Annotated in this window: 54 protein-coding genes and 3 pseudogenes (1 of these 57 running past the window's edge); 20 read left to right on the forward strand and 37 right to left on the reverse strand. The window is 49.2% G+C overall.

What is annotated here, in order from left to right:
* Positions 1 to 1,598, reverse strand: a 1,598-nt coding sequence (locus OGY04_RS15225) for a retention module-containing protein (protein WP_286585543.1), incomplete at its 3' end; no start/stop codon positions are given.
* 332 nt (positions 1,599 to 1,930) lie between these two features.
* Here OGY04_RS15225 and OGY04_RS15230 point away from each other — a divergent pair.
* The 3 genes from OGY04_RS15230 (at position 1,931) to OGY04_RS15240 (ending at position 6,916) form a co-directional block, all read left to right on the forward strand.
* Entirely contained in the window at positions 1,931 to 3,274 is a 1,344-nt protein-coding gene (locus OGY04_RS15230) for a TolC family outer membrane protein (RefSeq protein ID WP_286585545.1), read from the forward strand.
* 89 nt (positions 3,275 to 3,363) lie between these two features.
* Entirely contained in the window at positions 3,364 to 5,556 is a 2,193-nt protein-coding gene (locus OGY04_RS15235) for a type I secretion system permease/ATPase (RefSeq protein ID WP_286585546.1), read from the forward strand.
* Positions 5,543 to 6,916 (forward strand): HlyD family type I secretion periplasmic adaptor subunit, encoded by a 1,374-nt coding sequence (locus tag OGY04_RS15240; RefSeq protein ID WP_286585547.1) that lies wholly within the window; start codon positions 5,543 to 5,545, stop codon positions 6,914 to 6,916. The genes OGY04_RS15235 and OGY04_RS15240 overlap by 14 nt, the downstream gene beginning before the upstream one ends.
* 41 nt (positions 6,917 to 6,957) lie before the next feature.
* Here the strand turns inward: OGY04_RS15240 and OGY04_RS15245 are convergent, their stop codons facing one another.
* Complete coding sequence (locus OGY04_RS15245) at positions 6,958 to 7,563, reverse strand: helix-turn-helix domain-containing protein (RefSeq protein WP_008785664.1); 606 nt, start codon at positions 7,561 to 7,563, stop codon at positions 6,958 to 6,960.
* A gap of 455 nt (positions 7,564 to 8,018) precedes the next feature.
* Between OGY04_RS15245 and OGY04_RS15250 the strand changes: the two genes are divergently transcribed.
* The 4 genes and pseudogenes from OGY04_RS15250 (at position 8,019) to OGY04_RS15265 (ending at position 11,449) form a co-directional block, all read left to right on the forward strand.
* The gene (locus OGY04_RS15250; RefSeq protein WP_252429451.1) at positions 8,019 to 8,804 is read left to right on the forward strand and encodes a winged helix-turn-helix domain-containing protein; all 786 of its coding nucleotides are present in this window, start codon (positions 8,019 to 8,021) and stop codon (positions 8,802 to 8,804) included.
* Positions 8,804 to 9,316, forward strand: a complete 513-nt coding sequence (locus OGY04_RS15255; protein ID WP_267452490.1) for a YqeJ family protein — start codon at positions 8,804 to 8,806, stop codon at positions 9,314 to 9,316. Before OGY04_RS15250 ends, OGY04_RS15255 begins: the two co-directional genes overlap by 1 nt.
* A gap of 427 nt (positions 9,317 to 9,743) precedes the next feature.
* Positions 9,744 to 10,138 (forward strand): annotated as a pseudogene (locus OGY04_RS15260) (IS3 family transposase); the annotation flags it as partial.
* A 348-nt stretch (positions 10,139 to 10,486) separates the two neighbouring features.
* Entirely contained in the window at positions 10,487 to 11,449 is a 963-nt protein-coding gene (locus OGY04_RS15265) for a hypothetical protein (RefSeq protein ID WP_286585550.1), read from the forward strand.
* Between the two features lie 93 nt (positions 11,450 to 11,542).
* On the opposite strand, the gene OGY04_RS15270 is transcribed toward OGY04_RS15265, so the two are convergent.
* From OGY04_RS15270 to OGY04_RS15280, 3 genes are all read right to left on the reverse strand, one after another.
* A complete protein-coding gene (locus OGY04_RS15270) occupies positions 11,543 to 12,238 on the reverse strand; it encodes a restriction endonuclease subunit S (protein WP_286585552.1) in 696 nt (231 codons plus the stop codon).
* Positions 12,238 to 13,455, reverse strand: a complete 1,218-nt coding sequence (locus tag OGY04_RS15275; RefSeq protein ID WP_286585554.1) for an HsdM family class I SAM-dependent methyltransferase — start codon at positions 13,453 to 13,455, stop codon at positions 12,238 to 12,240. Before OGY04_RS15275 ends, OGY04_RS15270 begins: the two co-directional genes overlap by 1 nt.
* Positions 13,456 to 14,535: 1,080 nt before the next feature.
* Positions 14,536 to 16,008: a hypothetical protein gene (locus OGY04_RS15280; protein ID WP_286585556.1), complete on the reverse strand. Its 1,473-nt coding sequence runs from the start codon at positions 16,006 to 16,008 to the stop codon at positions 14,536 to 14,538.
* Positions 16,009 to 16,300: 292 nt separating this feature from the next.
* Here OGY04_RS15280 and OGY04_RS15285 point away from each other — a divergent pair, with 292 nt between their 5' ends.
* A complete protein-coding gene (locus OGY04_RS15285) occupies positions 16,301 to 16,519 on the forward strand; it encodes a hypothetical protein (protein WP_128482215.1) in 219 nt (72 codons plus the stop codon).
* A 114-nt stretch (positions 16,520 to 16,633) separates the two neighbouring features.
* On the opposite strand, the gene OGY04_RS15290 is transcribed toward OGY04_RS15285, so the two are convergent.
* On the reverse strand, positions 16,634 to 17,746 hold the full coding sequence (locus OGY04_RS15290; RefSeq protein ID WP_286585559.1) for a hypothetical protein: 1,113 nt from the start codon (positions 17,744 to 17,746) through the stop codon (positions 16,634 to 16,636).
* A 105-nt stretch (positions 17,747 to 17,851) separates the two neighbouring features.
* Complete coding sequence (locus OGY04_RS15295) at positions 17,852 to 18,058, reverse strand: helix-turn-helix transcriptional regulator (RefSeq protein ID WP_039079225.1); 207 nt, start codon at positions 18,056 to 18,058, stop codon at positions 17,852 to 17,854.
* Positions 18,059 to 18,284: 226 nt separating this feature from the next.
* Here OGY04_RS15295 and OGY04_RS15300 point away from each other — a divergent pair, with 226 nt between their 5' ends.
* The 3 genes from OGY04_RS15300 to OGY04_RS15310 all read left to right on the forward strand — a co-directional run bounded on the left by OGY04_RS15300 (position 18,285) and on the right by OGY04_RS15310 (position 20,320).
* On the forward strand, positions 18,285 to 18,869 hold the full coding sequence (locus OGY04_RS15300) for a hypothetical protein (protein WP_045509459.1): 585 nt from the start codon (positions 18,285 to 18,287) through the stop codon (positions 18,867 to 18,869).
* A 246-nt stretch (positions 18,870 to 19,115) separates the two neighbouring features.
* The gene (locus OGY04_RS15305; protein ID WP_045509885.1) at positions 19,116 to 19,838 is read left to right on the forward strand and encodes a hypothetical protein; all 723 of its coding nucleotides are present in this window, start codon (positions 19,116 to 19,118) and stop codon (positions 19,836 to 19,838) included.
* Between the two features lie 2 nt (positions 19,839 to 19,840).
* Entirely contained in the window at positions 19,841 to 20,320 is a 480-nt protein-coding gene (locus OGY04_RS15310; protein WP_286585560.1) for a hypothetical protein, read from the forward strand.
* Positions 20,321 to 20,345: 25 nt separating this feature from the next.
* Here OGY04_RS15310 and OGY04_RS15315 read toward each other — a convergent pair whose 3' ends face one another.
* The 5 genes from OGY04_RS15315 to OGY04_RS15335 all read right to left on the reverse strand — a co-directional run bounded on the left by OGY04_RS15315 (position 20,346) and on the right by OGY04_RS15335 (position 23,397).
* Positions 20,346 to 21,278 (reverse strand): tyrosine-type recombinase/integrase, encoded by a 933-nt coding sequence (locus OGY04_RS15315; RefSeq protein WP_286585561.1) that lies wholly within the window; start codon positions 21,276 to 21,278, stop codon positions 20,346 to 20,348.
* 46 nt (positions 21,279 to 21,324) lie between these two features.
* Positions 21,325 to 21,777 carry a RadC family protein gene (gene radC, locus OGY04_RS15320; protein ID WP_286585563.1) on the reverse strand — a complete coding sequence of 151 codons (453 nt, stop codon included), beginning with the start codon at positions 21,775 to 21,777 and terminating at the stop codon, positions 21,325 to 21,327.
* Positions 21,778 to 21,779: 2 nt separating this feature from the next.
* Positions 21,780 to 22,241: a hypothetical protein gene (locus OGY04_RS15325; RefSeq protein WP_353655332.1), complete on the reverse strand. Its 462-nt coding sequence runs from the start codon at positions 22,239 to 22,241 to the stop codon at positions 21,780 to 21,782.
* 122 nt (positions 22,242 to 22,363) lie between these two features.
* Complete coding sequence (locus OGY04_RS15330) at positions 22,364 to 22,783, reverse strand: DUF2787 family protein (protein WP_286585648.1); 420 nt, start codon at positions 22,781 to 22,783, stop codon at positions 22,364 to 22,366.
* A 233-nt stretch (positions 22,784 to 23,016) separates the two neighbouring features.
* Positions 23,017 to 23,397: a helix-turn-helix domain-containing protein gene (locus OGY04_RS15335; protein ID WP_286585650.1), complete on the reverse strand. Its 381-nt coding sequence runs from the start codon at positions 23,395 to 23,397 to the stop codon at positions 23,017 to 23,019.
* A 192-nt stretch (positions 23,398 to 23,589) separates the two neighbouring features.
* On the opposite strand from OGY04_RS15335, the gene OGY04_RS15340 reads away from it, so the two are divergent.
* From OGY04_RS15340 to OGY04_RS15355, 4 genes are all read left to right on the forward strand, one after another.
* Entirely contained in the window at positions 23,590 to 24,117 is a 528-nt protein-coding gene (locus OGY04_RS15340) for a hypothetical protein (protein ID WP_286585566.1), read from the forward strand.
* Positions 24,118 to 24,131: 14 nt separating this feature from the next.
* Positions 24,132 to 24,491 carry an acyl-CoA dehydrogenase gene (locus OGY04_RS15345; protein WP_286585653.1) on the forward strand — a complete coding sequence of 120 codons (360 nt, stop codon included), beginning with the start codon at positions 24,132 to 24,134 and terminating at the stop codon, positions 24,489 to 24,491.
* Positions 24,492 to 24,526: 35 nt separating this feature from the next.
* Complete coding sequence (locus OGY04_RS15350; protein WP_286585567.1) at positions 24,527 to 24,862, forward strand: hypothetical protein; 336 nt, start codon at positions 24,527 to 24,529, stop codon at positions 24,860 to 24,862.
* A 66-nt stretch (positions 24,863 to 24,928) separates the two neighbouring features.
* Positions 24,929 to 25,153, forward strand: a complete 225-nt coding sequence (locus tag OGY04_RS15355; protein ID WP_286585568.1) for a hypothetical protein — start codon at positions 24,929 to 24,931, stop codon at positions 25,151 to 25,153.
* Between the two features lie 132 nt (positions 25,154 to 25,285).
* On the opposite strand, the gene OGY04_RS15360 is transcribed toward OGY04_RS15355, so the two are convergent.
* The 4 genes and pseudogenes from OGY04_RS15360 to OGY04_RS15375 form a co-directional block, all read right to left on the reverse strand.
* Positions 25,286 to 26,236, reverse strand: a complete 951-nt coding sequence (locus tag OGY04_RS15360) for a hypothetical protein (RefSeq protein WP_286585569.1) — start codon at positions 26,234 to 26,236, stop codon at positions 25,286 to 25,288.
* A 71-nt stretch (positions 26,237 to 26,307) separates the two neighbouring features.
* Entirely contained in the window at positions 26,308 to 28,692 is a 2,385-nt protein-coding gene (locus tag OGY04_RS15365) for a DUF262 domain-containing protein (protein WP_286585570.1), read from the reverse strand.
* A gap of 1,172 nt (positions 28,693 to 29,864) precedes the next feature.
* A pseudogene (locus tag OGY04_RS23240) lies at positions 29,865 to 30,479 on the reverse strand (DUF262 domain-containing protein); the annotation flags it as partial.
* A gap of 167 nt (positions 30,480 to 30,646) precedes the next feature.
* Positions 30,647 to 31,932: pseudogene (locus OGY04_RS15375) on the reverse strand (tyrosine-type recombinase/integrase).
* Between the two features lie 217 nt (positions 31,933 to 32,149).
* Here OGY04_RS15375 and mutS point away from each other — a divergent pair.
* Positions 32,150 to 34,711: a DNA mismatch repair protein MutS gene (gene mutS, locus OGY04_RS15380; RefSeq protein WP_286585573.1), complete on the forward strand. Its 2,562-nt coding sequence runs from the start codon at positions 32,150 to 32,152 to the stop codon at positions 34,709 to 34,711.
* 92 nt (positions 34,712 to 34,803) lie between these two features.
* On the opposite strand, the gene OGY04_RS15385 is transcribed toward mutS, so the two are convergent.
* The 3 genes from OGY04_RS15385 to OGY04_RS15395 are packed head-to-tail and all read right to left on the reverse strand — an operon-like array spanning position 34,804 to position 37,071.
* Positions 34,804 to 35,040 (reverse strand): non-oxidative hydroxyarylic acid decarboxylases subunit D, encoded by a 237-nt coding sequence (locus OGY04_RS15385; protein ID WP_008785668.1) that lies wholly within the window; start codon positions 35,038 to 35,040, stop codon positions 34,804 to 34,806.
* 10 nt (positions 35,041 to 35,050) lie between these two features.
* Positions 35,051 to 36,478 carry a non-oxidative hydroxyarylic acid decarboxylases subunit C gene (locus OGY04_RS15390; protein ID WP_048215658.1) on the reverse strand — a complete coding sequence of 476 codons (1,428 nt, stop codon included), beginning with the start codon at positions 36,476 to 36,478 and terminating at the stop codon, positions 35,051 to 35,053.
* Positions 36,478 to 37,071, reverse strand: coding sequence for a non-oxidative hydroxyarylic acid decarboxylases subunit B (locus OGY04_RS15395; protein WP_125363203.1), 594 nt, complete (start codon positions 37,069 to 37,071; stop codon positions 36,478 to 36,480). The genes OGY04_RS15390 and OGY04_RS15395 overlap by 1 nt, the downstream gene beginning before the upstream one ends.
* A gap of 160 nt (positions 37,072 to 37,231) precedes the next feature.
* Between OGY04_RS15395 and OGY04_RS15400 the strand changes: the two genes are divergently transcribed.
* Positions 37,232 to 37,636 carry a MarR family winged helix-turn-helix transcriptional regulator gene (locus OGY04_RS15400; RefSeq protein WP_286585574.1) on the forward strand — a complete coding sequence of 135 codons (405 nt, stop codon included), beginning with the start codon at positions 37,232 to 37,234 and terminating at the stop codon, positions 37,634 to 37,636.
* A gap of 142 nt (positions 37,637 to 37,778) precedes the next feature.
* Here the strand turns inward: OGY04_RS15400 and rpoS are convergent, their stop codons facing one another.
* The 12 genes from rpoS to cysD all read right to left on the reverse strand — a co-directional run bounded on the left by rpoS (position 37,779) and on the right by cysD (position 47,604).
* Positions 37,779 to 38,771, reverse strand: coding sequence for an RNA polymerase sigma factor RpoS (rpoS, locus tag OGY04_RS15405; RefSeq protein WP_000081498.1), 993 nt, complete (start codon positions 38,769 to 38,771; stop codon positions 37,779 to 37,781).
* Positions 38,772 to 38,833: 62 nt separating this feature from the next.
* Positions 38,834 to 39,916, reverse strand: a complete 1,083-nt coding sequence (gene nlpD / locus OGY04_RS15410; protein ID WP_223849051.1) for a murein hydrolase activator NlpD — start codon at positions 39,914 to 39,916, stop codon at positions 38,834 to 38,836.
* A gap of 184 nt (positions 39,917 to 40,100) precedes the next feature.
* Complete coding sequence (locus tag OGY04_RS15415; protein ID WP_003034172.1) at positions 40,101 to 40,727, reverse strand: protein-L-isoaspartate(D-aspartate) O-methyltransferase; 627 nt, start codon at positions 40,725 to 40,727, stop codon at positions 40,101 to 40,103.
* On the reverse strand, positions 40,721 to 41,482 hold the full coding sequence (gene surE, locus OGY04_RS15420; protein WP_003825728.1) for a 5'/3'-nucleotidase SurE: 762 nt from the start codon (positions 41,480 to 41,482) through the stop codon (positions 40,721 to 40,723). Before surE ends, OGY04_RS15415 begins: the two co-directional genes overlap by 7 nt.
* Positions 41,463 to 42,512, reverse strand: coding sequence for a tRNA pseudouridine(13) synthase TruD (gene truD, locus OGY04_RS15425; RefSeq protein WP_008785673.1), 1,050 nt, complete (start codon positions 42,510 to 42,512; stop codon positions 41,463 to 41,465). Before truD ends, surE begins: the two co-directional genes overlap by 20 nt.
* Complete coding sequence (gene ispF / locus OGY04_RS15430; protein ID WP_020996297.1) at positions 42,509 to 42,988, reverse strand: 2-C-methyl-D-erythritol 2,4-cyclodiphosphate synthase; 480 nt, start codon at positions 42,986 to 42,988, stop codon at positions 42,509 to 42,511. Before ispF ends, truD begins: the two co-directional genes overlap by 4 nt.
* A gap of 54 nt (positions 42,989 to 43,042) precedes the next feature.
* A complete protein-coding gene (ispD, locus tag OGY04_RS15435; protein ID WP_003825722.1) occupies positions 43,043 to 43,738 on the reverse strand; it encodes a 2-C-methyl-D-erythritol 4-phosphate cytidylyltransferase in 696 nt (231 codons plus the stop codon).
* An 18-nt stretch (positions 43,739 to 43,756) separates the two neighbouring features.
* The gene (ftsB, locus tag OGY04_RS15440) at positions 43,757 to 44,068 is read right to left on the reverse strand and encodes a cell division protein FtsB (protein ID WP_003034163.1); all 312 of its coding nucleotides are present in this window, start codon (positions 44,066 to 44,068) and stop codon (positions 43,757 to 43,759) included.
* A 214-nt stretch (positions 44,069 to 44,282) separates the two neighbouring features.
* Positions 44,283 to 44,606 (reverse strand): DUF3561 family protein, encoded by a 324-nt coding sequence (locus tag OGY04_RS15445; RefSeq protein WP_020996298.1) that lies wholly within the window; start codon positions 44,604 to 44,606, stop codon positions 44,283 to 44,285.
* 47 nt (positions 44,607 to 44,653) lie between these two features.
* Complete coding sequence (cysC, locus tag OGY04_RS15450) at positions 44,654 to 45,259, reverse strand: adenylyl-sulfate kinase (protein WP_286585576.1); 606 nt, start codon at positions 45,257 to 45,259, stop codon at positions 44,654 to 44,656.
* Positions 45,259 to 46,686, reverse strand: coding sequence for a sulfate adenylyltransferase subunit CysN (cysN, locus tag OGY04_RS15455; RefSeq protein ID WP_008785677.1), 1,428 nt, complete (start codon positions 46,684 to 46,686; stop codon positions 45,259 to 45,261). The genes cysC and cysN overlap by 1 nt, the downstream gene beginning before the upstream one ends.
* 9 nt (positions 46,687 to 46,695) lie before the next feature.
* Positions 46,696 to 47,604 carry a sulfate adenylyltransferase subunit CysD gene (cysD, locus tag OGY04_RS15460; RefSeq protein WP_003034152.1) on the reverse strand — a complete coding sequence of 303 codons (909 nt, stop codon included), beginning with the start codon at positions 47,602 to 47,604 and terminating at the stop codon, positions 46,696 to 46,698.
* A 254-nt stretch (positions 47,605 to 47,858) separates the two neighbouring features.
* Here cysD and OGY04_RS15465 point away from each other — a divergent pair, with 254 nt between their 5' ends.
* Positions 47,859 to 48,902 carry an aminopeptidase gene (locus OGY04_RS15465; protein WP_032944823.1) on the forward strand — a complete coding sequence of 348 codons (1,044 nt, stop codon included), beginning with the start codon at positions 47,859 to 47,861 and terminating at the stop codon, positions 48,900 to 48,902.
* A 45-nt stretch (positions 48,903 to 48,947) separates the two neighbouring features.
* On the opposite strand, the gene cysH is transcribed toward OGY04_RS15465, so the two are convergent.
* The 3 genes from cysH to cysJ all read right to left on the reverse strand — a co-directional run bounded on the left by cysH (position 48,948) and on the right by cysJ (position 53,277).
* Entirely contained in the window at positions 48,948 to 49,682 is a 735-nt protein-coding gene (gene cysH, locus OGY04_RS15470; RefSeq protein WP_286585578.1) for a phosphoadenosine phosphosulfate reductase, read from the reverse strand.
* A gap of 83 nt (positions 49,683 to 49,765) precedes the next feature.
* Positions 49,766 to 51,478 carry an assimilatory sulfite reductase (NADPH) hemoprotein subunit gene (gene cysI / locus OGY04_RS15475; RefSeq protein WP_003034148.1) on the reverse strand — a complete coding sequence of 571 codons (1,713 nt, stop codon included), beginning with the start codon at positions 51,476 to 51,478 and terminating at the stop codon, positions 49,766 to 49,768.
* Positions 51,478 to 53,277: an NADPH-dependent assimilatory sulfite reductase flavoprotein subunit gene (cysJ, locus tag OGY04_RS15480; protein ID WP_167820623.1), complete on the reverse strand. Its 1,800-nt coding sequence runs from the start codon at positions 53,275 to 53,277 to the stop codon at positions 51,478 to 51,480. Before cysJ ends, cysI begins: the two co-directional genes overlap by 1 nt.
* 430 nt (positions 53,278 to 53,707) lie before the next feature.
* Between cysJ and queD the strand changes: the two genes are divergently transcribed.
* Positions 53,708 to 54,076, forward strand: a complete 369-nt coding sequence (queD, locus tag OGY04_RS15485) for a 6-carboxytetrahydropterin synthase QueD (RefSeq protein ID WP_286585580.1) — start codon at positions 53,708 to 53,710, stop codon at positions 54,074 to 54,076.
* Positions 54,077 to 54,161: 85 nt separating this feature from the next.
* Here queD and queE read toward each other — a convergent pair whose 3' ends face one another.
* The 3 genes from queE to OGY04_RS15500 form a co-directional block, all read right to left on the reverse strand.
* A complete protein-coding gene (queE, locus tag OGY04_RS15490; RefSeq protein ID WP_003034139.1) occupies positions 54,162 to 54,833 on the reverse strand; it encodes a 7-carboxy-7-deazaguanine synthase QueE in 672 nt (223 codons plus the stop codon).
* A gap of 71 nt (positions 54,834 to 54,904) precedes the next feature.
* On the reverse strand, positions 54,905 to 55,594 hold the full coding sequence (locus tag OGY04_RS15495) for an N-acetylmannosamine-6-phosphate 2-epimerase (protein WP_286585582.1): 690 nt from the start codon (positions 55,592 to 55,594) through the stop codon (positions 54,905 to 54,907).
* Complete coding sequence (locus OGY04_RS15500; RefSeq protein ID WP_003034134.1) at positions 55,594 to 57,150, reverse strand: maltose/glucose-specific PTS transporter subunit IIC; 1,557 nt, start codon at positions 57,148 to 57,150, stop codon at positions 55,594 to 55,596. Before OGY04_RS15500 ends, OGY04_RS15495 begins: the two co-directional genes overlap by 1 nt.
* Before the next feature lie 165 nt (positions 57,151 to 57,315).
* On the opposite strand from OGY04_RS15500, the gene OGY04_RS15505 reads away from it, so the two are divergent.
* Positions 57,316 to 57,671, forward strand: the beginning of a protein-coding gene (locus tag OGY04_RS15505) for a MurR/RpiR family transcriptional regulator (RefSeq protein WP_286585584.1). Its footprint extends 469 nt past the window's final position; 356 of the gene's 825 nt are visible here — the first part of the coding sequence; it begins with the start codon at positions 57,316 to 57,318; its stop codon lies off the right edge, out of view.

Genomic DNA, 57,671 nt, shown 5'->3' on the forward strand with positions numbered 1-57,671 from the left:
TCGGTCACCACCAGGCCGGTAAAGGTCCTGCCGTTCACCGCCACCGCAACGTTATCGCCCGGCTGTGCATCCCCGGTCACCGCCCCGCTAATCAGCGTCGGCATCCGCGATTCACTGCGGTTCACGACATTATCCCCTGCCACGGTATCAATGCTGATGGCGTTGGCCGCCTGGGTGTCCAGCACCACGGTGCGGTGCGTCACGGCAGTGGCTTCATTGCCTACCGCGTCATGGCTTACCAGCGTCACCTGTACATCGTTAGCCCCCTCTTTGAGAGTTGCGGAAGGCACAACGATTTCATAGCGTAGCTGGCCATGATCGTCGAAAACCGTGCCGTGAAACGCTTTGCCCTGAATGGTCAACGTAACCGGATCACCCGCTTTCGCATCACCGCTGGCAATGCCAGAAATAATGGTCGGCATACGAGACTCATTAGCGTTGACGACATCATCATTCGCCACCGTTTCAATGGTCACGGCATTTTGCGCATACAGGTCGTTATTGACGTGATGATCCGTGGAAACAATGGTGGTGTTTCCTGCGTCGTCAGTAGAAGTTAATGTGGCGTGAATGTTCGGGTCATGCAGTAACCCCTGGGTCAGTACCGGGATGGTATAAGTCAGAGTCCCATTTCCGGGGTCGGTAACAACACCGGTATATTCTTTACCATCAACCAATAAAGTAACGATATCGCCGGGTTTAGTATCGCCGCCGACCGACCCGTGGATCAGGGTTTGCGGTTGACGCGACTCTTCGTAGTTAATGAGGTTATCCGGCGTGACGTTATCAACGGTAATGTCGATGTGTGGTCCGGTAATATCAATCAGCGCATGATCAAAACTTTCTGCCGTTCGTCCCGTCACATCGGTGGCTATTGCCACCACTGTTACATTTCCCGGGACCAGTCCCCCCAGATCGGTATCAATATTCCAGTGCCCGTTGCTCACCGGAACAGTAACGGTGAATGTGTTTTTTTGGCTATCGGTGAAGGTGAGTGTGATGTGATTTTGATTACTGGTGCCGCTTAAATGGGTCTGATGGAATTCGCTTTTGTTAATGAAACCGTCGTTGCCGGCAAACTCGGTAATTTGTACCTCAGGCGGGAAAACACTCGCGGAAACTGCGGTAACTCCCCCTATCGGCAGATTGATATCCCAGTTCGGGCTTCCCAGGCCTTTGGTGTTAAAACCTGCTGTCGGATCAACCACCTGCCCGGTCAATTCAAGCTGAACCAGAGTGTGCCCCCCGCCGCCACCTTCTAATGTTACCGGTGCTTCATTACCCGCCGCGGTGGCTTCCAGCACCTGCGTCGGGTCAGCGCCATCGGCAATGGCCTTTTGTGCGGCGGCAATATCCTGAGCACTACTTTCCGGATGATGGCTGACCTGTAGCCCGTGCTCACCCCAATGGCTATTACGGCCTATATCCAGCGTTTTTCCGTCTGGTAAAGAGATACTTACCGCGCCGCTGGCACCGGTCACAATTTCTTCACCGCTATATACCCTGTCGCCTTCATGAACCAGTCGTTGTGCACCATTGGCATCAACTACGTAAACCTGTCCAATAATTGCTTTGATCACACCGAGTAATTTGCTCACCGTAACCTCACTTAATTACCATCATTATTTTTATAAACTCGTTAATACATTAACGAACAAATATCACATTCAATTAATGTAAACATTAATATCTCAATGTAGAAAAAAACACATTTTATAGAATGCAATTACATGAGACTTGACTGGCAAATGAATATAATAAAAAATAACCAAAAATAAAACACGATGTGACAAAACATGTCGCTGAATAGCTGATTACAGCCATCAATTAAGACAATTCATATTTGTTAATTAATATAACGTGTTTGTAAAAATGGATGATAGCGACGACACCTGGATGTCATAACCGTGAGATATAGGGCATTCATGTCATGAAGAAGTTTTTAGTTTTTCTGCTTTCATGTTTTTCAATAAATGCAGTAAACGCAGAAGACTTACAAAATACCGTTAAAGATGCATTAGCGAATCATCCTGAAGTTAATGCTGCAATAAATAGCCGTTATTCCTCGGAGCAAGATCTGCGGGCGGCACAAGGTGGCTATTTGCCATCACTGAATTTAAATGCCGAGGCCGGGCGCAAAAATGTTGATGATGCAACTACCCGCGCTGCAGGACGCAATAACGGTCTGACTCAATCACCTAACGAGGCGACTATCAGCCTCGAGCAGAATGTGTTTAACGGCTTTGCGACCAACAGCGAAGTGGCGCGACAAAAAGCGACCGTTGACTCACGCGCCTATGGTGTGATGAACACCAGTGAAAGCACCGCTTATGCGGTGATTCAGGCCTATTTCGACGTGCTGCAACGCGAAGAGTTTGTGCGCCTTGCTGAAGACGATCTGGCGAACCACGAGCGCATTTACGACCAGATAAAACTGCGTACCGATCAGGGCGTTGGGCGCTCCGGGGATTTTATGCAGGCCGAAGCGCGTCTGGCGCAGGCGCGAAACAACCTGCTGACCGAGCAAACTAACCTTGAAGACGCGAAAACCACCTTTGTCAGCGTGACGGGCATGGATCCGCAGGGCTTAAGCCAGCCAGAGAGCATTGACTCTCAGCTGCCAACCTCGCTGGAAGATGCCAAAAGTCGGATGGAAAAAAATAATCCATTACTGAAGTCTGCCAATGCGGATATCGAAGCTGCGCACCAGCAGTATGAATCGTCGAAATCCACCTTCTATCCACGTGTGGACGTTGAGCTTTCCCGCGGGATTAGCAACAACACCGATACCACCAGCGCACACACCGAAGAGTGGGAAGCGATGGTCAAACTGCATTACAACCTGTACCAGGGCGGCAGCGACAAAGCCAACATGAACTCCCGCGCTTATCTGCACAAGCAGGCTCAGGATGTACGTAATAACACGCTGCGCCAGCTGAATCAGGAGCTACGCCTGGCCTGGACCGCACTGCAAAACGCTCGCGCCCAGCTTCCTTCGGCGGAAGAATATGCCGACCGCAGTGTCAAAGTGCGCACGGCTTATCAGGATCAATTTAGTCTTGGCGAGCGTACGCTGCTGGATTTACTCGATAGTGAAAATGAAGTGTTCTCCTCTAAACGCCGTCTTGTTGAATTACGTTATCTGGCCATGACCAGTGGCTATCGTATTAGCGAACGCACCGGGGAATTAATGAATATTTTAAAAATCACACCGCCGCCTTCGGGGCAACCGGTAGATTCAGCAGAAGAAAATAGCTTACCGGAACTTCATTAATAATTATTAATCCCCAATAAATCCCTGACCTGCACGCTTATAATTAGCTTGCTATTATTTAATAGTGCACGGTCAGAATGGTTGCGAAAATGAGTGCACAAGCCGAATTATTAAATGACGTCCCTGAGAATTACGCTACCCCTAATTCTCAACATCACGACCCACGTAGCCATAATGACGACCCGTTATTAGATAGCTTACTGATTCTGTGTTCTCTGCATGGTAAACCGGCGAGTCGTTCAACATTAAGCAGTGGCCTGCCATTAGAAAACGATCGGCTCACGCTAAATATATTTCCACGCGCGGCAGCAAGGGCCGGTTTAAAGGCGCGAGTCGTCACGCGCACGCTCGATAAAATTCCGGCAATGTCTCTGCCTGCTGTCTTGTTATTGAACGCAGGGGGAACCGGGGTGTTGTTGGCATGGAACGATGACGGCAGCGCCCGCTTTATGCCCAGCGAAAGCGAAGGTGGGGAAATTTGCGTTGATGCCGCCACGCTTGAGCAAAACTATGCGGGCAAAGTCATTTTTGCGCATCCGCGCCACGAATTCGATTTGCAGGCAGAGGCCTTTCTGCCGCGTACCAAATCCTGGTTTAAAGACACGCTGAAGCTGTCGCGTTTTCTGTATATGGATGCGGTATTGGCCAGTCTGTTAATCAACCTGATTGCGCTCGGCACACCGCTCTTTACCATGAATGTGTATGACCGCGTCGTGCCAAACCAGGCAACGGTCACACTATGGGTGCTGGCAGTCGGCATCTGCCTGGCTTTTGTCTTTGATCTGATTTTAAAAATGCTGCGCGGTATCTGCCTTGATATTGCAGGTAAGAAAAGCGATCTCATCATCTCTTCAACCCTGTTTGAGCGCATTGTCGGTATGGAGATGAAAGAGCGCCCGGCGCGCGTGGGCAGCTTTGCACAAAACATTCACGAGTTTCAGTCACTGCGTGATTTCCTCTCATCCCTCACTTTGACGACAATTATCGATTTGCCCTTCACCCTGTTGCTGCTGATTGTTATTGGCATTATCGGCGGCGCGCTGGCATGGATCCCGGTACTGACATTACCGATTGCCCTGTTGTGCAGTTGGGCACTACAAAAGCCGGTCAACGCTGCGGTGGCAAAAACCATGAATCTCGCCAGCGAACGCCAGGCGCTACTGATTGAAACCCTGAGCAGTCTGGATGCCATCAAAGTGAATAATGCCCAAAGCGAACGCCAGTTCCAGTGGGAACAAACACTGGGCAGCCTGAGCCGTCTCGAACTGCGGGTGAAAACCTTGTCCAGCCTGGCCAGCAACCTCACCGGCTGGTTCCAGCAAATTTCAGGCGTGGTGATGATCATCGTCGGGGTGTACATGATTATCGACGGCAAACTGAGTATGGGTGGCTTGATCGCCTGCTACATGCTTAACGGCCGGGCACTCATGCCGCTGGGTCAGCTCACCGGCCTTATCGCCCGCTATCAGCAGGCGAAACTGACCATCAAAAATACTGAGAAAATGATGTCGCTGACGCAGGAGCGCCGTGCGGATGAAAACCCGCTCAAGCGTGAACAGTTACAGGGCAGCATTGAATTTCGCGATGTGGATTTCAGCTACCCGGAGCAACAAAACCTGTCGCTGCACAAAATTAACCTGACCATTCAGCCCGGCGAGCGCATCGGCATTATCGGGCGCAGCGGTTCCGGTAAAAGTTCGCTGAGTAAACTAATCGTCAATTTATACCAGCCGAGCGCCGGGAACCTGCTGATCGATGGTATCGACTCTCGTCAGCTGGATGTGAACGATCTGCGCCACAGCATCGGCTACGTGCCACAGGACATCCAGCTATTCAACGGCACGCTGCGCGATAACCTGCTGTGCGGAGCGCGCTATGTCGATGACGAAACGATGCTGCGAGCGGCAGAACTGGCTGGCGTCAACGAATTCGCACGCCTGCATCCCGACGGCTATAACCTGCAGGTCGGCGAACGCGGCTCCCAGCTTTCCGGTGGGCAACGGCAGGCGGTGGCGCTCGCGCGTGCACTGTTGCTTGATCCCCCTCTCCTGCTACTGGATGAACCCACCAGTTCAATGGACAACACCAGCGAAGAGAAGATCAAACACGCGCTGGCCCCCTGTATTGCGGGAAAAACGTTATTACTGGTCACGCACCGCGCTTCCATGCTGTCGCTGGTTGACCGTCTGATTATTGTTGATAAAGGTCGCATCATCGCAGACGGTCCGAAAGGGGTAGTGATGGATGCGTTGAAAAAGGGGCAAATTAATGCGTCTCGCTGATCTCCTGACTCGTGCCCGCAGTCACATGCAGCACTATTTTCGCGGTCGTGATGAAAATCAAACCGACAGTATTAATGAGGTTAGCCAGGCCATAATTGATGATGCCCCAAGAGTGATACGACTGACGTTGTGGGTGATCCTCGCGCTGGTGGTGCTGTCCTTCATCTGGGCTGGTTTTGCAAAAATTGATGAAGTGACACGCGGTGAAGGCAAAGCGATCCCTTCATCAAAACTGCAAAAAATCCAGAACCTGGAAGGGGGAATTGTCACCGAGCTGTACGTGCATGAAGGGCAAATCGTTAACGCCGGAACTCCACTACTGCACCTAGATGACACGCGCTTCGCCTCCAACGTGGGTGAAACTGAAGCCGACAAACTCGGTCTGCGCGCCAAGGTAGAACGCCTGACGGCGGAAGTTGAAAACCGGGACTTTGTGATTTCACCCGAGATAGCCAGCCAGGCGCCGGAAGTCGCCCGGGGAGAAACCGAGCTGTACAACAGCCGCCGGGAACAATTTCACAACGAAATTTCCGGGCTCGAAGAACAGCTGGTGCAGAAAAAACAGGAACTGCGCGACTTTGACTCAAAGGAGGATCAGTTTAAGCACAGCCTCGGGTTAATCCGTCAGGAAATCAAAATGTCCGAGCCGCTGCTCGCTTCAGGCGCCATTTCAAAAGTCGAACTGTTGCGACTGCGTCGTACCGAAGTGGAAACCGCCGGGCAGCTCAATTCTATTAGCCTGTCGCTGCCCAAGGCTACGTCAGAAATTAAAGAGATTGAGAATAAAATCGGTGAAAGCCGTGGCCGTTTCCAGAGCGATGCGCTGGCCCAACTCAATGAAGCTCGCACCAATCTGAGTAAAACCCAGGCAAGCGTTAAAGCACTGGAGGATCGGGTGAACCGTACCATGGTCACCTCACCGGTGCGGGGTATCGTCCAGCAGGTGATGGTGAATACTATCGGCGGCGTCATTCAACCGGGCAGCGATCTGGTGGAAATCGTTCCGCTGGATGACAAACTGTTAATCGAAGCCAAAATCCAGCCGCGCGATATCGCCTTCCTCCATCCGGGTCAACATGCGATGGTGAAATTTACCGCTTACGATTACACCATCTATGGCGGTCTGCAAGGCGAAGTAGTGCAGATAAGCCCGGACACCGTTACCGATAAGCAGGGGCGAAGCTTTTATATTGTGCGTTTGCAGACGGATAAAAATTACCTGGGAACAAAAGAGCATCCGATGCTGATCATTCCCGGCATGGTGGCGAGCGTCGATATTCTCACCGGCAAGAAAACGATTCTGAGCTACCTGTTAAAACCGATTATTCGCGCACGCGCGGAAGCACTCAGAGAACGTTGATCGGTTGCGCTCCCTTACATTTTGCCGGGGAGCGCATGAATTTATAACGGCGTGCAAAAAGAGAGCTTTCCACGATTCAGGGTGATTTTCCCGTCATTAACCAGCTCCTGTAACACCTTATGGATGGCACTACGTGAAATATGGTTACGGGTCAAAATAAAAGTATACACGGATGTTTTCTCGCGAACCTCTGGCTCCATCGACCAGATATATTTTACGTGTTCAATAATCTGCTCACGAATAGTACGGTGCGACTGCAACGCTTCACGCTGAAAATAACGTTGAAGATGATGCGTTAAGATATCAAACGCCTGCTTCCATAAGTTTTTGGTCGTAAACAGGTGATCGGCATTTTGTACGCTCATCGCCCACATTTCACAATCGGTATCACAACGCAAATAGTGGCCAGCCACTTCCGTACGCATTTGTGGCAGGCCGAGAATAGCAGGTGCAGAAATACTCACGGTGACTAAATCGTTTTCCACACGATAAACAGAGACAGTCCCTTTCTCCAGAAATAAGATTTGTCCATCGGTCTTCAAATCAATACGCTGACGTTTTTTACGTAACGACAGCCAGGCATTATCCGACTTCTTCATTTCATCGCCAACGAGCACTACAGCATTTTCAATTTCTTTCTGGAACATGGGACTCTCTACCGCAAATTATGGCTTAGTCAAAAAGATGGTTAAATTTACTCGGCACTAAAAATAAATGTCAGCTCGCAAACAAGCTGACATTTATTCCCATCTACATCTACCACCGGCATTCCCTGGTGCCATTGACGCGTTAAGGTTCATGCTGTTTTCGCGTGGTGGTGTCAGGCAGTATATGGCGCTGTCCATAAAGAATTAATGGCAATCATCTTTGTCGACATTTTTTCATCTTTCTGTTCTTTGCAGAGTAGCCAAAAAGATGCAATCAATTGATTTTAATGGGTTTTATTTTCATTAAAAAGTTATCATTCTTGTTATATCATGATACCAAATTGCAACACTTCGCGGTTCTCGCTGTGGAATCAGGTCCATGCTGGTGGTCTTTATAGGCTCAGTGGTATCATGACTAAACAACCACCAGACGCATCATCAAGAGTAGAGACAATATGTCTGAGACTGGCAATGTCAGTTATCTGATTGAAAATAAAATAATATTTACCCCAGCCACACAATGTCTGGCGCGGGTAGATCACCCCAATCAGCGGATAAAACTCAAACACTCAGCGTCGTTATGTCTTTTATTACTTATTCAACATCGCGGGCAAGTGGTTTCTCAAAACGAATTACTGGAATTCGGTTGGGGTAAAAATCACCGGCAGGTGAGTTTCAACGCCTTTTATCAAAGCATTCTCTCGTTGCGTAAAAGCTTACTGCAGCTGGAGCTTGAACAACCGCTGATCACAACGATCCCCCGCAAAGGGCTGATCATTCAAGAAGAGTTTGATATTCAGGTCATTGAAACACCGGAGGAGAACTCTGCTTCTGCTGAAGAATCCTTAGCGCCAGATGCCACCATTGAGGAATTTTTGGCTGACACACCGCGTCAACCTTTGATAACGGCTGCAGAAACAGTAATGTTGGCACTTACCCTGATAATTTGTGTGCTTATATTATATCCGTGGCAAGCCAGCGATGATTATTTCTCCGGCTATATCGCTGCGGATAAAGCACCCACTGGCTGTCAGTATTATTTCAATAACGATGCCAGTAATTTCTCCCGGCATACCGCGTTTATCGACAAAAACCCAGGACTGTGTCAGAGCCATAAATTTATCTATATCACGACCTATCCTGAGTCTAAGAAACTGTCCGTACTGGTGTGTCGCTCACCGATAAAAGCCAGGCAAGAAAATGCCTGTCAGTCGGTATATTACCCACGGTATGATAGCTAATGAACTTATATCCCCGAACTTCCCGCATCCAGACAGGTATTATCCTGCTGTTTTGTTTTGCTGCGCTTATTCTTACTGTCGTCTATCGGTACAGTAAGAACAATGGCGAGTTACATGATCTCACCTGCCGCTCCGCCATCGAAATTGTACGCAATACAAGCTCGTTCCGAGGGATTATTGATATTAAAACCGGGGGCAGTAAAGGTATTGTGAATATTGATGGTATTATCAAAGATGCCGAAAATAATGAGCAAACCGTGCAACGCATGGTACTTTTTACACAATCCAGCTACGGCTCAAGCCCGGTTTGGATTTCACAGAAAATCCAAATTTCCAATCGCGAAACAGCTCCCGCCAGCCTTATTCAGGAACTCCTCCCCGATTTTTTCCTGACCAACACCAGTGTATCCAACGTCGATTTTTTTGCGCTGAACAGCGAGACATACCTGATTACCAAAGAGGGGATCCCCTATCTGTACTGCCAGAATTATGCTTTGCCGGAAAATCAATAATCCGTCAGCACCCTGGCGGTAAAACCTACGGATGAATCTCGGTCGTTGTCGGTGATAAGATAGACCATTCAGGTCGAGCCAACGCTCGTCGTTACTGCCCATCAGGCGGCTTTCGAATGACAAATTTGTGGGTTTATGTGAGTTTCCAGGGGCTCACGTGAGACTGCCCAGGTCCCCAAAAAGATTAAAAAAAGAGCAAAAGCGATATGAAAGAGTCACTTGATACGGACTTCACGAACCACACCCCAATGATGCATTGGTGTGAACACACTGATTAATAACGTTTATTTTTCACTAAATTATAAAAGCTATATTTTAACCTACACTTTCTTAAATATCTGATTTTACGATTATTATTTGCAGTCCTCATCCAGCGTTATAATCCCTCTGTTTTTCCATCCCTCAATAACACAGGGCATCTCCATGAGCCGATATCGGCTGGTCGATGTCATCCCAGATGACGGCCCAACTGACCTGTAATACGCCGAAAATGGCGCTCTGGCGGCGGAAACGTCCCGAAAATGTCATCGTTCATACGGACCGTGGCGGTCAGTACTGTTCAGCGGATTACCAGGCGCTGCTGAAGCGGTATAATCTGCGCGGTAGCATGAATGTAAAGGCTGATGTTACGATAATTCCTGCGTGGAAAGCTTATTTCACTCGCTGAAAGTGGAATGTGTTCACGGAGAACACTTTGCCAGCCGGGAAATCATACGAACGGCAGTGTTTAATTATATCGAGTGTGATCACAATCGCTGGCATCGGCACAGTGCGTGCAGCGGTCTCAGCCCGGAACAATTTGAAAACGAAAATATCGCTTAGGTCCGTGTCCACATTAGGCGGGTAGGATCAGAGATTTTGCTATGAAGACACAGTAGCGCAAATATGCTGCTCTTTTAGATCAGAGCATTAACTCATTTCCTCTCGTGTAAATTGCATGTAGTAACATACCTCATCATCATAACAAATCGAAAATAAACATTTTTATTCGAATGAGGGATGACATGCCTCTTAAATCATAGAAAGTCAAGTTACGTGATTATGATCAAACTATAGAATGCCCCCACTAACCGACACTGCTTTTAATCTTTAGTAAAAGTTGGTTATTTTCACAGCCAATGTAAAGAGTTATCATAACACTATAAATTACACATAGTAGGGATATCAATAATGGATATTGAAGATAAAAAAAGAGCATATGTTTTAGTCAAAGAAGTTCTTCCTTTAGCATGCGAGAAAATTAATATTTTTTGCGAAAGGGTTTTGAGGACCCGAGGTGCAAAAATTGGAAGCGGCATGGGAGGGCTGCTTGAAGCTTTATGGGGTTATGAAATCAATAATACTCTGCGTGAAACAGGTCATTCTTTCTTTGAAATGGCATGGTTTCCATCCCATCAATATCATGATTTCGCTTGTGTGGGTTCAAGTACATTATGGAATTCGTCAGATAAAACTGGAGAGTATTTTCGTGTAGAAGCAAAATCGATGAATGCTGGAGCTGATGAGTCTAAGGCACATTTTGATGTACTTTACTCCGAGCTAGATGATTTTGATGCTCTACTGGTGTTGGTGTGGAATTGGAAAAAAATTGATCAATTTCATTATTGCCCGCAAATAGTAGATGTTTTTTTTGGGGAAGCTAAGTCATTAACGATCATTAGAGATCAATTACATATTGCAAGAGGCGGCTCTTTCGTTAATCCTGCACATTGCCCGGATAATTGTTCTCCATTTTCTTGTCAACATGAAGGAGAACCACTTAACGAGCAGGGTAAGAGGGAAAGGATTAGCGGCCCACAAAATACTCGCCCATCTGATAATGTATCCTATGCTGCAAATTTTGGTGGGTTAGTAAGGATGCTCAAAACAAGAGGACCTGAAGCAAAAAAAATATTCCGACGTCTTCGTGTAGCAAATAGCGTGATTAATGATTATATTAGTTTTATTCATCGGAACTTTCCCAATGAAGAGTGTAATCACTTCTCAACATCGGAATTAAGAGATGCAGCTGAAAAGTTAGGAATTAGAACACTCGGCATGTCAAAAAATGACATGTATTTACGAATAAGAGAACATAATAATTATCAAGATGCCTTAAGATATTTATGGCCTGAGTCCGATTTAACTAATTAAATTCTTCAATAAATAAATCTCGCCTATCGAACAATTGATGGCGAGATTAAATTAAGTTATCACATCCAAGTATAGAATGTTAATAACAATAACTCACATATCAGTTTCATCATTAATTATCTTTTTCTCAATAAAAGCATTGAACTCTAAAGAAATTGTTTTTTTCAATTTATTAATTTTATCTTCATACGAGTTGATAATTTCTCTTTTCCTAAGCAATCGATTAGAAATTTCAACCTGCATATTTAGCGGAGGAAAAGGAACCTTAAGCTCTAAAAATTCCTGTACATTTAGCCGAGGTAAAGTCGCACCTGAGGTCATTGACATAACGTGCTCTGATACATATTTAGACAAAAGCAGCTCTCTCAAATATACTGGATTTATTAATTTCAGATTAGGGATGAGAACTATAATTTCACTAGAACAAATTCCATCAATATCTTTATCTACGAGCAAGCATTTATTCAAATTTGGTCTCAGCTTACCGTATAGTACATCACCAGAGTAAAAGACCCTGCTTCGAGATTTAATATCAAATCCAACCTTTTTTATATCACCTATTAACTCTCCATCATTTTGAGAAATATTTTCTAACCCTATATAGTTATATTTTTTTTCGGGAAAATCAAAAGGGTTGATAGATTCCTTTCTTAGCGTGACCAGATTATATAAAGCTGTCATCTCAAAATCGGAATGAGTTGAACAAATGTCTTTCACAAGCAAAAAACTCTCGACATTCCACCGCGGCGACGATGTTAATTCCTCCTCGGATACTATACTAAATAACATTACCAGCCCTCCCTCTGAAGATGATCTTTTAATTGTTCTTTCATTTCAATAAATTCAACACTATTAATATCATCAGGAGAATGATTAAACCTCCCCATAAATGTTTTTGCTTCTTTTTTAACTTTAGATTTTTTTTGTAAAAATATAATACTTGTTTTAACGTTAGCACCATATGGCGTAAACGTTTCGGGCGGTAAACTTATAATGGCACTTATAATTGCCGTCCTATTTAACCACTCACGAACATATTTTGTTTGAGTATTAACCAAAATACCATCTGGAATAACAATTACTAATTTCCCACCAGGCTTTAGAAATTGAATTGACCTCTCAACCCCTAAAATCTCAAGCGGGATAGTTTTCTTTTCTTTCGAGAGGAAAAAATCATCGAGAAATAAAAGACTTTCTTTTCCCAATAGAGATCCGAAAGGAGGATTGGTTAAAACATAATCAAATGATTCGGGTTTTATATTATTATAGTTGACGAATGGTAAAAGAGAATCATTGCATTCAATATTTACCTCTTCACTCCCACTTAATTTAAAATCAGTACTGGCTACTCTAGCAATTCGCTCACTTTTTTCTATACCAAAATATTTTTCATGTATTTTTTTTAAATGATATGAATCACTATAATTCTCACAAACGAATCTCATTGATTCAGTTAAAAAATGACCTGAACCACAAAAAGGATCTAATATATAATCATGCGGTGTAGGCCTCACACATTCAATAATAAACTTAACAATTGGCAACGGTGTAAAATATTGCCCCATACCTGCACGAACTGATGGTAGGAAAAGATTCTGAAAAGCCCGACCTTTAATATCAAATGGTGTTTTGGTAAAATTGTATTTTTGAAGGAGCTCCACGACTTTATATACAGAAGAAGGAGATAGCTTTATCTTTTTATCATAATTACTTTCTTTGCCATTTCCATTTAAAAAACAACCTTGCATTTCAATTATATTATTATAAAGATCAGTAGTACTATTATAGATATACGTTTGGAAATTTAAAACTTCATCACCAATACGATCTTTCTCATCCATAATTTTAATTTGAATTATTTTACATAATTCGTCAAGGGCCTCATCTGCATGCATACCATCGATATCACGAATGAACGAATGGGCTTGAAAAAAAATAGCCTCTGCTGAATTTGGAAGCAACATCAATTGCGAATACTTTAAAGACCTTTTATTGATTAAAGACATATTCACCTTACTATTTTGTATTCAAAATAATCACAAAAACATAATAACCAATAAAAAATAAAAAAACAAGACCTACAGTCATAAAAAACAAGTTAACATGTCTATACCAGGCATATGTTTTTATGACGAAGGACATAAAAAATATAGGGAAAGGTATTATTCCACACTATTTGTCCCCAATCATGTAATCGCTACGGATAATCCAGACATCTTAGAGTCATTTAAAATGGCTTAAAGAGAGCAGTCAACAAGTGGTAAACATTATCGGTGCTTATATTTCCGCTATTATTCAGCGAAAAAAAAATCACTCAACACAAATGGCATCACGATCGTTAAACTCACGCAGTAATAGTCAAGGTTAATGTCTGTGACGATTTTACCTTGCATCGACTCAAGATCGCAGAGGATTTATTACCCTCAACTATTCGACATCACATAAATCATGAAAATCATCTTTTCTTGCCGAGACAAAATAATTTTCAACATGAAAATTTTAATTCTGCCTCAATATGGATCTGGTATAATTCCCCATCAAGTAAAGCAATGTTTAATTCACCGGCTGTTAAATATCCCCCAACTCGAAAGCGCTGGCTGATAATATATTCCTCGACTGCTATACCAGTCAAAAATGCCAGCAATCAGTTCGGTTGTTTTCACCATATATAGACAGCGATTAAGCCACAGCGTGGTTAATAACCTCCACCAGAAAGCGTAATAGTGTGGTAAACTGCGTTCCCTGGTCTGATCACGGCCTCAAGGTACTATGCTCAAGTTCATCACGCAACCTCTTCTCCCTCACTGCAGCCGACAGGTGATGACTGTTATGGTTATTAACATTAACCAAGTACCTTTCAAAGGCCATAGTGAGTTCACCAATAGGGGAATCCCCTCAGACAGGCTGTGTCCCGTAACTGTTTTTCGTATAGTTCGACATGGCATACATGTGCAAAAACGCGTTTAAGCGATAAAACCGCCTCTAAAATGCTCTGTTTTCAACCAAAAGTCACATTTTGAAGGGTTCCTACAGTACTTTTTGTTTTGTAGTGAGGTTAAGGAACACACCATAGCTGATAACCTCCTCTAATGTTTTTTCTCAATCAAAAGATATGGATGAGACCAGTCAGTTACCTCTTCGTAGGAAACAAACCCATCGTGCTCCAGTGCACAAACGCCCTTATGGCTGATGACGTACCCATATACAGCTTGGCTTTCCAGTCCCTGTAACATGTGCGACAACAATTTTCGGCGCATCACATCCGACTTCCAGCGTTTACGCGTTGCCATATCTTTGTAGATGATATTGAAGGGCTGGCCTACCGCGTTGGTAACGCATTTACCGTAACGATTGGTTTTAGCTGTGCCTTCATAATGATCCAGCAATAAAGCCAGATCATTTCTTAAAGGTTTCAGAAGACATTTCCAGCGTTTCAGTACTTGTTCAGCCTCTGCCTCACCTAATTCACGATTCAACAAGCGTCTTGTGCTGGATCTAAGTGATAGGGTAACAACACCAGCATTGAATACACTGGAAAACCGAAATTGCTTAACCAGCTCTTCCGCAACGCGCAGTACCCGGCAGATATAGCTCGTTTCAAGTACTTCAAGGCTCTTTGCTGACACACCGACAGACCACAGCTCATGTCGCAGTATCTCAAGCTGGCACCCTTTGATATCATAATTGACACCACGCGCCAGACATGTCCACTTCATGTCAGACGGCAGGCTCTGAAAGCCTGTACCAACTTCAAAGGATCTCCCGCCAATGTACGCAGTTTTATACGATTGCCTGTAAGCCACCGTTAACGGTGAGTCTTTCACCAGCTCCACGCCTGTTTCAGCAAGTCTAGAGAGAAAATTGAAAATGAATATTTTGTTCTTCGTAGTGGGATTCTCGTTATAGTAATCCAGCAGTGCATCCAGATTGATTTCAAGCGGCTCAAGATTGTTCCAGACCCCCACTACTAATTCCCTGAAAGCAGCGTTAGGGATATCGCGTTTAGACTGCTCATGTTTGGCACGCTGCCCACGATCAATGGCAATCCCAATCAGTTCATCAAATGAGTAACTTTTACGCTTGGTGAAAATGTCAGTCAGATAATGGTAACGATCCTGACGGCTAAGGTATGCCTCGCGGTCGTTGCCAAATAACTTACGCAGAAAAAGTTGAGAAACAGCATATTCCCGGCAAGAGCTTTGAGCATTGGAATACCCGGTTAGTTTGATAATCCCCGTGCTTGCCAGTACCTCCATTGCACGCTCATTGGTCGGCCCACTTTTCTTGAAAACTCCAGGGAGTTTCGCCCTACCCAGCTCAAAGGGTACTGGCACAGAATAAGACCATTTTTTATTCACCTTAATCTTTGCTTTTTTCCTGTTCTTACGACTACAGGTAGCGACACAAATAACGTGCTGAAGAAATACTGCAATATTACGATAAAAAGGGCGCCGTAGGCCTGGCAAACCATTATAAGGAATACTGAAAACAACTTCTTTGAAATAATCCAGCGTTGAATCCGTGACAAGAATATTGTTGCACGTAATGTATGGCTTCATAATTCACCTGTATATAAAGATCAAAGCCCCATGCCCTGACCCCATTTATTTACAACTGAATTACTCAAAACCTTTCGTGAACCCAACAAGGTTCAGATGGTTATTAGATGATAATAATATTGGAGGCTGGAGCCTCATGATAGCTGATACTGGATAATGGCTATAGTATGTAATGACATATATATAATAATACAGCAACAGACCGTATATATAACCCTGCAGATGCAGCTATATACCTTGCAGACGAAAATAGCGAATAAATATCAGCTCAGCCAGAATGGGATTAGCGGATATGCAAAATATTACCGGTTTATTAAAGCTGAAACTCACGGCCCGTGCTATTGAACAACAGTGGGGCGCATGTTATTTTCTGAACTTCATCGCTTTGAAATCTTTAAATCGCTTAAAACCGGTAATCCTTATAAACTCAGGTTATGGGGAAAATGATCTCAGTCTTTCCCCTGTTATTGCACAAGGTAAGGCTATTGGGCTAAACCCGGGCGGTAGTTAACAGGTCTGTCGTATCAAACCTGGGCGGTTTAAAACCATCTTTTTACAGAATTCTGGTTTCATACACTGTCCATTTCCACGACACCCAACAAACGGCATCCCTGCCGCAACACTATTATCCCTGTTTCTGACGCAATTGAAGCCACTTCAGACGAAGGTTGTATTGCCAGTACTGCGGCTGCGCAAGAATCCCAAGCTTATCCAGCACAGGCGGCAACATAGCCCAGATAGCCTCTGAGTCGAACAACTGGATACGGTAACGCGCCATGAGTTTATCAACGCGCTTGTCAGCAGCTTTTTTCGTTGGGCTGACCTGCTTACCATTTATAGTCGCTGACGGCTTGTACTTTGCTCTGGCTACCGGATAAGAGACATATTCACGTAGTAAGCGGGCGAACTTGGGTTCAAGCATCGGATCTGCCAGCGCGTCATGATCATAAAAAGCCAGCTTAGCAATCAGGTTCTCCATATTATGCAGGTTGTTCAGCATTAGTTTTTGCTTGCCAGGAGACAAACGCAATTCCAGACGCAGAAACCGCCGGAACTGGTGCTCATCAAGAACAAGAACCGTTTGCTCGTACCTCTTCTGAGTACTTATCTCCGGTGCATCAACCTTTTCGTATACGGAGGCCACAATGGTCGTAGACCCCAGCCTTAATCCTTCTTGTTCACCATGTAAATCATTAAAATCGCCCCTCCTGACCCCAGACAACCCAATGAAATAATCATGGAGTTTCATGCCAACCACATCCAGTGCGTAGTGGATAGTTGTTACCCAGGCATTGCGCAAGCCGCGATACAGGAACTTACCTATGCGCCCCTTACGCCCCAGCCACACAAACAAATCCGTTATCCGTTGCGAAGAGTAGTGCTGGGGACTGAATTCCATTCGCTGAAATCCGCGTTGCCTACTGGTTGGGTCAAAATGGATCACCAGCAGTATGGGGTGATTACGCGTTGTACCTTTCAGTCGAATTTCCACTACCTGGCGATAATGTCCATCGCACTCATCCCTGCCAGCAGGCCGAACTTCTATCAGATAGTCATCACCTGAAACAAGGCCAAGCAAACGCTGTTTGAGTACAAGATTTTTCTTCCAGTCATGCATATCCGTTACCCATGCCAGTTTGTCTACACCTCCATACATAGACTGGCCTGCACCATTAACTCCCAGAGGAACTTTGTCAGTTAAAGATGTCACCCGTTCACGATTAAATTGCTGCTTCATATTCTGTTCCAATAGTTCATAGCAGCAACAGTGATCACTCATGCACATGCAGGTACCATCACTGTTACTGTTTATATAGTTGGTATGTCAGGGGTGGAATGAGGCTTACAGAGCACGTGTATTGCTAAGCCCGCGTGACTGAATCCAGCGTTGAATTTCATGTAACTCCCACCCCACAGCCCGACCACCATCGCCAGTGAGCTTTTTGGATGAGGGAAAATCCCCTTTTGATATGAGTCGGTACATCGTGGCGGCGGAAATCCCGGTCAGATGAAGAACTTCTTTTTTACGGAGAATACGGTTGGTGTTCATGCTTGTGCTCCTTTGAGCTGCTTCAGGAGCGGGGTTATTTACAAGCATGAAAAAGCGTGACGATTGGCTTGCGGATGGCCTTAACAGGCCTGAATCAGCCTTCCTTACAAAATTCCTTCGCTATAAAACGAATTAATGCCACCAAAAACCTTCTTGAAAACGCGCGGCTTTCCTTGAGGCTCAATGATGGTAAAATAACCAGTAATTAAATTAACTGGAGAAGGAAATGAGGGAACCCAGTAAAAAAGCAGATGCGGTATGCCATCGTGAGCGCATGAGTCGTAACGAGACATTTGAACTCCTGCAGAAGAAGCTCTATCTCGGGAGGGACACCCGGCATAAGTTGTCACTGATTGCCAAAAAATTGACGGGTGACGGGTTTAATCCACATACAATCGACGGGGAAAAAGCCGCTCATGTCATAAGCACTTGCGTAAGCCACATGTACAACGAGCTCTTTGACGATAATGAGGAAAACTCTGTCGAAGGCCTTGAGGAACACCACAAAATTGCCGCAGCAACATGTCAGATATCCATGGATATTTACGCGGTTTATCAGCGCATCAGAGGTCGCTTCGACAAGTTATATTTCACAGGCGCGACTGATAAGGAAAGGTACGATTCAGTTGCAGAAAAACTCAACGAATGTGAAGTCAAAAAGCCCAAGCTAAAAGCACTGTCCGCTGGCCCAAAATGGACGCGAAGTGATGTAGCCTGGATATGTAACCCTGCGAATATTAACGAGTGCATTGAACGAAAAAACAAGAAACATGCGCCCCTGAAACTAACCAGGAATGCCGCTGAGTTGTAGGGTTGAAAGCGATCGTCCTTAGTCCCCCAAGGGCTCTGCTCTTACATTAGCAAAAAACATAAAGCCAACTCGTCGGGTTTAAGCAATGAATGCCAATAAATGCTACCTCGTGCAGAGCCCTTGGGGGACAAGGGGTTGGCGTTTTTTTTTCGATTTCTTTGCCTTTTCTACGCTTATCTGAGTTATTTCCCATCTGTCGTTTCGTTGCTACTCTTTATTGGGCTACGAACACAGGGTGGAAGCGCTATGGATACTGCTTTACTTGCGTCTCTTGATGGTGAAGGAAAGAAAAAGCTGGAGCGGGCAATCGCAACGCTACAGGGTGATGTGAATGCTGCTTCGGGCGTATTGTATGTTGATCCAAAGCTCAGACTTGAGTACTCACGTCGCATCAAAGCCATGTCTGACGATCTCTACGCCAAAGCTTCACGCGGGATCATTAGCTGGGAAAAAGCCGCAGAGGAAGCTAACCAGACGCGCAACCTTCTGATGGAGCTTATCCGCTACCGAAGCACACCTGTTGGCAAAGCACTGGCGCAAAAAATGAAGGCGCAGGGCAAGACGCTCAATGAGCTGATAGCCTATAAAACAAAGGCGTTGTACGGCGACAAAGTTAACTTTAATAATCTTTCTGTTTCACAGAAAAACGCGGTTTACAGCGCCGTGGTGCAATCGGCTGGTAAATCCAACCTCGAAGTAAATATCAAAATGCAGCGTTTGTCAGGTGCCGGACGTGGATTGATATTCCTTTCTCTTGCAGTAGCTGTCTACCAGATCTATGAAGCTGAGGATAGAGTTCTAGAGACTCAACGGCAGCTTGCCATCAGTAGCGCCGGGATTGCAGGTGCGTGGGGAGGAGGAGCGCTGGCGGGACTGATGTGTGGTCCTGGCGCACCTGTTTGCGTTGTTATTGGTGCTTTTGTTGGCGGTGCGATTGCCGCATGGGAAATCAGCGGATTCTGGGACTAACTATGTTTAAGCAGCTCGACAACGTAGCACTTATGCTCAGGGAAGAACCTACACCGACATCAATGGGAAAATATGAAGTCCTGATTGCTGGAAAAGGTACGGGCATTATGGTTCCAGTACAGGTGATAGAAGCTGCTGTTCAGGTTGATGATAAACGCATCCTGTTATTTCTTACCGATGACGTTCCCTATGAAGAAGCGCTTAAAATCGCACTGCTCGACCTGAAAGAGGGTGTGAAAGAGATACTGACGTTGGGTGGCGCATATCTGACAGGATCGTTTACGGACCTGAACATACAACCTAATGCAGTTGAATTCAGCTTTATTGGCGATACAACCTGGCGGGTTGAAATACCAGCGACGCCCTTTATGAAACTCCCGTTCATCGGCGATCCACGGGGCGTTTCGCGTCCACCGGCATTGAAGCATTATATTAAAATCACCGCCAGTCCCGCACCTGCACGCTTCGACGGGAGCCGCTAATTATTGAGTAAGAGAAGGGAGTGTTCTAGTAGCACTGTATCCGTCGGCTGGCACTGACTTTTACCTTATCCACACGGCAGTCATAGCGGGTAGTCGTGGATATGTCGCTGTGCCCTGCCAGCTGGCGTACAGTGTTAATATCCACGCCCTGCTCTAGCAAGCGCGTAATGAAGGTCCTGCGCATGTCGTGCGGAGTAAAACGCGCTATGCCTGCATTATGCTGTAATTGCTCCAGGATGCCGGTTAAACCGGTTGTTGTCAGAGCATGGCTGACACCCTTGCCGTTGCGCTGAACACGGTTAAACAATGCATCCCCGGCCTCTTTCTCGCCACAGGCTTTTAACCATGCGCGGATGGCTTTATCTACCGCTGCCGCAACGTGTATCTCACGGTATTTACGCCCCTTCCCCTGCCTGACTGTAAGGATGCCATTGTCATAGTCCCGGCGCTCAAGGCTGACCAGTTCCCCGGCCCGCAAACCCGCACCGCAAAGCGTCATTACAATGGCGGCATCACGACAACGGCGGATACGTTGCGGATGCTGTTTAGAGGCCTGAATGAGTGCACGCACGTCTTCCCGGCTGAGTGCCCTTCCCTTGCGCGGGTTGTCGCCATTGACGCGCTTAACTGCCCGGATACGGGCAAGTGTGTCCGCCTCCAGGCAATTAAGGTTAAAGGCCGTCTGCGCGATGCCCCGGAGTGCTGACAGCGCCATGTTGACCGACGACACGGCGTAACCGCCATCCAGCAGTGCCGCACGTACTTTAGCGACGGCGGCGAAGCTAAGTTGCTCCCAGGGGTAGCTGGCTGCTTCCGCACCGCGTTTGAGTATGCTGGCGCTGCGGTTTAACAAGCTGGTGATACCTCGCCGTCCCGATGGCGCAAGACCGCTGATATAGGCGTCCAGCATGGTGGTTTCCACCACCGGTGCGACCTGGCGCAGCGCAGCCCTGCTCATGCGGCTGACCTGTTATAACATGTATTAAACCAGGTAACTGTCTGCATCACACCAGCCCTCGCTCAGCCAAGGACACCGTCTCAGTCCCGGCCACTATAAAATGATCCAGTAACCTCACATCGAGCATTTCCAGAAGCCCCTGCAATCTTTTAGTCATCTGGATATCGCACTTGCTGGGTTCAGGCTCACCGCTGGGGTGGTTATGGACAAGGATGATAGCGGCGGCGTTATGCTTGAGTACCCGCTTAATAACCTCCCGGGGGTGAACGCTGACCGTATTTAACGATCCCCGGAACAGAATTTCGCGGTGCAGCAACTGGTTCTGGTTATCGAGCAGGATGATGCCAAACTCTTCGTGTTCCAGCAGGGCCATTTCGTACATCACACACCGCCTTACATCATCAGGGGAGCAAAGTTGAATACCTGGCTGGTAGTACCGGCTGATGATGTCGCGGGCACGGTCAAGGATGCGGGTTTCACGAAGGGTAAACGTCGTCATATTCAGAACTCCCGTTCGATAAAGTAAATGGCTTCGGGAAACAACTGGCGGCGGGTCACGCCAGTACGTAAGGAGAAGGCTTTGCGGGGCATGGTGGTTCGCCCATTGCTGTCGAAGAACCAGAGCGTTTCTTCGTCCATTTTGGTGATAAGGGACCAGTGAAACTGGTCGCTGAGCATAATCAGGCGGGAGTGGTCTGTTACTGCCAGGAACCCCCTCATTTCACTGAAAACTCGCCCTTCCACAAGACCGCGACTTTCATCGAAAGGTTTGTAGATTTTGACCGGAAACTGGCGGTTGTAGTGACCTTTCTGGAGTACCTGCTTAATCAGCCAGTCGAGCCGGTTTTCATCTATCCCGTCAGCTAACCATTCATGTAATGGCCACCGTTGCTGGTAGACCAGGAAAAGCCGGTTCATGAGTGGTCTGCGCTTCACCCTGCCGTCGTAGAGCCAGCTCAGCATGTTGACCAGACAGTACGCGCCACAAAGACTATCAAGCTCCCCTTGTACTGACGCGTGTATCCCTCTGTTTGCAGTCACAGATCATATCTCCGTTGTAATAATGGGTAATCAGTGCGGTGGGATTAGCTTTCCCAGATAACCGTGGGGGCGTAGATATTCAGGAAGTGATAGTGGACAAAGTTACGCTGCCAGAGAGCAAAGATGTCGCGCCCGTCCCCTGGTGGTAAATCACCGGTATAGGACAAGAAGACATACCGCTGGCTCCAGCTAATATCGATCTCTTTTTCGAGTTCCGGGTCTATGCCCATATATTTGAAGTCAGTGATATAATCGAAATACCATTCATCATTGCGGGAAACAAGCCTTATTTCGACAGGATGGAAGCCACCATTTTCAAAGCTATAATTGACATCCTTGAATAATAAGGTGATAGCATAGTTATTGGGCTTGAGAGGCGGTTTCTTGCAGATTTCAGAGAAAATAATATTAATCAGTTCCTGACTTACGGGCATAGATAGCCCTTCCTGACGGATAATATTCATCATGTTTATTCCGGTAAATATACGTTGGTATTGATGACTCAAACAACTAATTATTCATAACCCGTACTGACTCTTTAGACGACAGACGTCCTCCCGTCACAAGGGATATAAAATAAAATGCTAAGTTGGAAATCAGCTTGAGTATCAGCCACTGAATAATATGACACTATCCAGTAATGACATTTTACCAGGAATATACTTTCAATGCAAATAGTTTCAATTGGGAACTAATTTTAATGTGGTTTTGTGAATTCATCTAAAAAATGGATAAGGCTTTTCTTTTTAGAGCTATCCAACTTATTCCAGACTTGATCGAGACGCTGTTTTAATTCGGCATCAAGTCCAGCCACAAAGTTAGACGGCATATTAGAAACGTTTAAACCCTCCATGCAATCAATAAAGAACCAGCTTATTGGAGTTTTTAAGGCAACGGCAATTTTAACTAAATGAGCAACGTTGATCTTATTAGTTCCTCGCTCGTAGCGAGAGAGTTGCTGCTGAGAAATATCAATAGTCTCTGCGAGATCGGCTGCAGTTAGCCCAGCTTCCTTACGTCTGGTCTGAATACGCTGCCCTACCAACTTATCAGCTGAATCTGCTACCAGTTTAACCATCATTTGATCTCCAGAACGTCCATAAGAGGAAGTCTGGGGCTTTTTTACTCTTGCATGAACATCACCAATGGACATAAAATCGATGAAATACTCACTTATAGACTATTAAAGGCTATAACTGAGCAATCAAGTGGTGCCAAAATCACCATTAGCTGAATCTTCGAACAAAGGTGGCCTGAAAAGGGGAACACTGTGGCAACCACTATTACTGAGATAACGGACTGCTTTGAGTACTTTTTCAGCTCTCTTTACCGGCGCGAATTTGTCAAAACATTGCGTCTGAATGAATGTAGCGAGCGTGAACTACTGCCATTAGTGCGTTGCTATTTACTGGGCTGGTTTGCGGATAACGTCTCGCCGGAAGTAAAAAGCAAACCACCAGGAACGGTATCCGGGCATGGCTTCATTGATTTTGTCATTGACGATGTGGCCGTTGAGTTTGCCGTCCGTAAGCCAACTGCGGCTCGTTCCAATGTCTCCGCAACCGTTAATAGCACTGAGGTGAAGAAACTGATGAAGCACAACGGCAAAGCCCTGCTTGTCCTGTTTGACTTCTCAGATACTCCCTATTCAGAAGAACAGATCGAATCCTTTCGCAACTGGCCATCTCTCGGTCGTGGGAATCATCGCAAATCAGCTTTCAACGTAGTGTATTTCTTTGTGGAAAAACGCAGGCCGCTGGCACTGGGGAAAATCACCAAAAACATTCGTATCAACTAACAAGGAATTTAATGATGAAAAGAACAGTTTTTGCGTTAGTACTGACAACCTTAGCCCTCCCGGCAATCGCAGCTCAATACGCTAAGCCCGGTGCAGTTTTAACGCTAAAGCCAGGGAACGGTAATGCGGAGTTTAGCATCAACGCATCAACCAAAGATGGGTCAGGGACTTGCAACATGGAAGGTACAGCACAACAAATCGCTGCAGGCGAGAATCAGAAACGCCGTTGGGTCTGGAATGATAGTTCCAGCCAGTGTGTTACCGTGCTCAGTGAGATGAATAATGGAAAAACCAGCGTGATGACTCGTGGTTGTGAAGGATACTGCGGGGCTTCTGCGGCGGGCTTAATGGATGGTCAATACAACAAAAAGTAAAATACAACCATTTTTGAATTGAAGAGAAACAATGAATGAAATTGAACATACTTCTGGTGCTGGCAGCAGCAAGTTTAATGGCCGGTTGCGGTGATAAGACACCCAAATGCAACAGCGATGATGCTAAGAATCTGGTCGTTGATATAGCGCGAAAAACGATAGAGAAAGGGATGACACTGGATAAGGATGTGCAGATTTCTGTTGAAAACGTCAGGACGGTAAGCCATGAGTCAAGCCTTGACGTTTATCAGTGCGCGGCTGATCTGGCATTCACAAAACCTGGGGCGCAGCAGTCATTGCCAATAACTTACCGGATACAAAAAACTGACGATGGTAAAGGACAGTTTTATATTAATGTATCAGGATTATAATCACTGAATAACATTCTGGTTCCTTTTGGGTGAAGTAATTCATGCTTTATCCCAAAAGGAAACTCCATGAAAAAGATCATCACACTTACCATTGTAGCTATTATCGCATTTAGTTGGTTAATTACACACAATACAGCTGAGCCAGAAAAAGTTCCTCCTGCTAATGTTCCCTTTATTGTTAAATCTAACGTACCTGGCATGTGCATGGTCAGCACCATTACAACAACTGCCGGTATCAATAAAAATTTACCCAACGTAGAGTGCAAAGTACAAACATTCTCGGTTAATTAAGTTCATCGACCTCATGCAACTGCTTATAGCAAATTAAACCATGACTATAAGCAAGTCCACTTTAATTAAAAAGCTGTGATGCTTTATAAATTAACTCCAGACAAGCCCACCTTGAAAATATTTTAAACCTTATTATTTTCGTTCAATAAAGTCTTCTACCGTTCCAATGGCGATACTTTGATAAATATCTATTTGATAATCAATTAGTTCTTCAATTGTGATATCCAACCCGTCGTCTTTATGTGGTTTCGACTTGGGATTGTGATCTCCCAATAATTTTTCATTATAAGTTACCCCCAACGGCGATAATACCTTCCTGATTTGAGAATATGGTATTTGATTTAGCCCCATACTATCCCATAAAGCCACTCCAATCCCCTGCGTTTTTAGTGATGCTATATCGATATTTAAAAAATAATTAACTGGCTTATGGGATACTATAAACCCTAACTGAATTAGATCGTAAAGTTCAGTTAAGACAACGATCTGCTCTGCTGTAGTTTTTCCTGCCTCAAACTTCACCTGAGGAATATGCAAAATGCACTCTCTTTCCTTGTCCATAAAACCGGCCAATAAGCAATATTGATTATAAGATAATCTGTTGGCAAAATTTAGAAAGGAAGACATCTGTTGTAACGATATCTTTTCGTTAAAACACATCGATGCATATAAGTTACCAATATATTTTATTTTTTGCTGCTCATATGTGTTTTTTGCTACAGTTATTATTCCCTCTAGCATTTCTACTGATTTTGACTCTTTACTTCTATTCCCTTGCTCTCCAAAAAAACCATCATTCCTGACAGGAAGCATATCAACTTCTATAAACCTCTCAGCCCTCTTTGCTGCTATAGATACAACTGAAACAACTCGTTCAACTTCTATTTTAGACAAACTCCGAGTAGCCCAATCAAATAAAACAGTTGATAAAAATCCGCCTGCAGCCCCCGGCAGCACACCACCACCGCCGATACCAGACACCCCGCCAGCAATAGTCCCACTAACTATTGCGACAAGCGGTTTAGCAACTTGTTGCAGTCTCCTTTTTAATAAATCCTGTTTAGATTTTATTTTATTTTTCATTTTAATATCCCTTTATGTCATTTTTAACAATTTTCATACTAAAGTAAATCCCACAACAGCTAGCAACTCATTTAGCTTAATGGTAATTCAGACGCTGTTGAAATGCGGTCATTTAGCAGCTCCAACACATGTTCAACATCACGGCTGTCCGTCGCTATCTGAAAATAATCATTTTCTTGGAAGTGAAAAATGTCTCTAAGCGTGGTGCCAATTTGTAGATCAATTTCCTTTGTAGGTAATATTGTTCTTATGATGAATTGGTTGCGTTCTGCGATAATGCTGAATTCAGGCCATCCCTCATCAGTCTGAAGGCAAATCAGTCTGATATAAGGGCAGAAGGCAGTGCCTACTGCGGTCATATAAGTTATATTTAAATTGTTAAAATCTTGAAATTTATCCCTAAGTTTCTGATAAAGGCAGAATGTGAGCAACTCGGCATGTTCACCATTAAGTTGGCTGCGCTTTAGTATGTAAACCTTCTCGTTAGACTCAACGCGAAGGGCTCGAGCTTCACAAAACTTGATGACTGCCGGCGTACCGACGATCAATCGTCGCCAATCCTCACTCAGGGGCGCACTAGAAATGACATCTTCCAGTTGATTCGACAAGTCAATATGTGGATTCATTCGGTCCCACAGATTTTTCAGCAGACCACGTTTTCCCTCAGAGCGTAAGAATCGCTTCCAGCTGGCTTCATCATCTGCACGATCAACTAAGAAGGACTGATTTTTTCCCTTTGGCAGTAAGCAGTCCCCCAAACTCAACAGAGCCCGCAGCCAATAGTACGCACCTAATTCCTTTAAGCCAACATTCGAAAAGGTAGCATGAGCCCAGTTCCAGTAGTGCTCAAAGGCATGCTGGAGCTCAAGATGTTGGTCAGCGGTCCAGTCACAGGGAGCTACCATTTTAAACTGGTCCGCTACACCTGAGTACTCTATTAGGAAGTCAATTTGTCCAGCAAAGTATCCATGTACCTCCGCGGTTTGGATAAGAGGCCCCCACCCTTCATGGGCTAGCATCAATGCACACTTGATGCGCTCCTCGTTAATTTGAAGCCTATTGAAGCCATCCACAGAGTTGTCGGGATTCGCTAGATACTCCAAAATACTATCTGCATGAATCAAAAGTGCATTCACACTTTCGATGCTACGCCGGAAATCATCTACCCGGTTATAGGTAGTATTCACTGACAGATTTTTGATAACTCTCATCCAGTGATGGAATGCCTCTGGCCCAGGCTTGCCCTTATGTTTGTGGAGATAGCCCACATAGGCCGCGAACTGCACCGCTTCGCTATAGCTTAGGGAGGTGAAGTACGGACTAATAATTTTTCCTAGTATGGATGACTCATTAAAGAACTGATCGTTTAGCAACCCCGTGTACAATCTATTTTTTTCTGCGTGTAACGTATCCAGCAAATAAATAAGCGACGTAGAAAAACGCTCATCAAGCCAATCTCGGTGATGGTAGTCTTGGAATAACAATGTGCTATATAGATTGCGCAACAGCTCGGTATCTTTATTGAATGCTTCTCCCCCTGAGTCTCGCGTTACCAAAGCCACCACCCTAAACAAGCGAAGGAAAGCTTGATCAAATAGGTTGCTTTCTTTGTCACGAAATTGCCAGAATAAGTCCCCCCAATGCGTGTCCAGTTGGATGGACACGTATTCATGGATGGGAAATGAGCTGTCACCAATATAAAACCTGCGATCTACAAACTTAGTTTTAAGCAACTGCTCATAACGAGCCTTGAAGTTTTCGAACTCAGTGAGAGGCTTTCCCCGGGCATTCATCTTGATGTAAAGGTCATCCGAGAGGCCAAAGTCATGCAGACCTAGGAGTTGAAATGTGACAGCTGGACGAGCTTCGTCTACCAGTCTAGCGAATAAGTTCGAATGAGTTGCAAAGCGCTCATGGATGGCGTCCATCATGCCTTGAACAGACTGGATAGAGGGGTCGCGTAGCCAGCTTCGGAAAAACCAAGGTTGATCGCATACAATGTCCGCAAGCGAAACCACCTCGTCCACACCTTCGGTTGGACGATACACCACCAACTGGTCAAAAAAGTCATTACTACTAGGCCGAACTCCGTAGCGGAAACGAGACTTTCCCTCTGCCACGAACAATGCTGTAAATTCTTCCCAGGCGCTATCGCGCCATGCCAAATACCAATGAAGCAGAAACAAGGTGGTCAAACGCTGCTGCCCGTCCAAAGGTAGGAACTGTGTCTTTCCTTGGAATTCTTCAACACTGCCATAAATAAAATCTAAATTTAGCGGCAAGCTGACGTCATGAGCGGGCTTGAGCAGAGCATCTTCCAGTGCGGCAAGGAAAGTATCACGAACCTCTTGCTCATCAGGCCGGCCTTGGGCGTAGTCACGCTGAATAATCGGGATTTGGATATGTGTATGCTGTTGCAGCAGCTGAATATAGGTGATTTGTTGGCCTAGGTTCATTGAATTTCCCTTTTACTGCCGCAGAAAAAGTGGGTGAGTGTATCCAGCATGGCTATTTCGTAAGCTTCTCGGTCATGCTCAGCCCAGAACAGAGCATTGCCCACCTGGGGGCTGTAGCATTTCAGGAAAATGTTGCGAGTGCACAGCGGCACAAAGATACCGGCCTGATCTAGGGATAGTAATCTCTGGCGCTTTACCGCAAACACAGCATTGCCGTAACTGCGGTTGGTATGTTCATCCAGCAGAGTCAGATTGCACAAACCATGCTCTTCCTCCCACTCCCCCGCTTCGGAAAAAAACTCCAGCACTCTGTCATACAGTTCGTCAAACACTTCCGGAAGCTTAGAGGCTGCTTGGTCAACTAAGTTGATCTTAATCTCTTCGTGTAAAGCATTATTCGAGCCTTGCGTAGCCAGAAATCTAAGGCAATGTTCCAGCCAAGTCCTTTGCGCATCCGTACGGCCAGGCCTGTCATCGCTAACGGAGCGAATATGCTCGATATCCCAGCACTGGGTCTTGAAACTGTCGAACTGGAAACGCAAATTTGAGCGCACATCTTGCAACAAGGTTGAGAGGTTGAATAGAAGCAGCCAAGCACGAATGCGGCCGTGGCTCGACTTACGATCGTAGCTAAGTCCATCCATATGTGTAGACAGGCGCTCTCGTACAACCTCCTCGCTCACAGGAACAGACAGCGCATCACCTGTCACGAGGTGGAAGATCTTACAACGCAAAGTCAGCTCGAAACTGCTCTTAGTCGTGCCTTGCGCCAGTTTGCGGATATCGTTGATTCCGACACGTTGATGAACCAGAAAACCCACCATATGGAAGAGCCTACGATCCTCAAACCATTCTTCTAACTGCAGGAAGCTGGACTTAATGCGTGCCCACTCGTCTTCAACGCTAGCACCGGATGCCTTGAGTCGCCCATTGACATGATGAAATGTTGCATAGGTGTCATACTGCCATAACTGCGATAAACCGTCTTCTTGCGCGACCAGTTCAAACAATAGGCCAATGCGGTTCTGGGCAGGAGCTGGCTTGTTGCTTATGAAGTACCAAAAAGCATCGTTTTGGAGGGCTTTTTCCAGCTGGTCCCATTCGTAGGCTATGCGTAACTGAGCGCTTGTGGGATCAGCACTGGCACCGGTGCTTCTACGCAGAAACAGCGCGCGGATAAGTTCGTCTGATGTTAGCGGTATCTTACCTACATTCAGCCTAGTGAAAGCCTCAACCGGATGATCTCCTTCTGCCAATTCGAACCAGATGAGCTTGACCTGGTTTATTATCGCAGCCTTGATCGTTTCCACCTCACTCTCGTGTCGAGCAAACCAGTCCTCTATGGTCTGCATAGCTAGATAAAGATGAAAATAGTCAGCGTTAGTCTCCGCCAGTTCAGAGGAAGGCTGTTCTAAAAAGGCCGGCAGTTTGGGGCGAGTTTCATAATCCAGCTTATAGAGTGGCTGACGGAAGCGCTCAGCCAACCGTTCGTTAAAGTGACGAAGGATCAACAAAAGTGTGGTCAGCCGTTGCTGACCATCTACTACCTCCCAGTCCCCTTGTGGCCGCGATTTGATTACTAAGGGCTGTAAGCAGTAGAACTCCTGAGGCTGAGGGTTGGGTCGCTGAGTGAACTCGTGGATGTCATCCAAAAGCTGGGTTATCTGGAACGAGGACCAACGGTACCCTCTCTGGTAGGCTGGGATGAAAAAGCGTTGGGGCCGTCCATCTGCAAGGAAAGTGCGTAGTTCATGAACGGTTTTCAATTGAATTTGTTGTGTCGCCATATCAAACGGGGCCTCTAAGGCAATAGTTTTTGGCTAATGTTTTACTCTCTGCAAGCTCGAATTTTTATAGTCACATAAGAGCGCACCCAAATGCTCAAAAACAAGGATTCATCGACTGTTTAAAATTAACCTATTAAAGTCGGAACAGTATTTTTTGAAGGTGCAGTTTAAATTTTAACTTTGTCTAAATAATCAGCCCACACCTGCAACCACGTCCGGCACTCAGCATCATACTTATACAAATTATAAATCCCCTCAACACCACCGCGCGTATGCCCCAATATGGCCTCAGCCACCTCATTTGGACATTGCAAACGTGATAGTCCTGTCCGCACTGTACGACGCAGATCGTGCGGCGTCCAATGAGGTATATCAAGCATTTGACCGCTTTCACGTAAACGCCATGAGTTTTCAGTTAGGTACTTCTGCTGGATTGGCTTCTTAGTAGCCTGAGAAGGAAATAGGTATTTGTCAGAGGTAAGGCGTAGTACTTTGAGAAAGTCGATCGCTTGATCCGATCACTGAACGTAACGCTCTGTCCCTGTCTTGGTTTCTCTAAGATGAATGGTGCCTTTTTCAAGATCAACATCCTTCCATGCCATATTGCAGACTTCACCGGTACGACACCCGGTCCAGAGGGTCAGACGTAATACGTTTTTGATCGTTGGCGTATAAGCAGAGCCCGGAAGCCATTTAAGGAATTTAGCAAGCTCGTCCTCGCTCAGTACTCTTGTTCCTCGTCCGTTTGTGAGCTTAATTCTGGTCTGTCGTAAGCTGGATTTTGCTAACAACGCCGGATTCGCAAAACTGTCATCAAAGCGCCCAAGCCCAATTGCAAATTCATATGCGAGTGAAAGCTCCCTCAGTACATTACCAGCCTGTACAGTAGCACCTCGAGTTACAATGCCATTGATTAAATTAATGACATCCTGGCGCGTAATCTCAGCAGCATTTCGGGTTCCTAAGCTTTTAACGGCGTCACCATAGAGAGTACGACGAACCTCAGCTTGCCCTTTCGGCTTTCTGGCGCCGGGGGAATAACCTTCCCGTCCTTCGTTTTACGATCCTCAATACGCTCGGTAAGATACAATTCAACTAATCCCTGTATGGTCAATTCAGGGATCTTAGCCTGTTCAGCTTCAATCGCACGCAGGAGCTTATCTTGCTTAAGCACTGACGCAGGGCATCGACCCTCCTGTCGGAGGAGCTTTAATTCGTTGAGTTTAAGACGTGCAGCAGCAAGAGAAGTCTGCGGGAAGTTACCGATTTTGACCTGGGCAAGTTTGCCCGTCAGAGGGCTGGTGTAACGATAGAAGAAAGATTTGACGCCTGTAGCCCCACACGTAACTCGTAAGCCTCTGTTTTCGCCAACATCAGCCCGATCTTTATCGCCAAGCCTCATCATTTCTACCGCTTTAAACGAAAGTGGCTTTCCCTCTTGTTTTCCTGCCATAAAGACTCCGTTATCATGCTCCCTACGCATTTATGAAACGAAATGTAGGTTGTGCTGTATGTAGTCATATTTTACCAGGCTATAGGTTGGCAAGCTACACTTTAACCTACATTTAAATGTAGGATTTCATGAGATCCAATGAGACAACGTGAAACTCAATGACAACAACAAATATCACTAACTCATTAAAATTTAAGAACATGGACATCATAAACTGATGAGTACACTAGAGAATTTCGACGCCCACACCCCAATGATGCAGCAGTATCTCAAGCTGAAAGCCCAGCACCCGGAGATACTGTTGTTTTACCGCATGGGCGACTTTTACGAACTGTTTTATGACGATGCGAAACGTGCGTCTCAGCTGCTTGATATTTCCCTGACCAAACGCGGCGCGTCTGCGGGCGAGCCAATCCCGATGGCGGGCATTCCTCACCATGCGGTAGAAAACTACCTCGCCAAGCTGGTCAACCAGGGTGAATCCGTCGCTATTTGTGAACAGATTGGCGATCCGGCGACCAGCAAAGGTCCGGTCGAGCGCAAAGTGGTGCGTATCGTCACGCCAGGCACCATCAGTGATGAAGCGCTGTTACAGGAACGCCAGGACAACCTGCTGGCCGCTATCTGGCAGGACAGTAAAGGTTATGGTTACGCAACGCTGGATATCAGCTCCGGGCGTTTTCGTGTTAGCGAACCCGCCGACCGCGAGACCATGGCCGCAGAATTGCAGCGCACCAATCCCGCTGAACTGTTGTATGCCGAAGATTTCGCTGAAACCTCACTGATTGAGGGACGTCGCGGATTACGTCGTCGTCCACTATGGGAATTTGAAATCGATACCGCTCGCCAGCAGCTAAACCTGCAGTTTGGCACGCGGGATCTGATTGGCTTTGGCGTAGAAAACGCCCCGCGTGGATTATGCGCGGCTGGCTGCCTGCTGCAATACGTAAAAGATACCCAGCGTACCTCGCTGCCGCATATTCGTTCCATCACCATGGAACGTCAGCAGGACAGCATCATTATGGATGCCGCCACGCGCCGCAATCTGGAAATTACCCAGAACCTGGCGGGCGGCGTTGAAAACACGCTGGCTTCAGTACTCGACTGCACCGTGACGCCGATGGGCAGCCGTATGCTCAAACGCTGGCTGCATATGCCGGTCCGTGACACCAGAGTCCTCACTGAGCGCCAACAGACCATCGGCGCGCTACAGGATTCCACCGGTGAATTGCAACCTGTGCTGCGTCAGGTCGGCGATCTTGAACGTATCCTTGCACGTCTGGCCCTGCGTACCGCGCGCCCGCGCGATCTGGCCCGTATGCGTCATGCATTCCAGCAATTACCGGAACTGCGCGCACAACTGGAAAGCGTAGACAGTGCTCCCGTACAGATGCTGCGCGAGAAAATGGGTGAGTTTGCTGAGCTGCGTGAACTGCTGGAACGTGCCGTAGTGGAAGCTCCACCTGTGCTGGTTCGCGACGGTGGCGTCATCGCCCCCGGCTATAACGAAGAACTGGACGAGTGGCGAGCGCTGGCTGATGGCGCAACTGACTATCTGGACAGACTGGAAATCCGTGAGCGCGAGCGCACCGGCCTTGATACGCTGAAGGTTGGGTTTAACGCCGTTCACGGCTACTACATTCAGATCAGTCGCGGGCAAAGTCATCTGGCGCCGATTAACTATGTGCGTCGCCAGACGCTGAAAAATGCCGAACGCTACATTATTCCGGAGCTGAAAGAGTACGAAGACAAAGTTCTGACATCAAAAGGCAAAGCGCTGGCGCTGGAAAAACAGCTGTACGATGAGCTGTTCGACATGCTGCTGCCGCACCTGGCTGATTTGCAACAAAGCGCCAGCGCGCTGGCAGAACTGGACGTACTGGTCAACCTCGCAGAACGCGCTTATACCCTGAATTACACCTGCCCGACCTTCACCGACAAGCCTGGTATTCGTATTACCGAGGGACGTCATCCGGTGGTTGAACAGGTGCTGACCGAGCCGTTTATCGCCAACCCACTTAACCTCTCGCCTCAGCGACGGATGCTGATTATCACCGGCCCGAACATGGGGGGTAAAAGTACCTATATGCGCCAGACTGCGTTAATTGCGCTGCTGGCCTACATCGGCAGCTACGTTCCGGCGCAAAAAGTGGAGATCGGGCCTATCGACCGCATCTTTACCCGCGTGGGCGCGGCGGATGATCTGGCCTCCGGTCGTTCCACCTTCATGGTAGAAATGACCGAAACCGCCAACATTCTGCATAACGCCACCGAGAACAGCCTGGTGCTGATGGATGAGATTGGACGCGGCACCTCCACCTACGACGGCCTGTCGCTGGCGTGGGCGTGCGCGGAAAATCTGGCCAATAAAATCAAAGCATTAACGTTGTTTGCCACCCACTATTTCGAACTGACTCAGTTACCGGAGAAAATGGAAGGCGTCGCGAATGTGCATCTGGATGCGTTAGAGCACGGCGATACCATCGCCTTCATGCACAGCGTACAGGATGGTGCGGCGAGCAAGAGCTATGGTCTGGCAGTAGCTGCCCTGGCAGGTGTACCAAAAGAGGTTATTAAACGCGCGCGGCAAAAACTTCGCGAACTGGAAAGCATCGCGCCGAATGTTGCTGCAACTCAGGTCGACGGCACGCAGATGTCGCTCCTGTCAGCTCCGGAAGAAACGTCGCCCGCCGTTGAAGCACTGGAAAATCTCGACCCGGATTCGCTAACGCCTCGCCAGGCGCTGGAGTGGATCTACCGGTTGAAGAGTCTGGTGTAACGCCGTAATGCCCGATGGTGATACGCTTATCGGGCCTATAAAATATCACTATATGTAGGCCGGGTAAGGCAAAGCCGCACCCGGCGTGTTGATTAGCGCTTATCTTCTGCCAGCAGCGGTGGAATACTCGGCACCATCGGTGCGTCATCAATATCCTTCTGCGTCATGCGAAACGCTTGCGGGTAGTGCTCGCGGCTGGTACGGCGTAGCGGCTCAGTATCACGCCAGGTGTATAGACAATGCTGGCACTGATATACCGTCCAGATACCTTTTACCGGCGAGTTTGCCATCATTTCAATATGTTCATCGGCACAACGTGGACAAATCATCTGCTACTCCTTATTTACGGTTGGCCAGCATGGCGGTCAGTTTTTCTGCCCAGGCTTTCGTTTCCGGTAAATCACATACCGGCTGGCTGTAGTGCCCACGGTTATCCGGCGCAACCGGCGTGGTCGCATCAATAATTAACTTGTCGGTAATCCCCGCCGGACTGGAACCCGGATCAAGCTCCAGCACCGACATATTCGGCAATTGCACCAGATCGCCCGCCGGATTGACCTTCGAAGACAGCGCCCACATCACCTGCGGCAGGTTGAACGGATCTACATCCTCATCAACCATAATCACCATTTTCACGTAACCCAGGCCATGCGGCGTCGTCATTGCGCGCAGCCCCACCGCGCGGGCAAAGCCACCGTAGCGTTTTTTGGTGGAGATAATCGCCAGCAAACCGTGGGTATACATGGCATTCACCGCCTGCACTTCCGGGAATTCGGCTTTCAACTGTTGATAAAGCGGTACGCAGGTTGCCGGCCCCATCAGGTAGTCAATCTCCGTCCACGGCATCCCCAGATACAGCGATTCAAAAATAGGTTTGGTGCGATAAGAGACTTTATCGATACGCACGACCGTCATATTACGTCCACCGGAATAGTGCCCGGTAAACTCGCCAAACGGCCCTTCGATTTCACGCTTACGACCTTCAATGACCCCTTCGAGGATCACTTCTGAACCCCATGGCACGTCAAAGCCGGTGAGCGGCGCGGTAGCGATCGGATACGGGCTTTCACGCAGTGCTCCCGCCATTTCGTATTCCGACTGATCGTACTTCAGCGGCGTGGCCCCCATCAGGGTGATGATCGGATCGTTACCCAGCGTGATGGCAATCGGCAGATCTTCACCACGCTCTTCGGCTTTATGCAGGTGCAGCGCGATATCGTGCATCGGCACCGGCTGCAGGCCAAGCTTGCGTTTACCCTTCACTTCCATACGATAAATGCCGACGTTCTGTTTGCCAAAGTTGTCCGGATCCAGCGGATCGCGCGACACCACGCAGGCTTTGTCAAGATAGAAACCGCCGTCGCCATCGTTCAGGCGAAACAGCGGCAGAATATCAAACAGGTTGATCTCATCACCATCAACACAGTTTTCAGCCCACGCCGGATTGGCGCGACGCTCCGGCGTAACCGGAAATTTATCCCAACGGCGGATAAACTCATCAATCTGTTTTTTCACCGGGGTATTTGGCGGCAGACCTAAAGAGATGGCGTGATTCTGCCACGAACCAATAGTGTTCATCGCCACGCGGGCATCGGTAAAACCACGAATATTGTCAAACCACAGCGCTGGCGCACCGTCCCCAATGCGCCCGGTCGCATTGGCTGCCGCAGCCAGATCCGGCTCGGCGTTAACTTCTTCACTGATTTTCAGCAATTGCCCCTGGTCATCCAGCGCCTGTAAAAAGCTGCGCAAATCATCAAATGCCATTATTCATTCTCCTGTGAAAAATTCTGCGCCTGCCGTAAACCCTGCCAGCGACGGGCGTTGGGGTGTTCCAGACCAAACTGATCGAGCACACGCGCAACGATATGCTGAGTGATGTCATCGACCGTTTGCGGGTGGTTGTAATACGCGGGCATCGGCGGGACCATCGCCACGCCCATGCGGGAAAGTGCGAGCATGTTTTCCAGATGAATCGTGCTAAGCGGCATTTCACGCGGAACCAGAACCAGCTTGCGCCCTTCTTTCAGCACCACATCAGCAGCGCGCCCCACCAGCCCTTCCGCGTAGCCTGCACGAATACCGGCCAGGGTTTTCATACTGCAGGGGATAATGATCATGCCGTCAGTACGAAACGATCCAGAGGAGATGGTTGCCGACTGGTCCGCCGGGTTGTGGCAATAATCGGCCAACGCAGACACATCACGGACGCTGTACGGCGTTTCCAGTTCAATAGTGGTTTTGGCCCACTTTGACAGCACCAGATGGGTTTCCACCTCGGGCATTTCCCGCAGCGCCTGCAATAGCGACACACCAAGGGGCGCACCGGTTGCCCCGGTCATTCCGACAATCAGTCTCATTTAGTCTCTCGATTTTTGTTCGCGTACGAACATTTTGATTAAAATACTCTCACATAACATTTCGGGCAAGGTCATCGAGCACAGATCGCTAAAGCCGCAATTGTTAAAAAAAGATGCGTAACCCGCTATGATAGAGACTGACAGGAATTCCGGAGCGCTCATGCCGTTACGAAATAAAGCATTTCACCTTTTACGTCAGCTCTTCCAGCAGCATACGTCCCGCTGGCAACATGAATTACCGGTTCTGACCAAACCACAGTATGCGGTGATGCGCGCCATTGCTGAACGTCCCGGCATTGAGCAGGTTGACCTGACCGAAGCCGCAGTCTGTACCAAGGCAACCCTTGCGGAAATGCTGAGCCGAATGGAAAAACGGGAGCTGGTCAGGCGTGAACATGACCCGGCAGATAAGCGTCGACGGTTTGTTTATTTGACCGCGCAAGGAGAAGCATTACTGGCCAGCGCAACTCCGTTAGGCGATAGCGTGGATGATGAGTTTCTGGGCAGACTTAGCGAAGAAGAACGCGAGCAGTTCACACGTCTGGTGCGTAAGATGATGAACTAATCTGCCGGATGGCGACATAAATGTCTTATCCGGCCTACAAAGTCCTGCTCCCCGTAGGCCTGATAAACGCAGTGCCATCAGGCAACAAACATAGAAAAAGGCCAGTCCCAATGAGACTGGCCTTTCTTGATAGAACTTGTGCTTACTCGCGGAAAAGCGCTTCGATATTCAGTCCCTGAGTCTGCAGGATTTCACGCAGACGACGCAGACCTTCAACCTGAATCTGGCGAACACGTTCACGGGTGAGACCAATTTCACGGCCCACATCTTCCAGTGTCGCAGCTTCGTACCCCAGCAGACCAAAACGACGTGCCAGCACTTCACGCTGTTTGGCGTTCAGTTCGAACAGCCATTTGACGATGCTCTGTTTCATATCATCGTCTTGCGTGGTGTCTTCCGGGCCGTTTTCCTTTTCATCGGCCAGAATATCCAGCAACGCTTTTTCGGAATCGCCACCCAGCGGGGTGTCTACCGAGGTAATACGCTCGTTGAGTCGGAGCATACGGCTGACGTCATCAACCGGTTTATCCAGTTGTTCAGCAATCTCTTCTGCGCTCGGTTCGTGGTCCAGTTTATGCGACAACTCACGCGCGGTACGCAGATAGACGTTCAGCTCTTTTACAATATGAATCGGCAGTCGGATCGTACGGGTTTGGTTCATAATCGCCCGTTCGATCGTCTGGCGGATCCACCAGGTTGCGTATGTTGAGAAGCGGAACCCGCGTTCCGGGTCAAACTTCTCGACTGCACGGATCAGTCCCAGATTGCCCTCTTCAATCAGGTCCAGCAATGCCAGACCACGATTGCCATAACGACGAGCAATTTTCACCACCAGACGCAGGTTACTTTCAATCATGCGACGGCGGGATGCGACATCCCCACGCAGTGCGCGACGCGCAAAATAAACTTCTTCTTCGGCTGTTAACAGTGGTGAATAACCAATCTCACCAAGGTAAAGCTGAGTCGCGTCCAACACACGCTGTGTGGCCCCCTGCGATAACAGCTCTTCTTCAGCCAGGTCGTTATCACTGGGTTCCTCTTCACTCAAGGCTTTTTCATCAAAAGCCTCTACTCCGTTCTCATCAAATTCCGCATCTTCATTTAAATCATGAACTTTCAGCGTATTCTGACTCATAAAGGTGGCTCCTACCCGTGATCCCTAACGGAACTAGCACGTGAAAGCCTGGTTCCGCCGAATTATCGCTGCGGTAAATAGCGCAGCGGGTTTACGGATTTCCCCTTGTAACGAATTTCAAAATGCAAGCGTGTTGAACTGGTTCCGGTGCTACCCATGGTAGCTATTTTCTGCCCCGCCTTGATTTCTTGTTGTTCCCGGACCAGCATTGTATCGTTATGGGCGTAGGCACTCAGGTAATCATCGTTATGTTTGATGATAATAAGATTACCGTAACCGCGCAGTGCGTTACCGGCATATACGACGCGTCCATCTGCGGTCGCGACAATAGCCTGTCCTTTACTGCCTGCAATATCGATCCCTTTATTGCCACCTTCAGTAGCCGCGAAGTTTTCGATTACTTTGCCGTCAGTCGGCCAGCGCCAGGTAGAGATTGGCGAGCTGGTTGACGTTGAGCTTGCAGTTGATTCGGTTGCGCTAACTGCTGGAGCCGTTACAGGCGCTGTGACAACGGTCCCAGCAGGCTTGTTGTTCGGCAACATTTTATTAGCACTTTGTTCACCTGAATCCTCAGAATACGTAATTGTTGGTTTCGAAGCAACAGCAACGGTGGAATTTTGTGCAGGGTTGGTCACAACTCCTTGCTGTGCTGCATCCGCCTGGGTGATGGCATTCCCACCAGTAATCGGTGTACCCGACGCGTTGCCCACTTGCAGAGTTTGACCGACATTCAGGCCATACGGGGCCGGAACGTTATTGCGTTGTGCGAGATCACGGAAATCGTTCCCGGTAATCCAGGCGATATAGAAAAGGGTATCGCCTTTCTTAACAGTATAGGTACTGCCGCCCGTATAGCTACCTTTCGGAATGTTCCCATACTTACGGTTGTACACAATACGACCGTTTTCCATCTGAACAGGCTGTTCCGCGACAGGCTGGATCTGTGTTGACTGTGTGGTCGGACGCTGCACCGGCTGGATCTGTGGCGTTTGCTGTACTGTCGACGTCGAGCCCATTTTTGGTGGAGGCGTAATCAGCATGCCGGAATTGGTGTTCGTTGATGCACCGCCATCAACGGAACTGACCGGTGCAGGTGGATTCGAGGTATTTGAACAACCTGCCAGCCATAATGAAACCAGTGACAATGCCGCAATGCGGCGAACGGTAAATTTGTGGCTTCCCGCGCTCATTTATCCCCCAGGAAAATTTGGTTAAAACCAGTGACGTAATCACCGTGCAAGGCATCGGACTGGGCACTGGAAACGTGACCACGATACGCTTACTAATTCCAGAATATCCAGGAAAACTCCAGGTATTCATTGCCTGTATCTACGCAAGCTCCCCTTTTACTAAGGGAACGAAACGTACGGCCTCCACGGTATCGATAATAAATTCGCCTCCCCGACGACGCACCCGTTTCAGAAACTGGTGCTCGTCGCCCACGGGTAAGACGAGAATGCCGCCTTCATCCAACTGCATCATTAGCGCAGTTGGGATCTCAGGCGGCGCTGCCGTAACAATGATAGCGTCAAACGGGGCTCGCGCTTGCCAGCCCTGCCATCCATCACCATGACGGGTAGAAACATTATGTAAATCAAGCTGTTTAAGTCGACGACGCGCCTGCCACTGCAAACCTTTAATGCGCTCAACAGAGCACACATGATGCACCAGGTGCGCCAGAATCGCCGTTTGGTAGCCAGAGCCGGTACCAATTTCCAGCACCCGGGACTGCGGCGTTAACTCAAGCAGCTCGGTCATCCGCGCAACCATATAGGGCTGCGAAATCGTCTGCCCCTGACCAATCGGCAGGGCAATATTGTCCCAGGCCTTATGTTCAAACGCCTCATCAATGAATTTTTCGCGCGGCACGGCGGCAAGTGCATCGAGAACAAGCTCATCTCTGATGCCCTGCGCACGTAATTGTTCAAGAAGAGTGTGTACGCGTCTGCTTACCATTGCGTGTCGGCTCCCACGCTGTCTAACCAGTCAGAAACAACTTCATGCGCGCCGTAGGCGGTTAAATCGACATGCAGCGGCGTAATGGAAACATAGCCTTCATCGACAGCGGCAAAATCAGTATCCGGTCCAGCGTCGCACTTTTCGCCCGGCGGCCCGATCCAGTACAGCGTATTACCGCGCGGGTCCTGCTGTGGGATCACCTGATCCGCAGGATGGCGGCTACCGCAGCGGGTGACGCGGATACCTTTAATCTGATCCAGCGGTAAATCCGGCACGTTGATATTCAAAATGCGCCCGGTGCGCAGCGGTTCGCGACTCAGCGCCCGTAAGATACGGCAGGTTACTGCGGCAGCAGTATCGTAGTGTTTATGCCCATCAAGTGAGACCGCCAGCGCAGGAAAGCCCAGGTGACGACCTTCCATCGCCGCCGCAACGGTACCGGAATAGATAACATCATCGCCCAGATTAGGACCTGCGTTAATACCAGACACGACAATGTCCGGACGCGGACGCATTAATGCGTTCACGCCCAGATAGACGCAATCGGTAGGTGTACCCATTTGTACGGCGATATCACCGTTATCATAGGTGAACGTGCGAAGTGAGGATTCCAGCGTCAGCGAGTTAGACGCGCCACTGCGGTTACGATCCGGGGCAACCACCTGTACGTCAGCAAACTCACGCAGCGCTTTCGCCAGCGTTTGTATACCGGGTGCGTGGACCCCATCATCGTTACTCAGCAATATACGCATAATCACCCATTGTGTTAATAAGTTCCCTTACAACACTGGTGGCGAAGCTACCTGCCGGTAGCCAGAAACGTAACTCAACGGTTACGTCATCCCACCAGTTCCAGCTTAATTGTTGTGGATACAGCAACATAGCACGACGCGATGCGTCGACTTTCTCGCGCAACAACAGCGACTGCAGCGCGGTTTCATCAGCAATAGCGGCTTCTTCAAACGCCAGTGCGTCGCGCTGAGTTCCCCACTCACCGCTGCCCGGTAATGCTGCTGTAATCATCAATTCTTTATCATCGACGCGACGCTGTAATTCGGTCTGTTCTTCCTGCGTGGCGACAAACCAACTTCCGCGTCCCGACAATTGTAGCGCATCGCCGTCAACAACTTGATTAAAGTCTGTTTTTTTCAAGCGTTCACTGACTATCTGATTAAACAACGCACTACGGGCCGCCGACAACCAAAAACTGCGCTTATTGCGATCGCGCACCGGCGCATCGCTTTGCGCCCAACGCAGCGCCCCTTGCAGGTTGCTGCCGCCAATACCAAAACGCTGAGCGCCAAAATAGTTCGGTACGCCGCGCTCGCTAATCGCCTGCAAACGCGCTTCAACGTCATTTCGCTCGCTCACTTCACGCAGCACCAGCGTAAATTCGTTGCCTTTCAGCGCCCCTAAACGCAGCTTACGCTTGTGGCGCGCGTACTCCAGCACTTTACAGCCTTCAAGCTCAAATTTGCTTAAATCAGGCATCGCATTGCCGGGTACGCGCGCGCACAGCCACTGTTCCGTGACCGCATGCTTATCTTTCTGCCCGGCAAAGCTCACTTCGCGGGCATGAATTTTCAGGAACTTCGCCAGCGCGTCAGCCACAAAACGGGTATTACAGCCGTTTTTCAAAATGCGCACCAGAACGTGCTCGCCTTCGCCATCCGGTTCGAAGCCTAAATCTTCGACGACGACAAAGTCTTCCGGATTCGCTTTCAGGACGCCATGGCCCAGTGGTTTGCCATGGAGATACGTCAGATCTTCAAACGCAGTCATTTCGTTGCCTTAAGGAGTAGCGCCACCGCTTCACAGGCAATCCCTTCCCCACGCCCGGTAAAACCGAGTTTTTCCGTGGTGGTCGCTTTCACGTTAACATCATCCATATGGCAGCCGAGATCTTCGGCAATAAACACGCGCATTTGCGGAATGTGCGGCAGCATCTTCGGCGCCTGAGCAATAATCGTCACATCCACATTACCAAGCGTATAGCCTTTGGCCTGAATACGCCGCCAGGCTTCTCGCAATAATTCACGACTATCTGCACCTTTAAAGGCCGGGTCGGTGTCCGGGAAGAGTTTACCGATATCCCCCAGCGCAGCCGCGCCCAGCAGTGCATCGGTTAACGCGTGTAACGCCACGTCGCCATCAGAATGCGCCAGCAATCCTTTTTCATACGGGATGCGCACACCACCAATGATAATTGGGCCAACTCCGCCAAAAGCGTGTACGTCGAAACCGTGTCCAATTCGCATTATGCCTTCTCCTGATATACACAACATCTCCAGGCAGCCTGAAGAATGATGTATCTAGATAGTTCGGGTCAGATAAAATTCCGCCAGCGCCAGGTCTTCCGGGCGGGTGACTTTGATGTTGTCAGCGCGTCCTTCGACCAGCAGCGGATGAAAACCGCAATATTCAAGCGCCGAGGCTTCGTCCGTAATGGTTGCGCCTTCGTTTAGCGCACGGGTCAGACAGTCATGCAACAGCTCGCGAGGGAAAAACTGCGGCGTCAACGCATGCCATAAATCGGTGCGATCGACCGTATGGGCGATGTCTGTTCGGCCCGGCTCCGCGCGTTTCATCGTGTCGCGCACCGGCGCGGCAAGGATCCCACCGATGCGGCTGGTTTCACTTATTGCCAGCAAACGAGATAAATCTTCCTGATGCAGGCACGGACGCGCGGCATCATGCACCAGTACCCAACTGGCCTCACCTGCGGCTTGCAAACCAGCAAGGACAGAATCGGCACGCTCGTTGCCACCATCCACCACGGTAATTTGCGGGTGCGCTGCGAGTGGAAGTTGGGCAAAGCGACTGTCGCCTGGGCTAATAGCGATGACGACTCGCGTCACCCGGGGATGAGCCAGCAGCGCATCAACCGAGTGTTCGAGAATGGTTTTATTGCCAATAGAGAGGTACTGCTTAGGACACTCTGTTTGCATTCGGCGGCCAAACCCGGCAGCCGGCACCACGGCGCAAACGTCCATTAAAGTGGCTGCCATGTTAAATCCCTGGACGGTTTATCGATTGTTTTGCCCTGCAGTCTGAGCGCGTTTAGACGCGTCAGGCACCAGACGATAAAAGGTTTCGCCTGGCTTAGTCATACTGAGTTCGTTACGCGCGCGCTCTTCGATAGCCTCTTGCCCGCCATTGAGATCGTCAATTTCGGCAAAAAGCTGATCGTTACGCGCTTTCAGTTTCGCGTTTGTAGCTTGCTGCGCCGCAACATCATCGTTGACGCGACTATAGTCATGTATGCCGTTCTTACCGAACCACAGCGAATACTGTAGCCAGACTAATAAAGCCAGCAACAGCAACGTAAGTTTACCCATCCTGCCCCCTGAAAAACGGCATCAACATCCCATAAACTCCGCTGACAACTTTACATCAACGGACGGGAATGCCGCGACAACGCGGGCAAATGTACCACATTTGCCCGTTGTTACGTATACCCCATGTAAGGAGAACATAATCTCATTGTTGGTTACGGTTTGAATTATGGCCAGACAGTGAACAACAGCGGCGATCGCGTGAAAGGATGTATGCCTAACCCAGTAGCCACAGGAACAGTGCGCCAAACATTGCGCCAACCACCAGCAGGGTACAGGCAATACTCAGCAGCAATCTCCCCTTCAATAGCGAATGCAGAGCAATACCCGCGACAATCGCCACGGGCAACAACGCAAGGAAAAAGGGCCAGGTATAGAGGAAGAAAAACAGTGTGTTAGGGCCATACATCAGACACGGGAATCCCAGCGCCAGCAACCACGCGACAAAACCGACCACGGCTCCTGGGAGTGACCAGGTAGTTTCGTCGTCGGCGGCGAAGGTATCTGACTCTGTAATAGTAATGTTATGGCTGTTACGCATATCTAATCCTGTGACCGTGACTGACCGGGCGTGCAAGCTCGGGTGTCTCAGGATCTGATAATATCTTCCTGCCTCAGCAGGTCTAATAATTGAGGAACCAAATTTGTTACCAATTGTTCACCATCAAGATGAATCTCTGGCGATTCAGGCGCTTCGTAAACCGAGTCAATTCCGGTGAAATTGCGCAACTCTCCCGCACGCGCTTTTTTATACAGCCCTTTTGGATCGCGAGCTTCGCACGTTGCTAATGGCGTATCGACAAAAACCTCAATAAAACGCCCTTCACCCATGCGCTCGCGAACCATTTTTCGCTCGGCGCGATGTGGAGAGATAAACGCAGTCAACACCACCAGGCCGGCGTCTACCATCAGGTTAGCCACTTCACCAACCCGACGAATATTCTCCTTGCGATCGGCATCGCTAAACCCAAGATCGCTGCACAGACCGTGACGCACGTTATCGCCATCCAGCAGATAGGTGCTCACCCCTAGCTTATGCAGCGCTTCTTCCAGCGCCCCTGCTACCGTGGATTTACCGGAACCTGACAGCCCGGTAAACCACAGCACAACACCACGATGACCGTGGCGTTGTTCCCGCTGTTGCGGTGTAACAGGATGGGTATGCCAGACGACGTTTTCGTCATGCAGCGCCATTATTTTCCTCCCAGCAGATCGCGCGCACCCCAGTGTGGGAAGTGGCGACGCACCAGTGCATTAAGCTCCAGCTCAAACGCGCTGAACTGAGAAGCTGTGGCAAGTTCCTGGACGATTGGCTCACGCACCAGTCCCGCGCCAACGGTAACGTTAGTCAGGCGGTCAATGATAATCAGCCCGCCCGTAACCGGATTCTGCTGATAGGTATCCAGCACCAGCGGCTCATCAAAAGTCAGATTAACCAGACCGATGCCGTTCAGCGGCAGCGCTTCAACGTCACGTTGGGTCAGGTTGTTTATATCGACCTGATACTGCACGCTATCAACGCGTGCGCGGGTCTTCTTGCCTGCGACTTTTATGTCGTAGCTCTGCCCGGGCGACAACGGTTGTTCCGCCATCCACACCACATCAACTGCAGCGCTTTGTACTGTCGGCAGCGTTTCACCGGCATCAAGCAGCAGGTCGCCCCGGCTGATATCGATCTCATCTTTCAGCACCAGGGTGATCGCTTCACCCGCATGCGCTTCCTGTAAATCGCCATCAAAGGTTACGATTCGCGCCACGCTCGACTCCACGCCGGACGGCAACACTTTGACGCGCTGTCCAACCTTCACGCTACCGGAGGCCAGCGTTCCGGCATAACCACGGAAATCCAGATTCGGTCGGTTCACATACTGCACCGGGAAGCGCATCGGCTGAGTATCAACAATGCGCTGGATCTCAACGGTTTCCAGCACTTCCAGCAGCGTCGGACCGCTGTACCACGGCATACTGGCGCTTTGCGAAGCCACGTTGTCACCTTCCAGCGCAGAGAGCGGCACAAACCGGATATCCAGGTTGCCCGGCAGTTGTTCAGCAAAAGTAAGATAGTCTTCGCGAATGCGGTTAAATGTCTCTTCGCTAAAGTCCACCAGATCCATTTTGTTGATCGCCACTACCAGGTGTTTGATCCCAAGCAGCGTGGAGATAAAGCTATGACGACGAGTCTGATCCAGCACGCCTTTACGCGCATCGATCAGTAGGATCGCCAGGTCGCAGGTCGACGCACCGGTCGCCATGTTACGGGTGTACTGCTCATGCCCGGGAGTGTCCGCAATAATAAATTTACGCTTCTCGGTAGAGAAATAACGATACGCCACGTCGATGGTGATGCCCTGCTCGCGCTCGGCCTGCAAGCCGTCAACCAATAACGCCAGATCAAGCTTTTCGCCCTGAGTGCCGTGACGTTTACTGTCATTGTGCAGCGATGAAAGCTGGTCTTCATAAATCTGACGCGTGTCGTGCAGCAGGCGGCCAATCAGGGTACTTTTCCCATCATCCACGCTACCGCAGGTTAAAAAGCGCAGCAGACTTTTGTGTTGCTGGGCAACCATCCAGGCTTCAACGCCGCCTTCATTAGCAATTTGTTGTGCAAGTGTCGTGTTCATGGCGGCTCCTTAGAAATACCCCTGACGTTTCTTCAGCTCCATGGAGCCCGCCTGGTCGCGGTCAATCACGCGGCCCTGACGTTCACTGGTGGTTGAAACCAGCATCTCTTCGATAATTTCCGGCAGCGTCTGCGCATTCGACTCCACCGCGCCTGTCAGCGGCCAGCAACCGAGCGTACGGAAACGCACCATGCGTTTTTTAATCACTTCACCGGGTTGCAGATCGATTCTGTCGTCATCAATCATCATCAGCATGCCGTCGCGTTCCAGCACCGGACGTTCCGCCGCCAGATACAGCGGCACGATGTCGATATTTTCCAGCCAGATGTACTGCCAGATATCCTGTTCAGTCCAGTTAGAGAGCGGGAAGACGCGAATGCTTTCGCCTTTGTTAATCTGCCCGTTGTAGTTGTGCCACAGCTCCGGGCGCTGATTTTTAGGATCCCAGCGATGAAAACGATCGCGGAAAGAGTAAATACGCTCTTTGGCACGCGATTTCTCTTCGTCACGACGAGCACCGCCAAACGCGGCATCGAAACCGTATTTATTCAGTGCCTGCTTCAGCCCTTCAGTTTTCATAATGTCGGTATGCTTGGCGCTACCGTGGACAAACGGGTTGATACCCATCGCCACCCCTTCCGGGTTTTTATGCACCAGCAGTTCGCAGCCGTAGGCTTTCGCCGTGCGGTCACGAAACTCGTACATTTCGCTGAATTTCCAGCCGGTATCAACGTGCAGCAATGGGAACGGCAGCGTGCCCGGATAAAACGCTTTACGCGCCAGATGCAGCATTACGCTGGAATCTTTGCCGATGGAATACATCATCACCGGATTAGAAAACTCGGCGGCCACCTCACGAATGATATGGATGCTTTCCGCTTCCAGTTGCCTCAGGTGGGTAAGTCGTTTTTGATCCATAACCGTTCCTATGTAATGCCGTTATTTTGCTAACGATGCTCAGATAACCTGACTATAGGGAGGGCAAGAGGGCGAATGAAATTACGAATTGGAATGAGTAGTTCCTCAAAGGAATAACGATCCGGAAAAGCAAATATCAAAAAGTGCTTAAGCTACCGGAATTCGGGCATTTAGGAGCAAATGAAATTGTTTTACCTCGATCACGGTTTCATACTAGCGGCTGAAAATTTCTGCTTGGTATTTAAGGACTCATCATGTTTCTCGCATTGCGCCACCTTCTTGCAGCCATGGCGCTCGGCGCGTGCTTCATCCTTCCCGCACAGGCAACATCTTCGAAGCCCGGAGATATCGCAAATACCCAGGCTCGATATATCGCAACGTTTTTCCCAGGCCGCGTGACGGGATCTCCGGCAGAAATGTTGTCTGCTGATTATATACGTCAACAATTTCAGCAGATGGGTTATAGCAGCGATATTCGGACGTTTAATAGCCGTTATGTTTATACCGCCAAAGATAACCGTAAAAACTGGCATAACGTAACGGGAAGCACCGTTATTGCTGCACATGAAGGCAAAGCGCCGCAGCAAATTATTATTATGGCGCACCTCGACACCTACGCCGCACAAAGCGACGCCGACTCCGATGCCAATCTGGGTGGATTAACCCTGCAAGGTATCGATGACAACGCCGCAGGTGTTGGCGTAATGCTTGAACTGGCGGAAAAACTCAAAAACGTGCCGACGCAGTACGGTATTCGATTTATCGCCACCAGCGGCGAGGAAGAAGGCAAACTGGGCGCGGAGAACATCCTGAAGCGAATGAGCGCCGCCGAGAAGAAAAACACGCTGCTGGTTATCAACCTCGATAACCTGATCGTCGGCGATAAGCTCTATTTCAATAGCGGTAAGAAAACCCCGGAAGCGGTGCGAAAACTGACGCGCGACCGGGCACTGGCTATCGCGCACAGCCGCGGTATCGTTGCCAGCACCAATCCAGGTCTGAACAAAGACTATCCGAAAGGCACTGGATGTTGTAACGATGCAGAGGTCTTCGACAACGCGGGGATTGCCGTTCTTTCAGTTGAAGCGACCAACTGGAACCTGGGCAAGAAAGATGGCTATCAACAGCGCGCCAAAAGCGCCTCATTCCCGGCAGGCAACAGCTGGCACGATGTGCGACTGGATAACCAGCAGCACATTGATAAAGCGTTACCAGGCCGGATAGAGCACCGTAGCCGCGACGTGGTACGCATTATGCTGCCACTGGTAAAAGAACTGGCAAAAGCGGGTAAATCCTGAAGAAGTGGTCCGGTAGGATGTAAATCTTACCGGACCACTTTCCTGTTACCCTTCGTGCAGTCCGCACTCACGCTTCAATCCGAAGAAGCGCGTCTCTTCTTCCGCCATACCCGGCTCCCATTTGCGGGTGGTGTGGGTATCGCCTACCGACAGATAGCCCTGATCCCACAACGGGTGGTATTTCAAACCGTGTTTTTGCAGATACTGGTAAACCGTACGGTTATCCCAGTCGATGATTGGGAGAACTTTAAACATGCCGCGCTGGATAGCCAGCACCGGCAAATGCGCACGACTGCCCGATTGCTCTCGACGCAGACCGGCAAACCAGGTTTGCGCGTTCAGCTCCTGCAGCGCCCGGTTCATCGGCTCGACCTTGTTGATGTCATTGTATTTTTCAATGCCTTCAACGCCCTGCTCCCACAGTTTGCCGTAGCGTGCTTCCTGCCAGGCCGCACTTTCCTTTGCCCGGTAGACTTGCAAATTAAGCTTAAGCTTGTCCGTTAACTCATCAATAAACTGATAGGTTTCCGGGAACAGGTAGCCAGTATCGGTGAGAATCACCGGGATATCCGGGCGAATCTGATTTACCAGATGCAGGCTCACTGCCGCCTGGATACCAAAACTTGATGACAGTACATATTCACCAGGCAGGTTTTCCAGCGCCCACGCTACGCGATCCTCGGCGCTCAATTTTTCCAGTTGGTCGTTGGTTTGTGCCAACGCCATAACGCGTTCAACTTTCGGCAGTTCGTTCAACGCGTTGAGATCGAGTTTGGACATAAGTTCCTCACTGTTTGCCTTGCCTGATGGCGCTGCGCTTATCAGGCCTACCGATTCAGCAGACCCGATAAGTCAATTTCACATTATTCCCAGAAATCCCGGGCGGGATCGAGCACCGGGCGAATAATGCCCGCCCGCACCGTAAAGTCACCGAAGCCTTCACCCGCTTCGCGCTCTTTCGCCCAGCGCCCAATCAGTTCATCCAGCGATGCCAGAATTTCCGGCTCGGTGATGTTCTCTTTAAACATCCGGGGAATACGGGTTCCGATACGGTTGCCCCCTAAATGGAGGTTGTAACGCCCAGGAGCTTTACCCACCAGACCAACTTCCGCCAGCATCGCACGACCACAACCGTTCGGGCAGCCGGTCACACGCATGACAATGTTTTCATCACTCAGGCTGTGCTTCGCCATCAGCGTGTCGATGTTGTCGATAAACGTTGGCAGGAAGCGCTCGGCTTCCGCCATCGCCAGCGGACAGGTCGGGAACGAGACGCAGGCCATCGAGTTTTCACGCTGCGGAGTGACCGCGTTCATTAAGCCACTCTTCTGCGCAATCTTCTCGATCTTCGCCTTTTCACTCTCAGGAACACCGGCAATGATCAGGTTCTGGTTCGCGGTAATGCGGAACTCACCTTTGTGGATCTTCGCGATCTCAAGCAGACCGGTTTTCAGCGGTCGGCCCGGATAATCGAGGATACGGCCGTTTTCAATAAACAACGTCAGATGCCATTTATTGTCGATCCCTTTCACCCAGCCGATACGATCGCCGCGACCGGTAAACTCGTACGGACGGATCGGCTCAAACTTGATCCCCGCCCGGCGCTCAACTTCAGCTTTAAAGGTCTCAACGCCTACGCGTTCCAGCGTGTATTTGGTTTTCGCGTTTTTACGATCGGTACGGTTACCCCAGTCACGCTGCGTGGTCACCACAGCCTCCGCCACGGCCAGCGTATGCTCAAGCGGCAGATAACCAAACTCGCTTGCCGTACGGGCATAGGTTTTCTTGTTGCCGTGCTCAATCGACAAACCACCGCCCACCAGCAGGTTAAAGCCCACCAGCTTGCCGTTTTCCGCAATCGCCACAAAGTTCATGTCGTTGGCGTGCAGATCGATGTCGTTCTGCGGTGGGATCACGACCGTGGTTTTAAACTTACGCGGCAGATAGGTTTGACCGAGGATCGGCTCTTCGTCGGTGGTCGCGACTTTTTCCTGATCGAGCCAGATCTCTGCATAGGCGCGGGTGCGCGGCAACAGGTGCTCGGAAATTTTCTTCGCCCATTCATAGGCTTCGGCATGCAGCTCAGATTCATACGGATTCGAGGTGCATAGCACGTTACGGTTCATGTCGTTGGCGGTCGCCAGAGCGTCAAGCCCGACTGAATGCAGCATCTGGTGTACCGGCTTAACGTTCTTCTTCAGAATACCGTGAAACTGGAAGGTCTGACGGTTGGTCAGACGAATGCTGCCGTATATGGTGTTGTCATGGGCGAACTTGTCGATCGCCTGCCACTGTTTGGTGGTGATCACCCCACCCGGCAGACGACAGCGCAGCAGCATCGCGTGACGCGGCTCCAGCTTTTGCTCGGCACGTTCGGCGCGGATATCGCGGTCGTCCTGCTGGTACATACCGTGAAAACGGATCAGCAGGAAGTTGTCGCCTTTAAACCCGCCGGTCAGGCCGTCGTTTAAATCTTCGGCAATGGTACCGCGCAGATAGTTGCTTTCCAGCTTCATACGCTCAGCGTCGGACAGTTTGCCTTCGACCACCAATGGTCCTGGATGTTTTTCGCTCATTAGTAGACATCTCGCTGATAACGGCGCTCAATGCGCAGCTCACTTAAAAATTCATCCGCCGCTTCGATATCCATACCACCGAATTCGGCAATCACTTCCAACAACGCCTGCTCAACGTCTTTCGCCATGCGATTGGCGTCGCCGCAGACATAAATGTGCGCACCGTCGTTAATCCAGCGCCACAGTTCCGCGCCCTGTTGGCGCAGTTTATCTTGTACGTAGACTTTTTCTTTTTGATCGCGGGACCAGGCGAGATCGATACGGCTCAGTACGCCCTCTTTGACGTAACGCTGCCATTCCACCTGATACAGGAAATCTTCGGTAAAGTGTGGGTTACCAAAAAACAGCCAGTTTTTGCCTTCGGCTCCGTCAGCCGCACGTTGCTGCATGAATGCACGGAACGGCGCAATCCCCGTACCCGGTCCAATCATAATTACCGGCGTCTGTGGGTTCGCCGGCAGACGGAAGTTGTCGTTGTGTTCAATGAACACGCGAACTTCACCTTCTTCTTCCACGCGGTCGGCGAGGAAACTGGAAGCACCACCAGCACGGGCGCGACCTTCTATCTCATAACGCACCACGCCCACGGTGACGTGCACTTCGCTTTCCACTTCCGCCTGAGAAGAAGCAATGGAGTACAAACGCGGCGTCAGCGGACGCAGAAGATCAACTAACGCCTGAGCATCCAGTTGCGCCGGAGAGAAGCGCACCATATCGACGATGGGCGTGGTTGCGGCGTAATGCTGCAACTGTACTTTGTCACCCACTAACGGCAGCAAAGTTTCGCTGCGGGTTAAGGTGGCATAGTTTTCTACGATATTGCCGGTGTTAACCGTCAGCTCGAAATGCCACTGCAACGCTTCAGCGAGCGACAGGGTTTTGCCTTCAACCGTGACCGGCTCATCACCTTTCAGCCACAGCAGTTCAACCAGCTCTTTAACCAGAGCCGGGTCATTCTGATACCAGACGCCCAGCGCATCGCCCGGCTGATAACGCAGTCCGGAATCGCCTAAATCAATTTCAATATGGCGCACATCTTTTTCAGAGTCGCGGCCGGTAATTTTCTGATTCACCGCAAGGGACGCCGTCAGTGGCGCTTCTTTGGTGTATGGGCTGGTGTGTACTTCATTTACTGCACCGCTGGCGGCAACTTGCACAGACGGTGCCGCAGGCGCACGCGCTTTCAGGACATCAACCAGACGAGCACGCCACTGCGCGGCGGCGGCCTGGTATTCGACGTCGGCGTCGACGCGGTCGAGCAGACGTTCACCGCCCAGCTCAGCCAGTTTCGCATCGAAGTCTTTTCCTGCCTGGCAGAAAAACTCATAAGAGGTATCGCCAAGACCAAATACGGCAAAAGCGGTGTTATCAAGCTTCGGCGCTTTTTTCGAGAACAGGAATTTATGCAACGCCACGGCTTCTTCCGCCGGTTCACCTTCCCCTTGCGTCGACGCCACCACGATCAGCAGTTTTTCATTGGCGATTTGTTTGAATTTATAGTCGCCAGCGTTGATGAGAGTGACGTTGAGCTTCGCGGCGATCAGATCATCGCGCAGGGCTTCCGCCACACGACGCGCATTACCAGTTTGCGAGGCGGAGATAAGCGTAATGCCAGGCATTTCAGCGACAGGCGCAGTCGCCACCACATTGCTGCCAGGCTGCTGATTCAGCACGCCCCAAAAATAGCCAGAAACCCACGCAAGCTGTGCGGGAGTGAAATCGGTCGTGGCCGCCTGAAGGCGTGCCAGTTGCTCCGGGTTTAGCGGTAGCAAAGCGGAAGGTGGGGCCTGTGTCGTCATGCGTTGTCATGTTCCAGTAAGCAAAGCGGATTTCAGCAATAAAACCCAAACTGAAGATAAGGTTAACGGCGGGGATAGTAACAATTAAAGAAGGGATGGAAATAACAAATAACCAAATGGACTAACCTGTTTTAGTTATAGTTATTAACAGCAAAACAGATTATATAACTATTTGATATATAAATAATTAACCAATATTGGTTGTATGAATATGTAGCTTTGGTACTGAGCATCCTTTTATACACTAAATAATTTAAGATGCATCGAGGCGGCAACTGAGCAAGTCCCCAGGAGCTTACATGAGTAAGTGACTGGGGCGAGCAAAGGCAGCCAACAAAGAAGCAGCTTAAAGAATGACGTGTATAAATAATGATAAAATTTGCTCTTTACGGTACCCTACCGCGGTTTTTCGCATTCTTGAGAGTAAAAAATGTCCACCACCTTGTTTAAAGATTTCACCTTCGAAGCCGCTCACCACCTGCCGCATGTACCGGAAGGGCATAAGTGTGGCCGCCTGCATGGTCACTCATTTATGGTGCGTCTTGAAATTACCGGTGAAGTCGATCCGCATACCGGTTGGATCATGGATTTTGCTGAGTTAAAAGCCGCGTTTAAGCCGACTTACGACAGACTCGATCACTACTATTTGAACGATATTCCTGGCTTAGAAAATCCAACCAGCGAAGTGCTGGCCAAATGGATTTGGGATCAGGTTAAACCTGTGGTCCCTCTGCTGAGTGCCGTAATGGTGAAAGAAACCTGCACAGCGGGCTGCGTATACCGCGGCGAGCGATTATAGGCTTGCCGGATGGCAATGCGTCTTATCCGGCCAGCAACGAGCAACAAACTCTGGCCGGGTAAGCGAAACGCCCCCGGCACAGTTATCAGGCAATATTCAGATACTTATGGGTCTGCATCGACAGACGCCAGTTACGCGCAATACAGGTATCAATGCACAAACGCGTCGCATCTTCTTTCTGGCTGATTGGCTGTAAGGCGATGATTCGCGGTTTGTCGTCACTCAACGTCGCCAGTAGTTCATCCAGCGCTTCAATATCGCGGACACGGCCAACCGGATGCTTGATTTCATTCGCGCGCTCCAGCGCCTGTGACAGCACATCATAGCCACCGCGCATATTCACCTTCGGCGATACGGTCACCCAGGTATTCGGCGTACAGCGTACTTCGTGCGTGCCGCTGGTCTCAATCTGGCAGCTAAAGCCGTTCTTTTCCAGCAGGTCAGTCAGCGGCATCAGGTCATGAATGCAGGGCTCGCCACCGGTGATCACCACGTGACGGGCGGTATAGCCCTGACGCGAAATGACCGCCAGCAGATCTTCGCTGCTCGCAGCACCCCATTTATCGCTTTCTTTGGTCTTGGCCAGGATGCTGTACAGGGAGACTTCCCGATCCTCAAGCTTATCCCAGGTGTGTTTGGTATCGCACCAGGCACAGCCAACCGGACATCCCTGTAAACGAATAAAAATGGCGGGGACGCCGGTAAAGTAACCCTCACCTTGCAGGGTCTGGAACATCTCGTTAATCGGGTACTGCATAGCGCTCTCAATATGGGGATAAACGATAATTATCGCAGATCCCCGCCAAAGTATCATGCCCCATCGATGCTTTACGAGGCGATCGCTGCGACAAAGCGTGCCGTTATCTGCTGCGGACGCGTGATAGCCCCACCAACCACCACGGTATGGGCGCCTAATGCCAGGCATCGTGCAGCACGTTCAGGGGTATCAACGTTCCCTTCCGCCACAACCGGTACGCTAACCGCAGCCAACACATCACGTAAAAAACCGCAGTCGTTTTCCGCCAGCACATGCCCGGCAGTATCAGCGGTATAGCCGTAGAGCGTAGTGCCCACACAGTCAAAACCCAGGCGCTCAGCGGTCACCGCTTCGTCTACGGTGGCAATATCCGCCATCAGCAGTACGGACGGATAGCGAGCACGGATCTGCGTGACCAGTTCTTCCAGCGTTTGCCCACCGGGGCGCGGGCGCGCTGTCGCATCCAGAGCAATAATATCCGGCTCAACGGTCATCAGTTCATCGACTTCCTGTAAAGTGGCCGTGATAAACACATCGCTACCCGGATAATCACGCTTGATAATCCCAATCACCGGCAGGGAGACGCTCTCTTTGATCGCGCGAATGTCCACCACGCTGTTCGCACGAATACCTACCGCACCGCCCTGCGCTGCCGCCAGCGCCATACGTGACATAATAAACGGGCTGTGCAGGGGCTCATTTTCCAGCGCCTGACAGGAGACAATTAATTTACCTTTCAGGGAATCCAGTACAGTTTTCATTACGATAAGATCTCTTCGACTTCGTTTTTAATGATGGTGACATGCGGGCCATAAATCACCTGAACCCCGTTGCCGCGAATAATTACGCCACGCGCTCCGGTCGCTTTCAGCGCCGCTTCATCGACCTTGCTGCTCTCTTTCACCGTCACGCGCAGGCGTGTGGCGCAACAATCCACCTCTTCCAGATTCTCTTTGCCTCCCAGCCCGGCGATCACTGCCGCTGCTCGCTCACTCTGCGGCAGGCCGGATTCAGTCGGCGCTGCGTTTTCACGACCTGGTGTCAACCAGTTAAAGCGGTTAATCAAATAGCGGAAGGTGAAGTAGTAAAGGAAGAACCACGGGATCCCCACCATGGGGACGTACATCCAGTTGGTTTTAGCTTCCCCCTGTAGCACGCCGAAAAGGAGGAAATCGATAAGCCCACCCGAAAAGGTTTGCCCGATGGTGATATGTAAAATATGCGCCATCATAAACGCCAGACCATCGAAGAAGGCGTGAATGACGTATAACACGGGTGCGACAAACAGGAAGGAGAACTCGATAGGCTCAGTGATCCCTGTCAGGAAAGAGGTCAGGGCAGCTGACAACAGCAGACCAGCGACAAGTTTTCTGTTCTCAGGCTTGGCGGTGTGGTACATCGCCAGACATGCGCCAAGCAGGCCAAACATCATGGTGATGAAGCGCCCTGACATAAAGCGCGAGGTGCCCGCATAGAACTGCTGCGTATTCGGATCGGCAAGTTGCGCGAAGAAAATACGCTGCGTACCTTCAACTAACTGGCCGTTGACGATTTCACTCCCGCCCAGCGCCGTCGTCCAGAAGGGCAAATAAAAGATATGGTGTAAACCCAGTGGGCCAAGCATACGCAGGATGAAGCCGTACAACAGCGTCCCCAGATAGCCTGTCGCATCCACCAGACCACCCAGTCCAAAAATGAGTTTCTGGAAATGCGGCCAAACCACCGTCATGACCGCACCCACGACAATCGCGGCAAGGGAGCTAATAATCGGTACAAAGCGCGAACCGCTGAAGAAACCAAGGAACTGAGGTAATGAGACTTTATTGAAACGGCTATGCAGCGCGCAGGTGACAAGCCCAATCACCACCCCACCGAACACCCCCGTTTCCAGTGTCTGAATACCCAGCGTCATCCCCTGGCCTACGGCACCGGGATTCTCGTGTGCCAGCGTTCCGTTGAGCGTCAATAAAGCGTTGATGGTGGCGTTCATCACCAGAAATGCCAGCAATGCCGCAAGCCCGGCGGTGCCTTTATCCGTTTTAGCCAGTCCTACTGCAACACCCACCGCAAAGAGCACCGACAGGTTGGCAAACACAATAGAACCTGCGCTGGTCATGATCGTGAAGATTGCCTGTAACCAGTCAACGTCCAAAAACGGATAAGCAGTCAATGTGTTTGGATTCGACAGCGCGCCGCCAATCCCTAACAACAGCCCCGCAGCGGGCAGTACCGCAATCGGCAGCATGAACGATTTGCCGAACCGCTGTGCCTTTTCGAACCATGCGCCCGATGAAGCGCCGCTAAACATTTGCATCATTTTTTCATCTCCCCGATTAATGATGAAAATTTTTACCATATTTAATATATAAAATGAAAATTATCATCAAAACCCAGGAAGCCGATCATACTTTTTTAAAATGACTGGCATCTCTCCCCTGCTTTCCGCCACACTATCAACAGATAAACGCATTAAGGATTTTGCATGTCAGAAAATGAAAACCTGCTGCTGAGATTGCGCCAGGGCGTTGACGGATATAGCCGAACACAGCAGAAGCTGGGAGAGTTTGTGCTCAGCGATCCGGCAAAAGTTGTCTACCTGACGATTACCGAACTGGCCCGTGAAAGCGACACCAGCGAGGCGAGCGTCACACGTCTGTGCCGCGCACTTGGGTGTAAGGGTTATAACGAATTCAAAATGGCGCTGGCACTCGATCTCCAGCAAGGACATCCGGTAGAGCACAGCGGGGATGAAATTGACAATGTGGTCAATGAATCCGTACAAGCACTGCAGGACACAGCAAAATTACTCGACAGGACATTACTGGAATCCGCCGCTTT

Origin of the sequence: Citrobacter sp. Cpo091, assembly GCF_030332645.1 — a bacterium.
GTDB lineage: Bacteria > Pseudomonadota > Gammaproteobacteria > Enterobacterales > Enterobacteriaceae > Citrobacter > Citrobacter portucalensis.

Coding starts and splice junctions, on each gene's coding strand:
- OGY04_RS15230 (WP_286585545.1), top strand. CDS start 1,931: ATGAAGAAGTTTTTAGTTTTTCTGCTTTCATGTTTTTCAATAAATGCA.
- OGY04_RS15235 (WP_286585546.1), top strand. CDS start 3,364: ATGAGTGCACAAGCCGAATTATTAAATGACGTCCCTGAGAATTACGCT.
- OGY04_RS15240 (WP_286585547.1), top strand. CDS start 5,543: ATGCGTCTCGCTGATCTCCTGACTCGTGCCCGCAGTCACATGCAGCAC.
- OGY04_RS15245 (WP_008785664.1), bottom strand. CDS start 7,563: ATGTTCCAGAAAGAAATTGAAAATGCTGTAGTGCTCGTTGGCGATGAA.
- OGY04_RS15250 (WP_252429451.1), top strand. CDS start 8,019: ATGTCTGAGACTGGCAATGTCAGTTATCTGATTGAAAATAAAATAATA.
- OGY04_RS15255 (WP_267452490.1), top strand. CDS start 8,804: ATGAACTTATATCCCCGAACTTCCCGCATCCAGACAGGTATTATCCTG.
- OGY04_RS15265 (WP_286585550.1), top strand. CDS start 10,487: ATGGATATTGAAGATAAAAAAAGAGCATATGTTTTAGTCAAAGAAGTT.
- OGY04_RS15270 (WP_286585552.1), bottom strand. CDS start 12,238: ATGTTATTTAGTATAGTATCCGAGGAGGAATTAACATCGTCGCCGCGG.
- OGY04_RS15275 (WP_286585554.1), bottom strand. CDS start 13,455: ATGTCTTTAATCAATAAAAGGTCTTTAAAGTATTCGCAATTGATGTTG.
- OGY04_RS15280 (WP_286585556.1), bottom strand. CDS start 16,008: ATGAAGCCATACATTACGTGCAACAATATTCTTGTCACGGATTCAACG.
- OGY04_RS15285 (WP_128482215.1), top strand. CDS start 16,301: ATGCAAAATATTACCGGTTTATTAAAGCTGAAACTCACGGCCCGTGCT.
- OGY04_RS15290 (WP_286585559.1), bottom strand. CDS start 17,746: ATGAAGCAGCAATTTAATCGTGAACGGGTGACATCTTTAACTGACAAA.
- OGY04_RS15295 (WP_039079225.1), bottom strand. CDS start 18,058: ATGAACACCAACCGTATTCTCCGTAAAAAAGAAGTTCTTCATCTGACC.
- OGY04_RS15300 (WP_045509459.1), top strand. CDS start 18,285: ATGAGGGAACCCAGTAAAAAAGCAGATGCGGTATGCCATCGTGAGCGC.
- OGY04_RS15305 (WP_045509885.1), top strand. CDS start 19,116: ATGGATACTGCTTTACTTGCGTCTCTTGATGGTGAAGGAAAGAAAAAG.
- OGY04_RS15310 (WP_286585560.1), top strand. CDS start 19,841: ATGTTTAAGCAGCTCGACAACGTAGCACTTATGCTCAGGGAAGAACCT.
- OGY04_RS15315 (WP_286585561.1), bottom strand. CDS start 21,278: ATGAGCAGGGCTGCGCTGCGCCAGGTCGCACCGGTGGTGGAAACCACC.
- radC (WP_286585563.1), bottom strand. CDS start 21,777: ATGACGACGTTTACCCTTCGTGAAACCCGCATCCTTGACCGTGCCCGC.
- OGY04_RS15325 (WP_353655332.1), bottom strand. CDS start 22,241: ATGCTGAGCTGGCTCTACGACGGCAGGGTGAAGCGCAGACCACTCATG.
- OGY04_RS15330 (WP_286585648.1), bottom strand. CDS start 22,783: ATGAATATTATCCGTCAGGAAGGGCTATCTATGCCCGTAAGTCAGGAA.
- OGY04_RS15335 (WP_286585650.1), bottom strand. CDS start 23,397: ATGGTTAAACTGGTAGCAGATTCAGCTGATAAGTTGGTAGGGCAGCGT.
- OGY04_RS15345 (WP_286585653.1), top strand. CDS start 24,132: ATGAAAAGAACAGTTTTTGCGTTAGTACTGACAACCTTAGCCCTCCCG.
- OGY04_RS15350 (WP_286585567.1), top strand. CDS start 24,527: ATGAAATTGAACATACTTCTGGTGCTGGCAGCAGCAAGTTTAATGGCC.
- OGY04_RS15355 (WP_286585568.1), top strand. CDS start 24,929: ATGAAAAAGATCATCACACTTACCATTGTAGCTATTATCGCATTTAGT.
- OGY04_RS15360 (WP_286585569.1), bottom strand. CDS start 26,236: ATGAAAAATAAAATAAAATCTAAACAGGATTTATTAAAAAGGAGACTG.
- OGY04_RS15365 (WP_286585570.1), bottom strand. CDS start 28,692: ATGAACCTAGGCCAACAAATCACCTATATTCAGCTGCTGCAACAGCAT.
- mutS (WP_286585573.1), top strand. CDS start 32,150: ATGAGTACACTAGAGAATTTCGACGCCCACACCCCAATGATGCAGCAG.
- OGY04_RS15385 (WP_008785668.1), bottom strand. CDS start 35,040: ATGATTTGTCCACGTTGTGCCGATGAACATATTGAAATGATGGCAAAC.
- OGY04_RS15390 (WP_048215658.1), bottom strand. CDS start 36,478: ATGGCATTTGATGATTTGCGCAGCTTTTTACAGGCGCTGGATGACCAG.
- OGY04_RS15395 (WP_125363203.1), bottom strand. CDS start 37,071: ATGAGACTGATTGTCGGAATGACCGGGGCAACCGGTGCGCCCCTTGGT.
- OGY04_RS15400 (WP_286585574.1), top strand. CDS start 37,232: ATGCCGTTACGAAATAAAGCATTTCACCTTTTACGTCAGCTCTTCCAG.
- rpoS (WP_000081498.1), bottom strand. CDS start 38,771: ATGAGTCAGAATACGCTGAAAGTTCATGATTTAAATGAAGATGCGGAA.
- OGY04_RS15415 (WP_003034172.1), bottom strand. CDS start 40,727: ATGGTAAGCAGACGCGTACACACTCTTCTTGAACAATTACGTGCGCAG.
- surE (WP_003825728.1), bottom strand. CDS start 41,482: ATGCGTATATTGCTGAGTAACGATGATGGGGTCCACGCACCCGGTATA.
- truD (WP_008785673.1), bottom strand. CDS start 42,512: ATGACTGCGTTTGAAGATCTGACGTATCTCCATGGCAAACCACTGGGC.
- ispF (WP_020996297.1), bottom strand. CDS start 42,988: ATGCGAATTGGACACGGTTTCGACGTACACGCTTTTGGCGGAGTTGGC.
- ispD (WP_003825722.1), bottom strand. CDS start 43,738: ATGGCAGCCACTTTAATGGACGTTTGCGCCGTGGTGCCGGCTGCCGGG.
- ftsB (WP_003034163.1), bottom strand. CDS start 44,068: ATGGGTAAACTTACGTTGCTGTTGCTGGCTTTATTAGTCTGGCTACAG.
- OGY04_RS15445 (WP_020996298.1), bottom strand. CDS start 44,606: ATGCGTAACAGCCATAACATTACTATTACAGAGTCAGATACCTTCGCC.
- cysC (WP_286585576.1), bottom strand. CDS start 45,259: ATGGCGCTGCATGACGAAAACGTCGTCTGGCATACCCATCCTGTTACA.
- cysN (WP_008785677.1), bottom strand. CDS start 46,686: ATGAACACGACACTTGCACAACAAATTGCTAATGAAGGCGGCGTTGAA.
- cysD (WP_003034152.1), bottom strand. CDS start 47,604: ATGGATCAAAAACGACTTACCCACCTGAGGCAACTGGAAGCGGAAAGC.
- OGY04_RS15465 (WP_032944823.1), top strand. CDS start 47,859: ATGTTTCTCGCATTGCGCCACCTTCTTGCAGCCATGGCGCTCGGCGCG.
- cysH (WP_286585578.1), bottom strand. CDS start 49,682: ATGTCCAAACTCGATCTCAACGCGTTGAACGAACTGCCGAAAGTTGAA.
- cysI (WP_003034148.1), bottom strand. CDS start 51,478: ATGAGCGAAAAACATCCAGGACCATTGGTGGTCGAAGGCAAACTGTCC.
- cysJ (WP_167820623.1), bottom strand. CDS start 53,277: ATGACGACACAGGCCCCACCTTCCGCTTTGCTACCGCTAAACCCGGAG.
- queD (WP_286585580.1), top strand. CDS start 53,708: ATGTCCACCACCTTGTTTAAAGATTTCACCTTCGAAGCCGCTCACCAC.
- queE (WP_003034139.1), bottom strand. CDS start 54,833: ATGCAGTACCCGATTAACGAGATGTTCCAGACCCTGCAAGGTGAGGGT.
- OGY04_RS15495 (WP_286585582.1), bottom strand. CDS start 55,594: ATGAAAACTGTACTGGATTCCCTGAAAGGTAAATTAATTGTCTCCTGT.
- OGY04_RS15500 (WP_003034134.1), bottom strand. CDS start 57,150: ATGATGCAAATGTTTAGCGGCGCTTCATCGGGCGCATGGTTCGAAAAG.